General features: G+C 70.0%; 27 protein-coding genes and 2 pseudogenes (1 of these 29 cut by a window edge). 12 read left to right on the forward strand and 17 right to left on the reverse strand.

Annotated elements, in window-relative coordinates; translation table 11 throughout:
- A protein-coding gene (locus CG747_RS37515; RefSeq protein WP_146022223.1) for a PE-PGRS family protein crosses the window boundary here: on the forward strand, positions 1-321 show its final stretch. It extends 516 nt beyond the left edge of the window; the window shows 321 of its 837 coding nt (coding positions 517-837); its start codon lies beyond the left edge, outside the window; the stop codon is at positions 319-321.
- Between the two features lie 398 nt (positions 322-719).
- The gene (locus CG747_RS37520) at positions 720-1,340 is read left to right on the forward strand and encodes a sigma-70 family RNA polymerase sigma factor (RefSeq protein WP_100606370.1); all 621 of its coding nucleotides are present in this window, start codon (positions 720-722) and stop codon (positions 1,338-1,340) included.
- 368 nt (positions 1,341-1,708) lie between these two features.
- Here CG747_RS37520 and CG747_RS37525 read toward each other — a convergent pair whose 3' ends face one another.
- From CG747_RS37525 to CG747_RS37540, 3 genes are all read right to left on the reverse strand, one after another.
- Positions 1,709-2,056: a hypothetical protein gene (locus CG747_RS37525; RefSeq protein ID WP_219621599.1), complete on the reverse strand. Its 348-nt coding sequence runs from the start codon at positions 2,054-2,056 to the stop codon at positions 1,709-1,711.
- A gap of 416 nt (positions 2,057-2,472) precedes the next feature.
- A complete protein-coding gene (locus CG747_RS37530; protein WP_100606372.1) occupies positions 2,473-3,033 on the reverse strand; it encodes a hypothetical protein in 561 nt (186 codons plus the stop codon).
- Positions 3,034-3,603: 570 nt separating this feature from the next.
- Positions 3,604-4,044, reverse strand: coding sequence for a MarR family winged helix-turn-helix transcriptional regulator (locus CG747_RS37540; protein WP_100606373.1), 441 nt, complete (start codon positions 4,042-4,044; stop codon positions 3,604-3,606).
- 67 nt (positions 4,045-4,111) lie between these two features.
- Between CG747_RS37540 and CG747_RS37545 the strand changes: the two genes are divergently transcribed.
- Positions 4,112-4,486 (forward strand): cupin domain-containing protein, encoded by a 375-nt coding sequence (locus tag CG747_RS37545; protein WP_100606374.1) that lies wholly within the window; start codon positions 4,112-4,114, stop codon positions 4,484-4,486.
- Between the two features lie 245 nt (positions 4,487-4,731).
- Here CG747_RS37545 and CG747_RS50130 read toward each other — a convergent pair whose 3' ends face one another.
- Together CG747_RS50130 and CG747_RS37555 are read right to left on the reverse strand one after the other, a co-directional pair.
- Positions 4,732-4,866: a hypothetical protein gene (locus CG747_RS50130; RefSeq protein WP_257980995.1), complete on the reverse strand. Its 135-nt coding sequence runs from the start codon at positions 4,864-4,866 to the stop codon at positions 4,732-4,734.
- Between the two features lie 124 nt (positions 4,867-4,990).
- Positions 4,991-5,515: a hypothetical protein gene (locus CG747_RS37555; protein WP_100606375.1), complete on the reverse strand. Its 525-nt coding sequence runs from the start codon at positions 5,513-5,515 to the stop codon at positions 4,991-4,993.
- A gap of 161 nt (positions 5,516-5,676) precedes the next feature.
- Here CG747_RS37555 and CG747_RS37560 point away from each other — a divergent pair, with 161 nt between their 5' ends.
- Both CG747_RS37560 and CG747_RS37565 read left to right on the forward strand, forming a co-directional pair.
- Positions 5,677-6,915 carry a sensor histidine kinase gene (locus CG747_RS37560; RefSeq protein WP_257980996.1) on the forward strand — a complete coding sequence of 413 codons (1,239 nt, stop codon included), beginning with the start codon at positions 5,677-5,679 and terminating at the stop codon, positions 6,913-6,915.
- A gap of 140 nt (positions 6,916-7,055) precedes the next feature.
- Positions 7,056-7,712: a response regulator transcription factor gene (locus CG747_RS37565; RefSeq protein WP_100606377.1), complete on the forward strand. Its 657-nt coding sequence runs from the start codon at positions 7,056-7,058 to the stop codon at positions 7,710-7,712.
- Positions 7,713-7,727: 15 nt separating this feature from the next.
- On the opposite strand, the gene CG747_RS48450 is transcribed toward CG747_RS37565, so the two are convergent.
- The gene (locus CG747_RS48450) at positions 7,728-7,898 is read right to left on the reverse strand and encodes a hypothetical protein (protein ID WP_180985873.1); all 171 of its coding nucleotides are present in this window, start codon (positions 7,896-7,898) and stop codon (positions 7,728-7,730) included.
- A 74-nt stretch (positions 7,899-7,972) separates the two neighbouring features.
- Between CG747_RS48450 and CG747_RS37570 the strand changes: the two are divergent.
- Positions 7,973-8,134 (forward strand): annotated as a pseudogene (locus tag CG747_RS37570) (IS630 family transposase); the annotation flags it as partial.
- Here CG747_RS37570 and car read toward each other — a convergent pair.
- From car to CG747_RS37585, 3 genes are all read right to left on the reverse strand, one after another.
- On the reverse strand, positions 8,131-11,592 hold the full coding sequence (gene car / locus CG747_RS37575) for a carboxylic acid reductase (RefSeq protein WP_100606378.1): 3,462 nt from the start codon (positions 11,590-11,592) through the stop codon (positions 8,131-8,133). The pseudogene CG747_RS37570 and the gene car overlap by 4 nt on opposite strands.
- Positions 11,593-11,689: 97 nt before the next feature.
- Complete coding sequence (locus CG747_RS37580; protein WP_100606379.1) at positions 11,690-12,886, reverse strand: cytochrome P450; 1,197 nt, start codon at positions 12,884-12,886, stop codon at positions 11,690-11,692.
- 41 nt (positions 12,887-12,927) lie between these two features.
- On the reverse strand, positions 12,928-13,713 hold the full coding sequence (locus tag CG747_RS37585; protein ID WP_100606380.1) for an oxidoreductase: 786 nt from the start codon (positions 13,711-13,713) through the stop codon (positions 12,928-12,930).
- A gap of 331 nt (positions 13,714-14,044) precedes the next feature.
- Here CG747_RS37585 and CG747_RS37590 point away from each other — a divergent pair, with 331 nt between their 5' ends.
- Positions 14,045-15,133, forward strand: coding sequence for an NADH:flavin oxidoreductase (locus tag CG747_RS37590; protein WP_100606381.1), 1,089 nt, complete (start codon positions 14,045-14,047; stop codon positions 15,131-15,133).
- 50 nt (positions 15,134-15,183) lie between these two features.
- On the opposite strand, the gene CG747_RS37595 is transcribed toward CG747_RS37590, so the two are convergent.
- The 6 genes and pseudogenes from CG747_RS37595 to CG747_RS37620 form a co-directional block, all read right to left on the reverse strand.
- On the reverse strand, positions 15,184-34,425 hold the full coding sequence (locus tag CG747_RS37595; RefSeq protein ID WP_100606382.1) for an SDR family NAD(P)-dependent oxidoreductase: 19,242 nt from the start codon (positions 34,423-34,425) through the stop codon (positions 15,184-15,186).
- Complete coding sequence (asnB, locus tag CG747_RS37600) at positions 34,422-36,416, reverse strand: asparagine synthase (glutamine-hydrolyzing) (protein WP_100606383.1); 1,995 nt, start codon at positions 36,414-36,416, stop codon at positions 34,422-34,424. Before asnB ends, CG747_RS37595 begins: the two co-directional genes overlap by 4 nt.
- Before the next feature lie 38 nt (positions 36,417-36,454).
- The gene (locus tag CG747_RS37605; protein WP_100606384.1) at positions 36,455-36,706 is read right to left on the reverse strand and encodes an acyl carrier protein; all 252 of its coding nucleotides are present in this window, start codon (positions 36,704-36,706) and stop codon (positions 36,455-36,457) included.
- Positions 36,707-36,709: 3 nt separating this feature from the next.
- On the reverse strand, positions 36,710-37,555 hold the full coding sequence (fabD, locus tag CG747_RS37610) for an ACP S-malonyltransferase (protein ID WP_100606385.1): 846 nt from the start codon (positions 37,553-37,555) through the stop codon (positions 36,710-36,712).
- Positions 37,556-37,627: 72 nt separating this feature from the next.
- Entirely contained in the window at positions 37,628-38,557 is a 930-nt protein-coding gene (locus CG747_RS37615; protein WP_100606396.1) for a LysR family transcriptional regulator, read from the reverse strand.
- A 987-nt stretch (positions 38,558-39,544) separates the two neighbouring features.
- Positions 39,545-39,742 (reverse strand): annotated as a pseudogene (locus CG747_RS37620) (3-hydroxyacyl-CoA dehydrogenase family protein); the annotation flags it as partial.
- Positions 39,743-41,403: 1,661 nt separating this feature from the next.
- Between CG747_RS37620 and CG747_RS37630 the strand changes: the two are divergent.
- The 5 genes from CG747_RS37630 to CG747_RS37650 all read left to right on the forward strand — a co-directional run bounded on the left by CG747_RS37630 (position 41,404) and on the right by CG747_RS37650 (position 45,592).
- Positions 41,404-42,099 carry a type 1 glutamine amidotransferase domain-containing protein gene (locus CG747_RS37630; RefSeq protein WP_100606386.1) on the forward strand — a complete coding sequence of 232 codons (696 nt, stop codon included), beginning with the start codon at positions 41,404-41,406 and terminating at the stop codon, positions 42,097-42,099.
- A gap of 98 nt (positions 42,100-42,197) precedes the next feature.
- Positions 42,198-43,250 carry an NAD(P)-dependent alcohol dehydrogenase gene (locus tag CG747_RS37635; protein WP_100606387.1) on the forward strand — a complete coding sequence of 351 codons (1,053 nt, stop codon included), beginning with the start codon at positions 42,198-42,200 and terminating at the stop codon, positions 43,248-43,250.
- A gap of 146 nt (positions 43,251-43,396) precedes the next feature.
- Entirely contained in the window at positions 43,397-43,666 is a 270-nt protein-coding gene (locus tag CG747_RS37640; protein ID WP_100606388.1) for a hypothetical protein, read from the forward strand.
- Positions 43,667-44,106: 440 nt separating this feature from the next.
- Positions 44,107-45,186: a tryptophan dimethylallyltransferase family protein gene (locus tag CG747_RS37645; protein WP_180985874.1), complete on the forward strand. Its 1,080-nt coding sequence runs from the start codon at positions 44,107-44,109 to the stop codon at positions 45,184-45,186.
- On the forward strand, positions 45,179-45,592 hold the full coding sequence (locus tag CG747_RS37650) for a cupin domain-containing protein (protein ID WP_100606390.1): 414 nt from the start codon (positions 45,179-45,181) through the stop codon (positions 45,590-45,592). The genes CG747_RS37645 and CG747_RS37650 overlap by 8 nt, the downstream gene beginning before the upstream one ends.
- 121 nt (positions 45,593-45,713) lie before the next feature.
- Here CG747_RS37650 and CG747_RS37655 read toward each other — a convergent pair whose 3' ends face one another.
- The gene (locus tag CG747_RS37655; protein WP_100606391.1) at positions 45,714-46,556 is read right to left on the reverse strand and encodes an alpha/beta fold hydrolase; all 843 of its coding nucleotides are present in this window, start codon (positions 46,554-46,556) and stop codon (positions 45,714-45,716) included.
- Between the two features lie 353 nt (positions 46,557-46,909).
- On the reverse strand, positions 46,910-47,412 hold a 503-nt coding region (locus CG747_RS50135), incomplete at its 5' end, for a helix-turn-helix domain-containing protein (protein WP_257980997.1).

The following is a 47,412-nucleotide window of genomic DNA, read 5'->3' on the forward strand; positions in this document are numbered from 1 at the left end:
GGTGATATGAGTACAAGTCAGATGCAGCCGATGCATGCCGGCCACGGAGCGCCCGGCATGTTCCTCGCCCACGCGCTGGCCGCGCTGGTGTGCGGGCTGTGGATGTGGCGCGGTGAGGCGGCCGCGTTCCGGCTCGCCCGCAGCGTGGCTGCGGTGCTGTTCGCGCCGTTGCTGCTCGTCCTGACGAGGCTGGGGCCGATCGGCCGGAATCCGTCCAAGTGCCCGGTGGGCGCCGCAGGGCACGTCGCGCGCCTGCGCGGGGTGCTCCTGCAGTACGCCGTCTCCCGCAGGGGCCCGCCCAGGCACTCCATCTGCTGCTGACCACCGCTCGTCCTGGAACTGCCCCGGCGCCACCCGGGAGTGCGCAACGCCGCCGTCGACGCCGTTGATGCGTTGATGCGAATGGCGTCGATGACGCAATGCTGTCGATGTCGTCCGGGACCCTCACTCCCCTTCCTCTGCGTGGTGCATTGCATCGGTGGCGGGCGGAGTACCGGCGTGTGCGCACGGCTGCCTGCGACATCCGTGAGCACCGTTGTCCCACACGCCGGCCTTGGCCCAGCGGCACTCCGGCCTGCCCGTAGACGCACGTCCGCCGGCCGTCGTCCCTCGACGTCGTCACCGGCCTTCGTACGGGGTGCTCGGGGGCTGGGAGTGCCGCTCAGCGACGGGCTGTGCCATGCCTCGGTACGGCCCGCACCCTCGAAGGACACGTGGCGATGATTCCTGCTCTTCTCGGCCCGGCCCGTGGCAAGCGGACCGCAGTGGACAATGAGCAACTGACCAGTTTGGCGCTGGCGGCGCGGGACGGTGACCCGGTCGCCGTCGAACGTTTCATCCGCGCCGCCCACCATGACGTGTGGAGGTTCGTAGCGCGCCTGAGCGGCGACCCGAGCAGCGCCGACGATCTCGCCCAGGACACGTTCCTGCGCGCCCTCACCGGCCTGCCGCGATTCGCCGGACGCTCCGGCGCCCGCACCTGGCTGCTGTCGATCGCCCGCCGCGTGGTGATCGACCGCTACCGGACCGCCGCCGCCCGTCCGCGCATCGCCGCCGTCGAGGACTGGCAGGCGGTCGCGGAAGCCCGGCAGCCCAGCGGACTGCCGGGCTTCGACGACGGACTGGCACTGACCGAGCTGATCGACGCGCTGGACGGCGAGCGGCGCGAGGTATTCGTGCTCACGCAGTTGGTCGGGATGCCGTACGCGGATGCCGCGGCGGTCGTGGGCTGTCCGATCGGTACGGTGCGCTCCCGGGTGGCCCGCGCCCGCGCCGACCTCATCGGCTGGTTGAGGGCTGCCGAGACCTGCGCGGAAGTACGCCGAGTGGTCCTGGCGTGAGCGGCTCCGGTTCCGGGTGATCACGGTGTTGCCGGTACGCGGCCCCATAAGGCGGACAGCACCCGCCCGGGCTGGCGTACCGGCAACCTGCTGGCGCACTGCCGCCGGCCTCTGACGGCCCGCACTGGAAGAAGACCGGTACGACCTCCACGCTCACCGAGATCGTAGTCGAGGGTGAGGCGGGTGGCCTGGGTGCCCAGACCGGGTCTGCGGGCTCCTCCAGGCAGGCGGTTCTCGCTGGTGGGTACCAGCCGGCCCGGCCGCTTCCCAGAGTGACGTGAGTTCGTCGAGCAACAAATCGTCGACCTGTTGGCGGCAGGTGCCGGTGAATGCAGCATGGGACAAGGCCGTGCTGAGTAGCTCGTGGTTCACACCCTGAGAGCTCGCACGGCTGCCCTCATTTCATGCTCGGGTCCCCGGGATGCGTCCGGGTGGCTGCACAGGAAGAGCCCGGCGCTGAGCAGGACGAGGTTCTTGACGACGAATTCGCCAGTCATGGTCAGCTGCCAGGGGTCGGCGTGCTGGAAGGCGATTCCCGGGAGAAAGACCAGAACGCTGAAGGTACTGAACATGTGGGCGGCGAACAGAGGCAGCAACCACTTGAGGCGGCGTCCGGACAGGAACCAGAGACCTACGACGATTTCCAGGCCGCCCACCGCAGAGACGAACCAGGTCGGGGTGGTGAACGGCACGGCATCGCGAACGAGCTTGCCCACGGGGGTGCAGTCGGCTGCCTTGAGGGCCCCGAACCATACGTAGACAGCCCCGAGGGACAAGCGCAGAGCAAGAAGCCCATGACGGTTGAGCTGGCGCAGAGCGAACGTAAGTGACGGCATACCTCTTCTCGATTTCGGCATGCAGCGATTCGCCTTCCAAGATCTTCACAGCCGGTTTCGCCATGCGAGTCCCCAAAGGAATCGCCATGGCACACATCCGGCGAATATTCCCGGCCTGAAGGTTCTGGGCCTTCGGCTACCGCCGCCAACCCAGACTTGACGATCGAAACCGCAATGATGGTTCGACCCGACAGTGGTCCCGGCGCTGCCCCAGCTATCAGCTGGCATCGAGCCGGCGTGCGGGCATCCGCGCACGTCGGCAATCCGCCCATCGACCCGCGTGAGGGGACAAGCGGTCAGCAGCAGACCGGACGTACCGGCGGGCCCCTGCGGAAGACGGCGTATCGCAGCGGCCACGTGCACAGCCGCCGAACGGGACCGTAAGCGGCCCCGGGACGTACAGGGGAGGTCGGGCCGACGTAGGTGAATGACCGCCGAGCACGCCGCAGCGGCGCGAAGACGGAGGCGACCAACGACCGGCCCAGGCGGAATACCGCCGCCTCACCGCACCATAGCCACAACCCGCAGATCAGCGCGGCCAGGCCATGCGCAAGCCCCATGCCGAGGGACCAGGAGTGTCCGGTGGCCGCCATGCCCACGGAGCCGCCCATGCCGCCCATGCCGTCGTGCGCGGCCATCGGTGCAGACGCGGCGGATGCCGTCGGCGACTGCGACAGGCTGAACGCCGTGTGCAGCACGACCTGCGCAGCCACGGCGGAGCCGGTGACCACGAGCGCGCCGCGCTCCCGTCCGGTGAGCCACCACGCGCCCACCGTGGTCGCGGCGAACGCGTACGCCACCGCCCGTACGGGCGCGGTCTGACCGGACATCAGCGCGTGCCCCAGAGCAGATGCCACCACACACACCGCCGCGAAGACAGCAGCACGTGAGAGGCGGAGACCAGGCCCAGGGGTCACGGCCGCCAGCGTAGTACTCGAAGCACAGATAAATGGGGTTTGAATAGTATGTTTCCGAATTTCTTGACATATCCGGGTAAGCGCGCACCGTCGTCGCGCTCACAGTCGTCGGCGGGTGACCCGCAGGGCTGTCCGGAACATCCACCTCACGTCATCGTCGATCCGGGCCGGGTGTCGCCGACTTGAGCAATGTCGCTGCCCGGCGCCTTCGAGATCGCGCCCTGAACAAGAAGGGACCTGTGATCATCGAGCAGAGGTCCCGTTTGCCGCAGCGCGCTCAGCCGCCAGCGCTGGGTGGTCGAGCGCACCGTGTGCTGGCCGGCCGACTGCCGACGCCTGCACCGCCGTTACGGGTGCCAGGCCGAACGCTTCCTCGCCTTCGTCTGCATAGCCGCAGCCCTCATCGCTACCGCCGATTCACCAACTGAAACAACGTCATGGCGCCCGACGCCCGGGAGTCCTTGGCGCCGGGGCTCTCGGGCGTGCCCCGGGGCGTGGGTGCCCGTTGCCTCACCACACCGGTCGGATCGGTCCGTGAGGTGCGATCCGGGTCAAGTCGGTGACCAGTTCGGTGAAGCGGACCTCGCCCAGCGCCTCGCGCCACGGTGCGACGGCCGACCGCGCTGCCTGGTCGGCGACGCGGGTCGCGGCCCGGCCGCGCTCGGTCAGTTCCAGGAGTTTGGCGCGTGCGTCGCCGGGGTGCGGGCGTCGGTCCAGGTATCCGGCGCGGACCAGGTCCGCGACGAGTTGGGCGGCGGCCTGCTTGGTCACGCCGAGGTGTTCGGCGAGGTCGGCGGTGGTGGCGTCACCGGCGGCGATGCGGGCGAACGCGAAGCCGTGCACCGGCCTGAGGTCCTCGAACCCTTGCTGGGAGACGCGGGTGTGGATCTCCTGCACCAGGCGACCGGAGAGTGCGAGCACGAGCGCGGAGAAGGCGAGGGCGTCATCCATGCCTTGACTATAACTGGTCAAGCTGCTTGTCTATATAGACAAGTGACTTGACCACCTGGAGGTTGCCATGCCTTTCGTCCGCAGTACGGAGACCGTCGTCCACGAGATCCACGGAGCCCGCTTCACCTCGTACCTCCGCCCGGCCACGGGCAGCGGGGACCTGGCCGGCTGGCGCGCCGAGATCCCCGCCGGAACGGTGGCCCCCGCTCACGTGATCAGTCACGAGGAGGCGTTCTACGTACTCTCCGGCCGGCCGCAGTTCAGCATCGACGGCGAGACGGCCGAACTGGGCGCCGGCGATGCGGCGGTGGCCCCCGCCGGCTCCGAGCTGTCGTTGAGCAACCTCACCGACCGGTCCGCGGAGATCTGGGTCACCACCCGTGTCGGCCTCAACGCCACGCTCCCCGACGGCAGCACCCTCACCCCGCCGTGGGCCAACTAGCTCGACTCCGTCGGGATCTTGGAGTTTCCCGGTGCGCCAGCATGATCAGCGGGCATGCTCGGGGCTGTTTCGAAGACCGATGCAGTTGTCGAGGTGTCCGTTGTCGCGCCGTCCCCGTTACGGCGAGCAAGTCCCGTCTCTGACGAGGCGGGCCGTCTGCGCTGGCGCACCGCCGCCGGCGGCGGCCCGCCGCCCTCCTCCTCGGCAATCGTCTCGCCCTACGACACCACGGCGCGTTGCGTCCGTCACGGGCACATCATCAGCTGGAAGGGGTTCGCCGCGCCTGTCACCGAGACGTGCGCCTCCGACAGCGTCAAGGTGATCACGGATGTGGCCACCTCCTCGGCCGCCGCGAACGACGCCCAGGCCCTCCCCGGCATCCACACCCGTCCGGCGCGTCGCGGGTTGCTGCCTGCCGAGCACCTGGTCGAGGGCGGCTACACCTCTGTGGTCCATCTGGAACGAGCCGGCCCGCACGGACCCGGGCGGGAGCATCGCGCGGCCTCAGGCCCGCGTCAGCTTCCGCCGCTTGCTCAGCAGCACCCCCGTACGGGCCAGCACCATCGCCAGCGACATGAAGACGAAGGTGTTGGCGTACACGTCCTGCCCGCTGAGCTCGTAGTCGATGCTGAACGTGATGATCCCCTGGCTGAACCAGTGCTCCGATCCGTACGCGAACAGCACCCGCGAGCTGGAGATGACGATCCACAGCACCCCGTAGCCGATCCCGCCAGTGGTGTAAATGCCGCCGTCGGCGGCGCGTTCGGCGGGCAGCAGCGCGCCCGCTATCAGTCCGCAGATCACGCCGATGCCGATCCCGGCGAGCTGCATCGAGATGTCGTTCCCGCCGGTCGGCAGCGAATGCACGAACAGCGCGATGACAATGGCGACGGCGATCAGGGACCGCAGCATCCGCATATTGGTGAGCCGCCGGTGACCGAGGTCGGTGGCGAGGATGATGCCGAGAATCGTGACGCTGGCGATCAGCGCGGTCAGGAACGGGCTGAACAAAGACGACGTGGCGCTCATGAAAGGCGAGATCTCCCTTGGCACTTGGCGCATATTTCCGCTGCGCCGATGTCCTCGACGCTATGACCGGGCGGCGGCACCCGGCGTCGCCCGACCGTGGGAACCGGCTGTCCACCGACCAGTGGACAGCCGGCCATGGCGGGGGTGGTAGGACTGGACAGGTGCGCACTGACACCCAGGGGAACGGCGAGGGCCACGCCCCCGAAGCACGGAGCCGCTGGTTCGGCCTGTGGGACGGATACTTCGCCGTCAGCTACACGGTCACCACCGTCCTGCTCTTCAACACCGGCGGCGACCCGCTCCGGCGCGCCCTCGCCATCGCCGCACTGACCCTGCTCATCCCGTGGTACGCGGCGCTCGGCCGCGGCCTCATGCTGCACAGCGGTGCCGACCGCACCGCCGGCCCGCGTCACATCACCTTCGTGGCAGGGCTCTTCCTTCTCTTCGCCACCGCCACGGCCTGCGCCATCGGCGGCTCCTTCGCTCTGTTCGCCGTCGTCCCGATGGTGATGATGGCGCTGCCCACCGCGCCCGCGGTCGCGACGGCCTCACTGGCCAACCTCACGCCACCGGCCGTCGTCCTGCTGACCGGCGGAGACTGGCGCGCGGCGCTGCCGCTCTCGCTCCTCGGCATCGCGCTGTCCGTACTGCTGGGCCTGTGGATCACCGAAGTGGTCCGGCAGAGCCGGGAACGCGGCAAGCTGATCGTGGAGTTGCACCGCAGCCGCGAGCAGCTCGCCGCGATGTCCCGCCAGGCCGGCATCGCCGCCGAACGCGAGCGGCTGGCCCGGGAGATCCACGACACCCTCGCACAGGGCCTGACCAGCATCATCACCCTCGTCCAGGCCGCCGAAGCGGAACTGGCGAACCAACCGGAGCTGGCGGCCCGGCACCTGGCGCTGACCGGGCGGGTGGCCAGGGAGAGCCTGGCCGAGGCACGGGACTTCGTCGCCGACCGCACCCCTCCCGCACTCCGCGAGAGCTCCCTGGCGCGTGCGATCCGCCGGCAGGCCGACGCGCTGTCCGAGCAAGCCAGGATGACCGTGCGCTGCACCGTCCAGGGCGCCGAACGCCTGGTACCGATGCCCGTCGCCGTCGTGCTGCTGCGGTCCGCCCAGGAATCCCTGGCGAACGTCCGCAAGCACGCCGAAGGGGCCCGCACCGTGACCGTCGCCCTGGCCTACGAGCCGTACACGGTCCGCCTCACCGTCACAGACGATGGCGCCGGCTTCGCCGCCGACCGTGACCACGCGGGATACGGGCTGCGCGGCATGCGGACCCGTGCCGAGGAGATCGACGGACACGCCACCGCCGACAGCCGACCGGGTCGGGGCACCACGATCACGATCACGGTGCCCGCGGACCCGGGAGCCGAGGACGAGCCCGCGGACGAACGGTGACCCGGCAGACCGGCAGACCGGCAGACCGGCAGACCGGCAGAGCAAAAGACCGGCGGAAACCACCGTCCGGCAAAAGCAGTTGCCCGACCGAGCAACTGGCCCACGAGGCAACAGGTGAACAAGGGATGGCGCGGGGAGCGATGAACCACCACACGGTGCCCGATGACGCGGCGGCGGACCACCCGATCCGGGTCCTCCTCGCGGACGACCACCCGGTCGTCCGCGAGGGCCTGTCCGCCATGCTGGAATCCGCCCCGGACATCACCGTCGCCGGACAGGCCGCATCCGGCGAGGAAGCGGTGATCCTGGCGGGGCGGCTGCGACCCGACATCGTGCTGCTCGACCTGCGGATGGGCGGGATGGACGGCGTCGAGGCGACCGGGCACATCCTGCGCCAGGCACCCGGCAGCAAGGTCGTCATCGTCACCACCTACGAAAGCGACACGGACATCCTGCGCGCCGTGGAGGAGGGCGCGGCCGGCTATCTCCTCAAGGGGAGCACCCGGGCAGAACTCATCGACGCCGTACGGGCGGCAGCCCGCGGAGAGACCGTGCTGACCCCGTCGCTCGCTCCCAAGCTGTTCCGCTCGCGGACGGTGGAGACCCCACCGCTCTCCGACCGGGAAACCGAAGTGTTGCGACTGGTCAGCCAGGGCCTCACCAACGCGGCGATCGCCACCAGGCTGTTCATCGGCGAGGCCACCGTGAAGACGCACCTGCTGCGCGCCTATCGGAAACTGGACGTGACGGACCGGACCGCGGCCGTCGTGACGGCCCTGGAACGTGGCCTGATCTGATCAGCCCCCTGCGGATCAGGTCCGTTGCGCCAGCGCCAGGGCACGTTCCGCGCCCGCGGCGAGCTCGGCGACGATGTCGGTCGCCGAGGCGGTCTCGGCGATGAGGTCCAGCGCCTCGCCGGCCCATACGGGGACGACGTCGAGACCGTCCCTCGGCGTTCGCTCGGTTCGGTAGCACGCCGACAACCTCGCACCGCTGCTAGGCCGGTCCCTCACGTGCCGTTGGCGCTGGCGTTGCCTTGAGCACCAGCGGCGCCGCCAAGAAGTTGCGGCGCGGAGTCCACGGCTCCGTCCAGGCCCTCGAACGCGACATCCGTGCCTGGCTGGCCGACTGGAACGACAACCCACGACCGTTCACCTGGACCAAGACCGCCGACGAAGTCGCCGCATACTGCACACGAATCCCCGACTCAGGACACTAGAGCAGGCCGAGGGACCGCAGGTCGGTGGCGTATTTGCGGATGAGGTCGGCGGACAGGCGGGGGACGTCCAGGCCGGGACCGTGCCCGGTGGCTCGTACGGCGGTGCGGAAGTGCTCGGCAGGGAGGCCCGGACCGGGGACGGGATCCTCGGGCTGTGCCACGGCGTGCAGCAGGGGGAGCAGCGAGTGCGGGCGCTGTTTCTCCGGCAGGGCGCGGAGGGCGGTGGTGAAGCGGGCGAGCCAGGCGTCGTAGTCGTCGATCCGCCGGATCGGGTGGCCGGCCTCGATGAGCCAGTCGACGAAGGTGTCCAGTGAGACACCGTCGTCGTGCGGGTTCAGTACGTTGAAGGTCCGGTAGTCCTCGGTCGCCTGGGCGCTCAGGCAGGTGAGGGCTGCGGCGGTGAAGTCGACCGGCAGGCCGTCGTAGTGGGCGCGGGTGCCGGCGGCACGGTAGAACGAGCGGGGCGCGATGCCGGTTGCGAGGAGACTGAGCAGCAGGCGGGTGAGGATGTCGGGGACGTTGACCTGGCCCGGGTACCTGCTGTGGGCGAGGAGGATGTTCGACCGGAAGGTGGTGACCGGCAGCCCGCACCGGTCGTGTGCCTCCCGGAGCAGGACCTCGCCGGCCCACTTGCTGGTCGCATAGCCGGCTGCGTAGCTCTCGTCGAGGTGCCGCACCGGGATCGTGTCGCGGATGTCGGCGTTCTCGTCGAGCGCCGTGGCCGGTGCGCCGAGGCCCACGGCGACGGTGGAGAGATAGGTGAGGGGCTTCAGCCGCGTGGTAAGCGCCAACCTGATCAGCTCGGCGGTGCCGCCGACGTTCGGACCGAACAACTGGTGGTAGGGAAGTACGTGGTTGACCAACGCAGCCGGATGGACGATCAGGTCCACGGTGTTGGCCAGCCGGTGCCAGGCATCCTCGTCCAGCCCGAGGTGCGGCTCGCCGATGTCGCCCGCGAGCACTTCCAGCGTCCCGTCGGCCGCGTCCCGGAAGCGCCGGAGCAGGGCGCCGTCGCCGCCGTTGAAGGCCGCCTCCAGCCGCTGTGCCGCGAGGGCCGTGCTGCCGGCCCGGACGACGCAGATCAGCTTGCCGCCGGAGAGTGCCAGGCGCTCCAGCCATTCCAGGCACAGGAAGCGGCCGAGGTAGCCGTTGGCCCCGGTGAGGAGGACGGTCCGTACGGCACCGTCGGGGCGGGGGAGGGCTGGGGCGGCGGTGAGCGTCGCGGTGTCGAGGAACTTCTCCAGCGAGAGATCGGCGGCGCGGACGGTGGTGGCCTGCTCGCCGTGTACGGAGGCGAAGGTGGGGCGCCGCGCCCCGGGCCGGCGTGCCGCCTCGATGTATCCGGCCACTCCCGCGAGGTCGTTGGCGGGGCTGATGACCACCCCGACCGGTACCTCGACGTGGCAGATCTCCTCCAGGAGCCGGGAGAAGGACAGAGCCGAGAGGGAGTCGCCGCCCAGGTCGGTGAAGCGGGCCGCGCCGGTCGGGGCGGACGGTCCGGAGTGCGCGCCGCCCAGCAGTGCCTGGGCGGCCCGGATGACCGTTTCCAGCACCGGGCGGTCCGGTCCGGCCTGCCGCAGGGCGCGCAACTGCCGTGCCCGGCCCTCGTCGAGATCCGCGTACAGCTGCTCCAGGGCTTCGCCGTAGCGCTCCCTGAGTCTGGGGCGCAGCACCTTGTGACTGTCGGAGAGCAGGCCGTTCTCGGGGCTGAAGGGCTCGGTCTCGATCAGGAAGTCGCGCGGAATCTCATAGGAGTTGAGTCCCGCTTCCCTGGCGGTCCGCTGGAGGGCCGTGCCGAGCAGCGCCTTGAGTGCTTCGGTGTCCCCGTCGCAATCGGCCAGTGCGTCCGGGGCGGGCACCACCACCGCGAGCAGGAAGGCGCGTTCACTGTTGCCGTGGACGTAGGTCTGCCGGATCAGAGGGCTGCCGGCGAAGACGGCCTCCAGGCGGGAGACGGCCACGAACTCGCCCTGGGACAGCTTCAGGGTGTCCTTGGTGCGGTCGACGTGGACCAGCCGGTCGGGGCAGATCTCGGCCATGATGTCGCCGGTACGGTAGTAGCCGTCCTCGTCGAAGATCTCGGCGGTGAGTTCGGGGCGCCTGTAGTACCCGGGGATGAGGGTCTCGGACTTCAGCAGGAGTTCCCCACGCGGGTACGGCAGGTCGGTGCGGTAGTAGCCCAGTTCCGGGACGTCCGCCAGCTTGTAGTCGATCACCGGTGGCCGCTGCACCACCGTGTCCAGCAGCACCCCGCCGGCTTCGGTGGAGCCGTAACCGGTGTACAGGTGGATGCCGAGGCAGGACTCGACGAAGGCTGCCAGCTCGGGCGACACCGGCGCGGTGCCGACGAACGCCTTGGCCACCCGGCCGCCCAGGAAGTTCTCCCGCAGATCGGTCCGGACCGCGGCCTCGACATCGCCCGGTTCGCCGGCGCGCCGGTCCAGTTCGCTCTGGTACTGCTGGAAGAGCATTTCGCAGACGCGCGGAACCATGGTCAGCTCCGTGGGCCGCACCAGCGCGATGTCCTCGAACAGGGTGGAGAGGTCGCTCCTGGCGGTGAAGTAGCCGATGCCGCCGCGGACGAGCGAGCCCATCAGCGCGTAGCGGCCGGCGAGATGGCTCTGCGGCATGTAGAGGATGCTGACGGCGGTCACGTCGTTCGCCGCCCCGTAGCTGAAGCCGTACCACGCGGTGCCGGCCAGCCGCTGGGTGTACATGGCCCCCTTGGGCGCGCCGGTGCTGCCGGAGGTGTAGATGAGCAGCGCGAGCGGATCGTCGCCCGGCTCGGCGGTGAAGAGGGGAGGCGGCGGCAGGGCCCGGCCGCGGTCGATCGCCTCGGCCAGCGTTTCGACAGCCACGGGGCTTCCGGCGTCGGCCAGGCGCTGCCGGGCGGTGGCGAGGGCCGCGCGCTCGTCGGCGGCCTCTGGGCGGTGGTCGAACACGATCAGGCGCCGGACGGAGGGAGCCCCGAGGACGGCTTCCACGGCGGTGTCCAGCCGATCGACGCTCGCGGCGAGGGCCAGTGGCCCGGCCTCCTCGATGATCGGGGCGAGTTGGGACAGCGGCGCGCTGTACTGTAGGGGCACCGCCACCACGCCGATGTGCAGACAGGCCAGGTCGAGCGTGGCGTAGTCGGTGCTGGCGAAGCCCAGGGTGCACAGGCGCTCGCCCGCGCCCAACGGGTGCTCCGGATCGTGGTACCAGCGGCCGGCGACCGCCCGGACCCGAGCCCACAGCTCGCGGTAGCTGAGGGTGTCGAACCGGGGGAGGAGGCGTCCGGTCACCGGGTCCCTGGCGCGTTGGCCGAGGGCCGGGAGGTCCCCGTGGCCCTCCATGACTGCGGCCATGACCTCGGCGAGTTGCCGGTCCGGGTCGACGGCCGCCAGGGCCTGGGCGAGCCCCGTGCCCGGATCGTGCACCGGCGCGGTGTCCACGCTCGCCTCCAGTCGTTCGGCCATGGTCAGCCCTTCCGTGACGTCCCGGTGGTGTTGGTACGTTGATGTACGAGCGAGGGGGCGTCGCCGGGCCCCTGGCTGTCGAACTCCCGGATGGTTCTCACCAGTTGACTGGCAGTGCGGCCACGCCGCGGATGAGGCGTTCGGTTCGCCAGCCCAACCGGTCGGCCGGAACGGCGAGCCGCAGACCGGGCAGCCGCTCGATCAGGGTCTCCAGGACGACCCGCAACTCCACTCTGGCCAGCTGTGCGCCCAGGCAGTGGTGCACACCGTGCCCGAAGGTGACGTGCGGGACGGTGCCGCGGTGGAAGTCGATCTCGTCGGGGCGGTCGAACACCTCGGGGTCGCGGTTGGCCAGTCCCAGCTCGGCCACCACCGCGTCGCCGGCGCGCATGGTCTGCCCGCCCAGCTCCACGTCCTCGGTGGCGATCCGGGTGAAGCCGGCGGTCGCGCTGATCGGGACGTAGCGGGAGAGTTCCTCGACCGCGTCCGGGATCAGTGTGGGATCGGCGGCGAGTTCCCGCCAGAGGTCGGGGTGGGTCAGCAGGATGTAGACGAAGTTGCCGATCTGGTTGGCGGTGGCCTCCTGGCCGGCGGAGAGCAGGCTGACCCCGAGGCTGACCAACTCCTCCTCGTCCAGCCGGTCCTCCTCGTCCTGTACGGCGACCAGTTCGCCGAGCAGGTCGTCGGTGGGATCGGTGCGGCGCCGCGCGATCAGTCCGGAGAGGTAGTCCCCCAGGTCCACCCGGGCCTGCGTGGCCCGGTCCGGGTCGGAGAGCATCAGCAGACCGTCCACCCAGACGTTGAACCGGTCGCGGTCGGCCGTCGGCACGCCGAGCAGTTCGCAGATCACCGTGATCGGCAGCGGCCAGGTGAGGGCCGTGGTCAGATCGGCCGGCGAGCCGGTGTCGACCATGGCGTCGATCAGGCCGTGCACGATCTCCTGGATGCGCGGGCGCAGCTTCTCCACCCGGCGCACGGTGAACGCGTTCGCCACCCGGCGCCGCAGCCGGCTGTGTTCCGGCGGGTCCATGCTGAGCATGGAGGTGCGCGGCAGGCCGACCGCGACCGTGCGGGGCACGTCGTCGCCCACGGCGGCGGCACGGCTGAAGCGCGGATCGGCCAGCACGGTCCTGACGTCGGAGTGCCGGGTGACGAGCCAGGCATCGCCCCCGAACGGCAGGGTGACGCGCAGCACCGGGTGCTCGCTGCAGATCTCGACCAGCTTCGGGTCCAGTTCGAGCCGGTCGGTCCGACCGAAGGGGTACGCCCGCACCCCGTCCCCTGTCGCGGTCATCGTGTCCGTCCTTCCCATGGTGGGGTGCGATTGCCTACTGGTCACAGGGCCGCGGTCCGCCCGCCGTCGACGACGAGGGTGCTGCCGGTGATCCACTGCGCGCGGGGGGAGACCAGGAAACTCACCGCGTCGGCGACGTCCTGCGACCGGCCGAGGCGCCCGAGCGGAATCTCGTCGGCCCACGACCCCGTACTCTCCGCCGCCTCGCCGAGGTAGTCGACGATCTGCTCGCGCGCCGCGTCCGCGCCCGGGGTGGCGACGTTTCCCAGCGACAGCGCGACGACCCGGATGCCGTCCGGCGCCAGCTCGGCGGTGAGCCCCTTGCTGTACGTCTCCAGCGCGGACTTGGCGGCGGCGTAATGGACGATCATCGGGTACGACGAAATGGTGGCGATGGAGGAGACATGGACGATGGTCCCGCCGCCGCTTTCCCGCATGGCCGGCACGAGCGCAGCATTGAGCCGGACGGCGGCGAGGAAATTGATATCGACGGTGTACTGCCAGTCCTTCTCCAATTCCAGCGCGCTCTGGAAGGCGCGGCATCCGCCGGCGTTGTTGACGATGATGTCCACCCCGCCCAGTGTCTCCAGCGCGGCCTCCGCGAACTCCCGCACGCCGTCCGCCGTGCTGAGATCGGCCTTGACGAACGTGGCAGCGGACGGCGTGTGTTCGGTCGTGCTGCGGGCGGAGGTGACGACGGTCGCGCCGGCGTCGAGCAGATTCCGCACGATCGCGGCGCCGATACCGCGGCTGCCGCCGCTGACCACGGCGCGCTTGCCCGCCAGCTCCTGCGGAACCGCCGCGGTACGGTGGTCTTGGCTCGCCATGGATTCCTGCCCTTTCCGTCCTCTGCACCCGGTGCACGGCACGCGTCAGCGAGCGGAGTTCTCCGGTGGAAGTGGGAAGTGGAGTTTCGCGGGGACTGATTGATCACGGTGCCGCAGAATCACTACGGTCACTCTCTACGATCCCGTTGACCGGGTCAATCAGAATCTTTCGATGCACTGGATCGCCTTGTGCAATGCAATGCGAGTCGGTCAATACGCTGCGACCGGTGCGAGGTGTCGCCGCATCGCCGTATCGGCATTGCCGACTGGACGGTGCGATCAGTGCCGTCGATAATCGGGCGCTCCGGCTACCCGGTAGGAATGAGGAACAATGGCCAGTCTGGACGAACCGTTTTCCGTGGGCGACCTCAGGGTCCCCAATCGGATCGTGATGGCGCCGATGACCAGAATGCAGTCGCCCGGCGGCGTACCGGGCGCGGACGTGGCGGAGTACTACGCCCGACGGGCCGCCCACCGGGTCGGGTTGATCATCACCGAGGGCACCTACATCAACCGCCCCGCCGCAGGCGCGTACGACAACGTGCCCCAGTTCCACGGCGAGCGGCCGCTCGCCGGTTGGGCCCACGTGGTGCGGCGGGTGCACGAGGCCGGCGGCCGGATCGTTCCGCAGCTGTGGCACACCGGCGTCCTACGGCCCGGCACCGAGCCGCCCGCCGAGGGCCCCTCCGGGCTCGGGCTGGACGGCACCCCCGCCGGGAAAGCCATGACTCAGCAGGACATCGACGACGCCGTCGCCGCCTTCGCCGAGGGCGCCGCCACCGCCGAGCAACTCGGCTTCGACGGCGTCGAGTTACACGGCGCGCACGGCTATCTGATCGACGACTTCCTGTGGCACGGCACCAACCGGCGCACCGACCGCTACGGCGGTGACCCGGCCTCCCGCGCCCGCTTCGCCGCCGAGATCGTCCAGGCCGTCCGCGCGGCCGTCGGTCCCGGCTTCCCGGTCTTCTTCCGGCTCTCCCAGTGGAAGCTCAACGCCTACGACGCGCGCATCGCGGAGAGCCCGGACGAACTGGCGCAGCTGCTGACCCCGTTGGCCGACGCCGGTGTCGACGTCTTCCATGCCTCCACCCGCCGCTATTGGCAGCCCGAGTTCGACGGCAGCACCCTCAACCTCGCCGGGTGGGTGCGCAAGCTCAGCGGCAAGGCCGCCGTGACGGTCGGCTCGGTCGGCCTGGACAGGCAGTACGGCGAGGGCGAGTTCACCCAGGGCTTCACAAGGCAGGCCGATGTGACCGGCATCGACGAACTGGTGGCCCGCCTGGCGCGCGACGAGTTCGACCTGGTCGCGGTGGGCAGGACGCTGCTGGCCAACCCGGACTGGGCGGCACTGGCGCTCAACGGCGAACTGGCGCGCACCGTTCCCTACGACCCCGACGTGCTCAAGACCCTGGCCTGACGACGGAAGGCTTCGGCGGGTGGGCCCGCGGGCCCACCCGCCGCGCCGCCCTACGAGGCTTCCGTCTCCCGAGGTGCGACGCCGTGCCGTGCGACCTCGTGCCGGATGACCTCCTGCCACTCGTCGGCCATGCGCCGGGCCGTGGCCTCGTCGAAGACGTGGGTGTCGTACTTCAGGAACAGCTTGTAGCCGTCGCCCTCGCGATAGCACTCCGCCGCCAGCACGTACTCCCCGGCGTAGGGCAGATCGTCGAACCGGCGCAGATCCAACCCGCCGTCCACGGACGGTGCGTCGCTGGTGAGCAGTTCGGCGCCCGCGAAGTTCTGGAACAGGAAGTTCGTCAGGATCAGCGGCTCCTTGTCCGCGCCCACCGCCCGGCTGATCTCCCGCAGTGGATAGGCGCCGTGCTCGATGCCGGCGACCATCGTGCGCTGCACGGAGGCCAGGAGCTCGGAGAAGCCACCGGTGTCCGTGCACCGCAGGGGCAGGCAGTTGGCGAACTGTCCGACCACGTTCTGGAACCGCTCCTCGTAGCGGGCCACCGTGGTCATGCCCAGGACCAGGTCGTCCTGCCCGGTCTGCCGGCGCAGGAACCGTACGAACGTCGAGAAGAGGACCGTGGCGACACTGACCCGGTGCTCCCGCGCGGTGTCGGCGAGGGTGGTGGCCAGCGTCGGCGACAGCCTCGTGCGGATCACTGCCGCACGGGGCAGCCGCTTGGGGTCGTGGGGACGGTCGTAGGGCAGCGCGAGCGGCGTACGCGGCCCGATCCCGGTCAACTCGCCGAGCCAGTAGTCCCGGTGGCGCGCAGCCCGCGGGCCGTCGAGCAGCGCCTCCTCCCAGGCGACGAAGTCGCCGTAGCCGGTGCGGCCGCCCGGCTCCCCCTCGCCCCGGTAGGCCGCTTTGAGGGTACGGACCAGGACCGCGGTCGAGGTGCCGTCGATCAGGATGTGGTGCGCGGTGAGCAGCAGCAGCCGTCGCCGTCCGGGGAGGGAGACCAGGTGGGCCCGGACCAGCGGGCCGGTAGCCAGGTCGAACGGGACCTCGACCAGCTCCCGCAGTGCGGCCAGTTGGGCCTCACGCGAGGCGGCCGTCAGGGTGACCCGGTCGAACGACGGGGCCCTGGTCGGGTCGATGTCCATGTACGGCACGCCGTTCCGCTCGCCGAAGACCGCGCTCAGCACGGGGTGGATCTCGGTCTGTGCCCGGACCGCCCGTTCCAGGGCCGGCTCGTCCACCTCGCCGTGCAGCTCGAAGAGCAGCGGAAGGTTGTAGGCAGCCGACTCCGGCCAGCGTTGCTGGTCTTGATACATCGTCAACTGTCCGCTGGAGAGGTTCCCTCGTCGCCCGGCCGGGCCCGCGAAGTGGGCGGCCAGGCCGTCGACGGACTCGACGTCGAAGAGCAGGGTGGCCGGGACGTCGTCGCCGAAGTCCGCGCGCAGCGCGTTGGTGAGCTGGAGGACGAGGATGGAGTCCAGACCGTAGTCGGCGAGCGGGACCGAGGGGTCGATCCGGTCGACCGGGATGCCCAGGATGGAGGCGGCTCTGTCCAGCAGGAGCGCGGTCACCTCGGCGCGCGACGGGGGCGCGGGGGAGGGCATGGGCGTGGGGGAGGAAGCGGCCTCGGCGGTCCGGTCGATGGGCTCGGGCGCAGGCCCGGTCGAGGGGCTCCCCGGGCTCGCGGGCTCGACCTGCTGCCGGGCCACCCCGTCACTCTCCGCCGCGATGATCTGCTGCCCCAGTGGCAGCGCCTGCTCCAGTGGGAAGCCCACCGTGCGGAAGCCCTCGCCTGCCAGCACCTCCCGCCAGCTCTCCGGCGAGAGCGCGGGGGAGCCCGGGATGCGCAGCGACCGGTCGTCGAAGAGCCACCAGCCTTCGAGCAGCCCGAACGTCACATGGCTGAAGAGGTCGAACGCCGACAGCTCGTTCAACAGCAGCCAGCCGCCGGCCCGTAGGGCTGCCTTGGCGTTGCGCAGGGTGGTGCGGGTGTCCCTGGTCGCGTGCAGCACATTGGCGGCGATCACCAGGTCGAAGGAGCCCTCGGCGATGTCCTGCCCGGCCAGCGGCCGTTCGACGTCGAAGCGCCGCCAGTCCAGGTACGGTACGTCGGGGCCGTACGAGGTACGCGCGTGGTTGAGGAACGCCTTGGACAGGTCCGTGTAGAGGTAGGTCTCGATGCTGTCCTGGTACGGCTTCAGCGCGGCGAACATGCCCACGCTGGTGCCGCCGGTACCGGCGCCGATCTCCAGGATCCGCAGCCGTGCGCCCGGCTCCCGGCGCAGTCGCTCCGTGACGACGGCGACGGCGGCCCGGGTCATGGCACGGTTGAACACATCGGCGACGTGGTTGTCCCGGTAGCAGCCCTCCACCAGCTCCATGGAGCCGCGCGGGAACATCACGTCGGTGGGCCGGGTCCGGCCGGTCAGGATGTCCGGCAGCGCGGCGAGCGTGGCGGAGGCCAGCCGCAGCTCGGCCCGGCGGTCGGGGTCGGCCGACCACTGTGCGCACCGCCGGTCCCACTGCCCGAGCACCTCCTCCACCGGCCCGGTCGCCGGTACGAGGACGCGCTGGGCGTGCTCCCACCACGCGGCGTACGCCGGCCGGACCGAGTCCGGGTCGAGGGCCGCCAGCTGCGCCGAGAGGACCTTCGCCAGCCAGGGGTCGCGTTCCGTCCGGCGCCACCGCACGACCTCGTCCATGCGGTCGTCCGTGCCGCCGGGGCCGGTTGTCAGCCCACCTGGGATCCGGCCCGGCTTCGGCGCCGGTTCGTGGGCGGTGACCTCGGTGTCGTGGGCGAAGTTGGCCAGGGTGTTGCGCTCGTCGGTCCTGACGAACGCCAGCTGCCGCTGGTCCCCGCCGAGCAGTGCGTCCAGGGCGGCGAGCCCTTCCGGCGGCTCGATCGACACCAGGCCGGACCGGCGCATCCGCTCCTGGTAGAACGCCGAGGTGACGCTCCCCAGGCTTCCCCACCAGCCCCAGTTCATGACCTTGACCGGGGTCTCCCAGTGTGTGCCGAGCGCATGCGCATAGGCGTCGCTGAAGGTGCACCCGGCGGCGTAGTTGCCCTGGCCGGCCGCCGTGGTGAAGGACTGCATCGACGACAGCAGCACCACGAAGTCCAGTTCGACACCGCCGAAGACCTCGGCCATCGCGGTGGTGACGTCCACCTTGGCGCGCAGCGCCGTGCGGAGGGTGGCCTCGTCCATCCTGGCGAGCGTGCTGTCTCGTAGGACGAGGGCGGCCTGTACCACGCCGTGGATGCGCGGATGGTGCCGCCCGACCTCCTCGACAGCACGGCGCAGCGCGGCGGGGTCCGCGGCGTCGGCGCTGAGGTAGCGGACCGTGCCGCGGCCGGTGATCGAGCGGAGCTTCTCCTCGACGGACGCGTCGTGGGCGCGACGGCCGATCCATGTCACATGGGCGCCGTACTCCCGCACCACATGCCGGGTCCAGGCCGTGCCCAGACCGCCCGCACCGCCGATCACCACATAGACCCCGCCCTCGCGGTACACGGGACGGGCCGGTGCCGCGCACGGGGCCCAGCGCCGGGCGAGCCACTGACCGGCCCGGCGCACCCAGGCGTCGTCGGGCGACCGGGCGGGCAGGGCGGCGAGGTCGGCCGGCCACTCGGGGCCGTCGAGGTCGACGCGGCGCACGGTCCACTGCGGGTACTCCCGTCCCAACGACCCGAACAGGCCGTGCAGTCCGGCGTGGGCCGGCTGGACGGGCTCCTGGGCGTGAGTGGCGAGCGCCCGGGTGGTGACCAGGGTGATGCCCAGCGGCCTGGCGTCGTACCCGGCGGCGATCAGTGCCTTGATCATGCGGAACGCCGGGACGACGCCGTTGTCCTGGGCCGCCGCGTAGCCGGCGGCGTCCGTGGGATCGAGGGCGGGCTCGGGCACGGACCAGACCAGGTGGTCGATCGGCCCGAGGTCGCGGAGCGCGGCGGTGACCTCGTCGAGGTCCGCCGAGGGCGGCAGGGGCCAGGAGAGCGCGGATTCCGGCACGGGTTCCTGCACGCGCTCCGGAGCCGTTTCCGGCATGGCGGGACGGCCCACGACCAGCACCCGATCCGCCGGTGACGGCACGGGCGCCTCGGAGGCGTCGATTGGATCCCACACGGGAGCGAACAGCGCTGCGGGGTCGGGCTGTTGGACCACGGGGGCGGTCCGGGCGGCGCCTGCGGTGCGGCGGGCCGAGTAACCGGTCAGCCGTACGCAGACCTCGCCGTCACCGTCGACCAGATCGATGTCCAGCTTGTCGAGCGGCCCGGACGCACCGCCCCGCACCACCGCCCACATCGTCGGCGGGCACGGCGCGAACAGGTCGAGCCGGTCCAGGGCGAACGGCACGGCGGTGTCCGTCAGTTCGCCGAGATGGGCCGCGACCGACGCCTGGATCGCCGAGTCCAGCAGCGCGGGCGTCAGCACTCCCGCTTCCGCCGCACCGGGCAGCGTCAGCTCGGCCAGCACCGTCCCGGCGCCGACGTGTGCCCGCCGGATCGCCCGCAGGGTCGGGCCGTGGTCGATGTCCTTCGCGAGCAGGGCCGCGCGGATCCGGTCGGCGGACACCGTCTCGGGACAGGCCGCACGCAGCGCCGCGAGATCCACCCGGGCCGGGCGCGGGGCGTCGGACGGCGCGATGCGGCCCTCGCAGCACACGGTGGTGCCGGTGGTGATCGCGAACCGGTGACCGCCGTCGCCTTCGCCTACGGGGCGCAGCTCGACGCACACCTCGACCGGGTCGTCCGCGACCTCCAGCGGCCGGACCCAGGTGACATGGCGCATCCGCAGCGGGAGGCCGGTGCCCGAGGCCCGGCGGGCGAGCTCCAGATGGGCCACCGCGGGCAGGATGCGGCGGCCCTGCACCACATGGTCACGCAGCAGCCCGTCCGTGCGGGTCAGGGTCACCCGGTGGTCGTCGGGCGCGGGCCAGTGCCGGTCGCGGGCGAAGGGGTAGGTCGGCAGCGGGATGCGCCGGCCCCGGGCGGGCGCCCGGTCGTCGTCGGGGCGGCGGGCCGGAAGCGTGCCGTCGAGGACCCCGAGCAGCTCGTCGCGGTCCCGGACCAGACAGGCGAACCGGTGCGTCAACCGTGCGCGCCCGACGTCCAGCGTGTACGCCAGGTTGCCGAGGTCGAGGGACGGCTCGGCGCGGAGGTGCGCGGCCAACCGGTGCCGCTGTTCTGCGAGTTGCTCCTCGGTCCGGGCCGACAGCCGTACCACGTGTTCCGTCTGCGGGGCCGCGGTGCGGGTCACGGGCGGCGCCGCTTCGAGCACCAGGTGGGCGTTGGTCCCGCTGGCGCCGAAGGAACTCACCACACCGCACCGTGGCACGCCGGCGGGCGTCTCCCAGCGGTGGGTGCGGGTGCTCACATAGAACGGGCTGCCGGCCAGGGCGATCGCCTCGTTGGCGGACTCGAAGTGCAGCGAGGCGGGGATCTGCCCGTGCCTGAACGCCAGCAGCACCTTCAACACGCCGGCGACTCCGGCCGCGAACTGGGTGTGGCCGATGTTGGTCTTCAGCGAACCCAGGGCGCAGTACTCCGTCTTGGCGGTGCGAGCCCGGAAGGCCCGGTCGAGTGCCCGGAACTCGATGGGGTCGCCGAGCCTGGTGCCGGTGCCGTGCGCCTCGATGAGCCCGATGCGCTCCACGTCGACGCCGAACCGCTCGTAGACCTCTCCGAGCAGACTCTCCTGGGACACCGAACTCGGTGCGGTGATGCCGTTGGTGGCGCCGTCCTGGTTGACCCCACTGGCCTTGATCACACCATGGATGTGGTCACCGTCGGCCAGTGCGTCCGCCAGGCGTTTGAGTACCACGACGCCGACGCCCTCACCGGGTACGAAGCCGTCGGCGCGGTGGTCGAAGGTGTGGCAGCGGCCGGTCGGCGAGAGCATCCCGGCTCGCCCGGCGAGTCCGTACAGTCGCGGTGTGGACTGCAGGAACACCCCGCCGGCCAGCGCCATGGAGGTCTCACCGGACCAGAGGTCCTTGCAGGCCAGGTCGATCGCCACCAACGAGCTGGAGCACGAGGTGTCGACCGCGATCGCCGGGCCCTTGAGGTCCAGGAAGTACGAGACCCGGCTGGGGATGACCGACGTCATGTTGCCCCACAGGGTCTGCGCCGGTGCGTCCCGGTCCAGCAGCTGCTGGTAGTCGCCTGCCCAGGCCCCGACGTAGACGCCGCAGCGCTCCCGGCCTGTCCGGCCCGAGTAACCGGCGTCCTCCAACGCCTTCCAGGACTCTTCGAGCAGCAGCCGCTGCTGGGGGTCCATCACCGCGGCCTCGATGCCGGAGATGCCGAAGAACATCGCGTCGAACTCGTCGATCCGGGAGAGGAAGCCGCCCCGGGTGCAGGCGCTCACCCCGTCGAGGTCGAACCGGGTCGCCTCGGTGACCAGGTCGTCGCCGTCGGCCAGGTGCGTCCACAGCTCGTCGAGCGAGTCGGCACCCGGGAACCGGCCGCTCATGCCGACCACCGCGATCGGTTCGCGCGCCCCGTTCGCCGCCCGGTCGTCGGGGCGGGTGTCCGGTACCGGGACGGGTACGGGCACGGGTGCCGCGATCGATACGGGTGCCACGGCCGATGCGGGGCCGGTCCACGGAGTCGCCGCCGGACCCGCAGCCATTGTCGGCTCGGGACCGCCCTCGGTGGGGACGATGGCGTCCCCGTACTCCGTGAGCAGATGCGCGGTCAGCCGGTCGGCCGTGCTGTGGTCGAAGACCACGCTCGTCGGCAGGTCCAGCGACAGCGCCTCGTTGAGCTGGTGCACCACCCGGATCGCCAGGATGGAGTCCAGACCGTAGTCGGCGAACGCCAGCCCGCCCACGATCTCGTCGATCTCCAGCGCCAGCGCGCGGGCGATCTTCTCCCGCACCACGGCGGGAACCAGCACGTCGAGGTTCGAGGGCTCGGCGACCGAGGGGGGCGCTGCCGGAGTCGGCGCCGGAACGGCCACCGGCTCGGGTACGGGCGCGGGCACCGCCCCGGCCGCCGGTGCGCTCTCCGGGCGGGCCAGGTCCCCGATCCAGAACCGCTCCGTGGCGAACGGGTAGGTCGGCAGCGACACCACCCGGCGCCGCGCCCCCTGGTGCAGGCGCTCCCAGTCCACCTGGGCGCCCGACGCCCACAGAGCCGCGACCTTGGACAGCTTCCCGGCGGCGAGCCACCGCTCCACCAGCAGCTCCTGGAGGTCGCTGTCACCGGTCAGCTCCGCGAGCAGCCCACCGGTGGCCTCGACGGCCCCCCGGTGCCCCCGCCCGGCCGCCAGACTGCTCCGCAGCTCCGCGATCGAGGAGACCGCGACCGCGTACCGCTCGGCCATCGCCTCCCGGCCGACCTGGAGCGTGAACGCCAGATCGGCGAGGTCGGTGTCCGGGTGACGGTCGAGGAACCCCGCCAACCGGTCGACGGAGGCTGTGAGTTGCTCGGGAGTCCTCGCAGAGAGGACGACCACCTGGGCGGCGCTGTCCGCCGTACCGTCGGTGGGCTGCACGGGATACTCCTCGACGATCACATGCGCGTTGGAACCGCCGGCACCGAAGGACGACACCGCGGCGATCCGTGGGCCTTCGGAGTGCCAGGGGCTCAGCTCGCGCTGGAGCCGGAACGGGGTCGACGCGAAGTCGATGTTCGGGTTGGGCTCGTCCGCGTGCAGACTCGGCACCAGCTGCCGGTGCCCGAGCTGGAGCACGACCTTGGTCAGGCCGGCCACCCCGGCCGCGGCCTCCAGGTGGCCGATGCCCGACTTCACCGAGCCGATGGCGCAGTACTGCCGGTCCGCGGTGTCCTGCTCGAACGCCTTGGTCAGGCCGGTGATCTCGATCGGGTCGCCCAGCTCGGTGCCGGTGCCGTGCGCCTCGACACAGCCGATCTGCCGGGCGGAGACACCGGCCCGGTCCAGCGCCTCCCGGACCAGGGCCGCCTGGGCGACCGGGCTGGGCACCGTGTAACCGGTGGTGCGGCCCCCGTGGTTGACGCTGGATCCCCGGATCACCGCGAGGATGCGGTCCCCGTCGGCCTCCGCCCGCCATAGCGGCTTGAGCAGCACGCAGCCGACGCCCTCACCGGGTACAAAACCGTGGCCGCCGGCGCCGAAGCTGGGGCACCGCCGGTCGGGCGAGAGCATGCCGGAGCGGCACAGTTCGACGTAGTCCAGCGGGTGGGTGTAGAGGTTCACGCCGCCGGCGATGGCCACCTCGCAGGCGCCGCTCCGCAGCTGTGCGCACGCCTCGTGGACGGCGGTCAGCGACGCCGAGCACATCGTGTCCAACGTCAGGCTCGGGCCGCGCAGATCGAGCAGGTACGAGGCGCGGGCGCTGAGCGACGCGAACGACAGGCCGGGCACCACGAGTTCACCGGAGGGCAACCGGCCCACCCCGTGCCGGGCGTGGCCGACCTTGGTGACCCCGGCGAACACCCCGACCCGATGGCCGTGACGGTCGGCGAGGCGGGCCCGGGGGTAGCCCGCGTCCTCCAGCACCTCCCACGCGGCCTGCACGAAGAGCCGCTCCTGCGGGTCCATGGCGTAGGCGTCGCGCGGGGCGATGCCGAAGAACCGGGGGTCGAACGCCGCGAAGTCGTCCAGGAAGCCGCCCCACTTGCTGTAGCTGCGGCCATTGGCCACCGCCGTGTTGCGGTCCGGTTCGAAGAAGCCCTCCAGCGGCCAGCGGTCGATCTCCCGGATGCCGTCCCGGCCCGCCGTGAGGTTGTCCCAGAACTGCTCCGGGTCGGCGGCGCCCGGGTAGCGCCCGCTGAGCCCGATGATCGCGATCGGCTCGTCGGGGCCGGTGGCGGGCGGCTCGGGGCGGGCGGGCCGGCGTTCGGAGCCGCCGGTGGGCCGCTCCGTGCGGACGGCACCCGGTGCGGTGCCCGCGAGCCGGTCGGCGACCGACCGCAGGGTCGGGTGCTCGTAGAAGAGCGTCGCGGAGACACCCGGGTAGGTCCGGGCCAGCTCGCGGTTGAGCTGGAGAACCATCACCGAGTCCAGGCCGATGTCGGGGAGCGGGCGGTCGGGGTCCACCGCGTCCGGTGCGAGCTTGGTGACCTCGCAGAACAGCCTGAGCAGACCGTCGAGGACGGCCGGGGCGCCGCCGGGCGGCACGGGAGACGCCGGGGACGACGCGGAGGCCGGGGCCAGTGTCGCGGTCGGAGTCGGGGCCGAGGCGGGCGTGCCGGCCGGCAACCGGTCCAGGTCGCCGTGGTGCACCCACACCTGGTCCGCGCCGTCCGCGCCCGCCTGCCAGGCATCGCGCAGGGCCCGGAACCCGTCCTCCGTGGGCATCGGCGCGAGCCCCCGATCCGCCCACAGGTACGCCCGTGTGCGGTCGCCGACCCGCATGCCGCCGTCCGCCCACAGCGGCCAGGCGACCGAGAGGGTGCGCCCGCTGCGGCGTCCGTCCGCCACCCGGGCGTTGCGCACGGCGGCGAAGTCGTCCAGGAAGGCGTTGGCGGTCGCGTAGTCGGCCTGCCCGGGGTTGCCGGTAAGCCCGGCGCCCGAGGAGAAGGCGAGTACGAACTCCAGTGGGCAGTGCTCGGTGGCCCGGTCGAGGTTCAGCAGACCGTCCACCTTGGCCGCGAGCACCTCGTCCCACTGCTCAGCGGTCTTCTCCGCGAGCAGCGCGTCCCGTACGACGCCGGCGGCATGCACGATCCCGGTGATGTCCCCGGCCTCGGCGACGAGATGCCGCATCTCTTCCCAGCGGGAGACATCGGCGCGCACATACCGCGCCGCTGCCCCGGCCTGCCGCAGATCGGCCAGCAGGCGCTCGACGCGGCCGTCGCCGGGCGACCGGCCGGCCAGTACGAGAGTCGGCCGCCGTACCTCCGCAGCGATATGACGAGCCGTCAGCCCGCCGATGCCGCCGGCGCCGCCCGTGATGAGGTACACGCCGCCGTCTCGCCACGGTGCCCCGGCCCCGGGGGACGTCTCGGTGCGGACCCAGGCCCGGGTGTGCCGGACCCCGTCGCGGTAGACGATCAGGTCCTCGGCTGCTCGCGCGTTCTCGGCCACCACGGTGGCCAGGTCGCTTCCGGCGCGGTCCTCGGCGCCGTCGACGACGATGACCTGGCCGGCGATCCGCGGGTCCTCCTTGGCGGCGGTCCGCAGCAGACCGGCCAGGGCGGGGGTGTCGGTGACGACCTGTACGAGTGTCCTGCCGCGCTCGGCGTCGAGGTCGCGGAGGGTCTTGGCCAACTGCCACGACAGATTGCGGAGCCGGGTCTCCGGCCGCCGCCCGGCCGTCTCCAGCCGGACGGCGCCCGGAACGGCCCCTTCGATCCCGCACAGGATGACCACCTGCCGGCCGTAACGAGCACCAGGTATCGCAGGTGTGGCCGGCGCCGGTGCCCAACGCGGCGTCAGCAGAGCCGTACCGCGGGCAGACCCGGCGTCGCCCTTGTCCGTACTCCTCTCCTCGGTCTGCTCCTCCGCAGCCGCCTTCGCCGAGCCGGGGAGCCAGAACCGCTCTCGGGCGAAGGGATACCCGGGCAGATGCGCGCGCCGGGGCGTCGGCCCGGTGTCGCCCGACTCCGCGCGCCAGTCGACGGAGGCGCCCCCGACCCACCGTTGGATCAGGTCACCGCTACTACTCCCACTTCTGCCGCCGTCGTCCGGGCTCCGATCGCCGGTGGCGATGAACTGCTGTAACCGATCGGCGAGTTCGCTGTGCGACGACACGACCCAGCCGACCCGTTCCGCCATCTCCTCCCGGCCGGCCTGCAGGCTCCGGGCGAGGGACCGGAGCGGCACCCCGTCCGACTTCTCCAGGTGGGCCAAAAGGTCCCGGGCGCGGTCGGTCAGCTGCGCCGCGGTGCGGGCCGACAGCGGTACCACCACGCGCCCGTCGACCACCTCGTGGTCCACGCCCCGTTCCTCCTCGTCGCCCGGCACGTACTCCTCCACGACGACATGGGCGTTGACGCCGCCGAACCCGAAGCTGCTCACCCCGGCGCGCCGGGGTGCCGGACTGCCGTCCCGGTGGCGGGGCTGTGGCCAGGGCTCGTTCTCCCGTACGAGGTGGAACGGGCCACCGTCCAGTTCGATGTACGGATTGACCTGCCGCAGGTGTCGGGTCGCCGGCAGTACGCCGTGCCGGAGCGCGAGCAGCACCTTCAGCAGCCCGGCGATGCCCGCGGCCGACTCCAGGTGGCCGATGTTGGTCTTGACCGAACCGAGGCCGCACGCGGCGTCGTTGGTCCGACCCAGTCGGCGGAAGGCGGTGCGCAGCGCGCGCACCTCCACCGGGTCGCCGAGGGCCGTGCCGGTGCCGTGCGTCTCGATGTAGCCGATGGTGTCCGGATCGAGGTCGCCGACGGCGGCCGTCACCAGTTCGGCCTGGGCGTCGGCGTTGGGCGCGGTCAGCGAATTCGCCCGGCCGCCGTGGTTGTACGCACTGCCCCTGAGCACGCCGAGGATCGCGTCCCCGTCGCGTTCGGCCGCCGCCAGCGACTTCAGCACCACCACCCCGACCCCTTCGCCCCGCACATAGCCGTTGGCGTCGGCGTCGAAGGTCTTGCACAGACCGTCCGGGCTGAGCATGCCGGCACGGTGCGCGCTGACGAAGGTGTCCGTGCCCAGCAGCACGTTCACCCCGCCTGCCACCGCCATGTCGCAGGCGCCGGAGCGAATCGCGTCCATCGCGCGGTGCACCGCCACCAGCGAGCTGGAGCAGGCGGTGTCGACCGGTTCGCTCGGGCCGCGCACATCGAGCAGGTAGGAGATGCGATTGGCGAGGATCGAGTGCGTGGTCCCGGTCGAGGTGAACGCGTCCGGCGCCACGCCGAGCGCGGTGAGCAGGGAGGCGTAGTCGTTGCCCGTGACGCCGATGAACACCCCGGTGTTGGCGGGCAGGTCGGTCGGCCGGTAGGCGCTGTGCTCCAGGGCCTGCCACACCGTCTCCAACGCCAGGCGGTGCTGGGGGTCCATCAGTTCGGCCTCGCGCGGCAGCACTCGGAAGAACGCGGCGTCGAAGGCATCGATGTCGTCCAGGGCGCCCATCCGCTGCGGGAAGTCCCGTGCCCGGAGGGCCTCGCGCTGCTCGGCGTCGTACCGGTGCCAGGGGAACGCGGTGACGGAGTCCTTGCCCGCAACCAGGTTCGCCCAGTACTCGTCCAGGTCGCGGGCGTCGGGGAAGCGGCCCGCCGCGCCGACGACGGCGATGGGTGTCCGCGGATCGGCGGCGACTACGTGCGTCGGCTGCGGCTCCCCGGCGGCGTCGGTGTCGGTGACGGAGACGCCGTGTTCGTCGGCCAGGTGGGTCCCCAGGCCCGACAGCGAGTTGACGTCGAAGAAGACCGCCGGACTGACCCTGACGCCGAATCGCTCGCGGATCTGCTCGGCGAAGGTCACCAGCGAGATCGAGTCGAAGCCAAACGCGTCCAGGCCGGTGCTCGGATCGAGTTCCTCCGGCGCGAACTTGAGGATGCCGGCGGCGATCGACCGCAGGGCGTCCACCAGGGCTTCCTCCGGTGCGGATCCCACCGGGGCGGCTGGCCGCGCGGCCGCCGGGACCGGAGTGGCCGGTGTCCGGTCGGTCTGCGGCAGCGGCCGTTCGGCCGGCTCCGCGCCGGTCACCCCGCGCCGCACCCCGACGAGTTCGCCGACGACCTCACCGGCCGCTCCCGCCAGCAGGATTCGGTCGTCCCCGAAGACCAGGTGGGCGACCGGCGCCCCGTCCCGCACATGGATCTCCGCGATGTGGTTGAGCGTGACCCGGGGCCAGTCCCGCGCCCCGGCGCGCTTGGCCTCCCACTGCACGCCCTGGGCGAGCGCGGCGAGCACGAACGGCTCGACGGTGACATTGCGCCGGACGTGGTCCTGCTGGAACTCGGGCCGGCCCAGGCTCAGCACCGTCCGGCCGTCCGGGCCGCGGAACACCCCGTCGACCGCGCACGACGTCGGCTTGTAGTCCAGTCCGCCCGCGGCGAGTTCGGCCAGGAACTCCTCCCGCGTGAGGACCTGCCGCAGCCCGGCCGGCTCGATCCGGCCCGTCGGTGCGGTGGCCGCCCGCACGGTGAACTCCACGGCCACCGATCCGTCGTCGGTCCGGACGGTGCCCTGGCCGTCGGCGAACTCGGTGACCAGCCGGGTGGTCGTCGACCAGTCGATCGGCCGCAGCACACGGAGGTCGTGGACCGACGCCGGCGCGGCGAACCCGCTGACCTTCGCGGTGGCCAACGCGAGGTCCATGGCGAAGGTCGGGACGACGGCCGGTGCCCTGTCCAGGCGGTAGCCGTAGTCGAGCAGATCCGCGAGGTGGAGGTCCGTGCCGTAGCGCAGGCCGCGGACGTCGGACTCGTTGCGCCCCAGGAACGGGTGCAGCCGCTCCCGCAGCGCCAGCGGGGCCAGCACGGACGGCGCCCCGTCGGTCGGCTCGACCCAGCAGCGAACCTTGTCGAACGGGTAGGCCGGCAGTGACACCCGGCGTCCTGCGGGCAGCAGGTCCCAGTCCACGCTCCGGCCGGCGACCCAGGTCGTGGCGAGCTCGTGCGCGGGCAACTCCCGCCGGCCCGCGAGATATCCGTCGACGGCCGCAAGCGCGGACCGCTTGTCCGCGGCCACGAACGCCCAGCGGTGCGGCAGCTCGTTCCTGCCCACCCGCAGCGTGAACGCGATGTCGGGGAGGTCGGCCTCCCGCGCCCCGGCGAGATGGTCGCGGAAGGTGGCCAGCCAGCGCCCGAGCGCGGCCTCGTTCATCGCCGAGAACACGAACAGCTGCTCGCCGAACGGCTCGCGGCGCACCGGGCGTTCGGGGTATTCCTCCAGGATGAGGTGGGAGTTCATCCCGCCGGCGCCGATCGAGGTGATGCCGGCCCGCCGGGGCGGGGCGATCTGCCGGCCGTCAGCGGGGACGGCCGCCGGCTTCCAGTCGGTGAGCGACTGCTGCACCCGGAACGGTGTGTCGGCGAAATCGATGTCCGGGTTGAGTTCCGCGCTGTGCAGGGACGGCACGAGTCTGCCGTGCCGGAACTGGAGCAGCACCTTCGCCAGCCCGATCATGCCGGCCGCCGCGAGCAGATGCCCCATGTTGGCCTTGACGGAGCCGAGCGCGCAGAACTGCCGGTCCGCGGTGTACTTCCGGTACGCCGAGGTCATCGCCCGGACCTCGATCGGGTCGCCCAGCGCGGTGCCCGAGCCGTGGCCCTCGACGTAGCCGATCGTCCTGGGATCGACCCCGGCGTCGTCGAGCGCCTTCTCGATCGCCCGGGCCTGCATGACCGGGTTCGGCACGGTGAAGCCGTTGCGGACACCGGCGTTGGACAGTGCGGTGCCGCGGATCACGGCGTGGATGTGGTCGCCGTCGCGCTCGGCGTCGACGAGCGGCTTGAGCACCACCGCGCCGACGCCCTCGCCGAGGATGGTGCCGTCCACCCCGTGGCCGTAGCTGCGGATCACGTCGGAGGTGCCGGTGGTGAAGTGCTCCTGGGACGAGGTGATGAGGTTGTACGGGTGCAGCATCAGGTTGATGCCGCCGGCGACCACCATCCGGCACTCGCCGGCCCGCAGCATCTGCACGGCCTGGTGCACACACGTCGACGACGCCGAGCACATGGTGTCCACGAAGATCGACGGCCCGGTCAGGCCGTAGAAGTAGGACAGCATGTTGGGGATCGTGCCGGTGTAGCTGCCGGTCTGCGGGGCGCCGCGGGTGAGGCTGTTCTGGAAGCCGTACAGGTTGTAGTGGTTGCTCATCGTTCCCACGAGCACACCGACATCGCCCTGGTAGCGGCGCTGGATGGTCTCCCGGGAGTAGCCGGCATCCTCCAGTGCCTGCACGCCGACCTGGAGGAAGAGCCGCACCTCCGGGGACATCTGCTCGGCCTCGCGCTTGGAGATGCGGAAGTAGCGGGGGTCGAACGCGTCGATGTCGCGCAGGAACGTGCCGGTCCGGATCACGGTCTTGCCCGGCACCGCCCGGTCGCGGTCGTGGACGTCGGCGTGGTTCCAGCGGTCGGCGGGGATCTCCTCGAAGGCGTGCCGGCCGCTCTCCAGCAGTTCCCACAGCTCATCGAGGTTGTCGGCGCCCGGATAGCGCCCGGACACGCCGATGATGGCGATGTCGTGGCGGTCGTCGTCGCGGTGGGGCTCACGGACGAGGGCGGCTCGGGTCTCCACCGGAGCCTCGGCCCGCGCGGCCGGGACGTCCGAGACGACGGCCGGAGCCTCCGGCGCGTCCGCCGGTATCCCCGTCTCCGTCCTCGTCCCCGTCCCCTCGGCCTTCGCCAGCACCGCCGCCAGCTGCTCCGGCCGTGATTCCACGAAGTGCGCCGCCACGTCGGCGATGTTGAGGTACTCGAAGAAGATCGTCTTGGACAGTGGTCCGAACTGCTTCTCCAACCGGGTGGTCACGCCCAGGATGCCCAGCGAGTCGATGCCGTACTCGACGAGGTTGGTGGTCGGGTCCAGGTCCTCCGGAGCGTGCCGGAGGACCTCGGCGATGACGCCCGTCAGCAGCTTCTCGGCCCGCTGTTGCAGGTCGCCGGCCTTGACGGCGTCACCTGGCGACGCCGTGCGGGTCGGTGCCCGGGGGACGGCTGCCCGGGTGACCGGTGCGGTTCGTTGGGGCACGGCCAGGGAGGCTTCGGCCCCGTAGGCGACGACGAGGTGTACGGGGGCGTCGGCGCGCAGGGACCGGCCGAAGGCGCGCAGCCCGTCCTCGGTGGGCAGGGGCTCCCAGCCGCGCTCGCTGCGCATCGACTCCCGGGTGACCTCGTCCGTGGTCATGCCGCCGTCGGCCCACAGCGGCCAGCTCACCGCCACCGTGCGGCCGCTGCGCTCGCCCGCGTCGACCAGGGTCTGCCGGTGCCCGGCGAACGCGTCCAGGAAGGCGTTGGCCGCCGCGTAGTCGGACTGCCCCGGCTGGCCGTAGACCCCGGCGACCGAGGAGAACAGCACGAAGAAGTCCAGGTCGAGGTGGCGGGTGGCGGCGTCGAGGTGGAGTGCGCCCCGGACCTTCGGGGCGGTCACCCGGCGGACGTCGGAGAGGTCCTTGCGCAGCAGGTACTGGTCGCGCAGCACGCCGGCCGCGTGGACGACGCCGTGCAGCGCGCCGTGCTCCCGCACGATCGTCCCGACCGCGGTGCGCACGGCCTCGGCGTCGGTGACATCGACCGGCAGGCAGTGCGCGTCGATGCCCTCGGCGCGCAGGGACGTCACGGAGCCGTCCGCGGACCGGCCGCTGAGCACGACCGTCGCCTGCGCGCGGCCGAGGTAGCGGGCGAGGTGCCGGCCGATGCCACCCAGGCCACCGGTCACCCAGTACACACCGCCGGCCCGCAGTTCGGGCACCCGCGGACCGGCGTCCAGCGGCGTCTCGACCGGTTCGCGCACCTGCCGGGTACCGTCGGCGGTATAGCGGATCTCGGTGTCGGCGGAGCCGTCGGCGCACTCCTCGCGCACGATCCGTGCGACGTCCGCCGGGGAGGCGGCCGGCAGTCTGGGGACGCGGACCACCCGGCCCGAGACGAGCGGGTTCTCCTGCGCGACGGTGCGGAACAGGGCGGCCAGCGGTGTGTGGAAGTGCGCCGGCACCCGGTCGTCGACGAGCACCACGAACCGGTGCTGTTCCTTGGGGCGGGTGGCGAGCAGCCGTTGGACCTCTGCGAACGCCTGGTCCGTCACCGCGTCGACGCCGTCGGCCGGGCGGGCCGGCGCGACCTCCGGCAGGGCCGGGGTGTGGGCCGTGCGGGCGCAGCCGTCGGGGTTCGGCGGCCGGTCGATCCACTGCGAGGTCGCGGTGACCAGGCGCGAACCCGCGTCGGTGGTGCGCTGGGCGAGGCCCCGCAGGCTGGCGCTGAGGACACCGTCGCCGTCGCACAGGTCGATGTCGAACGTGGCGAGCGCCCCGGATCCCCCGCTGCGCCGGACCCACGCCCAGGTCTCGGCCGGGCAGGGCCGGTGGACCCGCAGCTCGTCGAGGGCGAAGGCCAGCGTCGGGCCGGCCGCCTCGCCCATCAGGATCACCGAGGTCTGGAACGCGGCGTCCAGCAGGCTCGGCGGCAGGACGTACCCGCCAGCCTCCGTCGGCCGGATGCGGGCGAGAGCCTCGTCCCGTCCCACCCGGACCTCGCGCAACGCGCGCATCGCCGGCCCGTATTCCAGGTGCTGGGCGCGCAGTTGCGCGTAGATCGCGTCGGTGTCGTGCGGGGTGCGGCAGGATGCGCGCAGGGCGTTCAGGTCCAGCGGGGGCGGTTCCGGCATCGGGGCGCGCTCGGCGGAGCCGGTGCTGTGCGGTGTGCCGTCCTGGAGAAAGGCGAAGGCGGCCGTGTCGTCCCCACGCGGCGTCAGTTCGAGACGCACCTCGGTCGGTTCGTCGACGAACAGCGGCCGCAGCCATGCGATGTCGCGGAGCCGGACCGCCGTGTCCGCCGGGGCCGCGTACGCCACGGCGGCCCGCGCCATCTCCAGGTACGCGACCGCGGGTAGCACCCGCCGGCCGTGGACCCGGTGGGCGTCGAGGAACGGCTCGGATCCGGTGAAGGTGGAGGTGTAGCGGTGCTGCGTGAGGTCGGAGGTGTTGCGGTGGACCAGCGGGTGCAGCGTCGCGGAGTCCGGCGTCCCGGGCGGCGGCGCGGCATACCAGTGCCGGTCCCGGGCGAACGGGTAGGTCGGCAGCCGCACACGGTGCGCCCCGGGGTGCTCGGGCCAGTCGGCCGTCCCGCCGCGCACCCATGACTCGGCCGCGGCCAAAAGGTCCGGTCCGGCGCCGCCGGGGTTGCGCACCTCGCCCGCGGCTACCGACTCCAGTGCCGCGACGAGCTGTTGCCGGTCCGCGACGACGCATGCCGCCCGGGCCCGCATCGGTTCTCGGCCGGCCCGGAGGGTATGGGCGATGTCGGCCAGTGACTGGCGGGGCCGAAGCGCGTGCTCGGGGGCCCGCAGATGCTCCCGTAACCGGTCGGCGAGGGCCCGCAGCCGCTCGGGATTCTTCGCCGAGAGCGGGACGACGTACGGTCCCGGCACCTCGACGGCCGGCCGGGCGCCGGGGTGTTCCTCCAGCAGCACATGGGCGTTGGTCCCGCCGAACCCGAACGAGCTGACGCCCGCCCGGCGCGGCGCGCCCTCGCCCGCCGGCCACGGCCGGGTCTCGCCGACGACGTAGAACGGGCTGCCGGCCAGGTCGATCAGCGGGTTCCGGGTGTGGAAGTTGACCGTGGCCGGCAGCATCCCGGTGGCCATCGCGGCGATCGCCTTCACCACGCCCGCGACGCCCGCGGCCGACTCCAGATGGCCGATGTTGGTCTTGATCGAGCCGATGCCGGTGCTGTCCGGCCGCGGTCGGGTGCCGTGGGCGTCGTGGAGGTTCTGGAAGGCGCGCTTGAGGCCGAGGATCTCGATCGGGTCGCCGACCGGTGTGCCCGGCCCGTGGGCCTCGATGTAGCCGACGGTGTCGGGGGCGATGCCGGCGCGGGTGTAGACGTCCTCGATCAGCGTGGCCTGCGCGGCCGGGTTGGTCACGGTAAGCGAGTTGGTCCGGCCGCCGTGGTTGGTGCCGACGCCCTTGATCACCGCGTATACGGGGTCATCGTCCGCCAGTGCCCGGGCCAGCGGCTTGAGCAGCAGGACCGCGCCGCCCTCGCCGCGCACGAACCCGTCGGCGCCCCGGTCGAAGGCGTGCGAGGTGCCGGTGGGGGAGAGCATGCCGGCCTTGCTGAATGCCACGAACAGCTTCGGCGACCAGCACAGGTTCACCCCGCCGGCCAGCGCCAGCTCGCAGTCGCCGTTGCGCAGTGCGGTGACGGCCTCGTAGAGCGAGACCAGGGAGCTGGCACAGGCGGTGTCGTTGGCGAGACTGGGGCCGCGGAAGTCGAAGAAGTAGGAGATCCGGTTGGCGACAACGGAGAACGCGGTGCCGGTGGGGAAGTAGCCGTCGGTCGGTACGTTGTCGCGTTCGATCAGCTCGGCGTAGTCGGCGTGGGAGACACCCATGAACACGCCGGTGCGGCTGCCCGCGAGCTCGCTCGCCCGGTAGCCGGCGTCTTCGACGGCCTGCCAGGCGAGCTCCAGCGCGAACCGCTGCTGCGGGTCCATGGTCTCCGCCTCGCGCGGAGAGATGTTGAAGAAGGCCGCGTCGAAGCGGTCGGCGTCCTCGACGAACCCGGCCCAGACGCTGTTGGTCCTCTCCCCGTCCTCGCGTGGATCGCCGAAGTAGCGTTCCTTGGACCAGCGTTCGGCGGGCACCTCGGTGATCAGCGAGCGTCCCGCCGCGAGGTGGCCGAACAGTTCGGTCAGGGTGTCGGCACCGGGGAACCGCAGGGCGAGACCGGTGATCGCGATGTCGTCGGCGGTCATCGGGTCTCCTTGGCTCGCCGGACGGCCCTGCGGTTGTCGACGGTCACACGCAGGTTCAGGCCGGCGGGCGACGGCGGGCCCTTGCGGCTCTGGTCGCCGCGCACGAACTGCTGGTGCAGCACGGCGGTCGTCAGCAGGTACAGGAATGCCTGGTCCTCCTTGGTACTGATCTCCTCGGCCGGCGTCGACATGACCTTGTCGACCAGGCGGCGGGCGAACCGCCGGTCCACGTAGCCGAGTTGGGACAGTTCGTGGTCGGAGCGGACGAGTTCCAGGTAGTCCGGGCGGTGGTCCTTGAAGACAGTGCTGCCCGGGGCTAGGTAGGGCTGCTTGGGTCGCCGGGTGGTCCACTCCGGGAGCTCGGCGCGGAACGCCTTCTTCAGGAGGGCCTTCTCGACCCGGCCGTCGTCGTAGCGCAGATTCACCGACGCGGCGGCGCGCACCACGGCCGGATCGAGGAACGGGCAGCGGTTCTCGACGCTGTGCGCCAGTGCGACTCGCTCCCCCTGTGTGGACAGCAGGAATCCGGCCAGCAGGGTCTTGTACTCCAGCCACTGTGCCTTGTGCACCGCAGGCATGTTCGCGTAGCCGGGGGTCCTGGCGACGAGGTCGAGCAGGTCGCCGAACGGTTCCCGGCCGTCAGTGAGCAGGCGCGCGGCGAACAGCCCGTTCTGGTACCGCATTTCGTGGGAGAACAGGCCGGGCAGGCGCTCCTTCGAGAACTGCTGGTAGAGACCGAGCAGATGGGCCTGGTGGGCGGGCCCGAAGTGGGCCAGCTCCGGGTGCAGGGTGGCTAGTCCGGCGCGGCGCTCGCCATCGTCGAGCGCATCCCATCGTTCCCGCAGCAGGGTCTCGCGGAAGAGCGAGTAGCCCAGGAACGCCTCGTCGGCGCCCTCGCCGCTGAGGACGGTCTTGATACCGGCGTCCCGGACGTGCCGGGAGAGCAGGAACATCGGCACGAACGAGGTGCGGAAGGTGGGGACCTCGGCGTGGTACACGGCGGCCAGGAAGTTGTCGGAGATGTCCGTGCCGGTGATCGGCACGGTGGAGTGCCGGGTGCCGAGGTGGTCGGCGACCAGGCGCTGACTGGCGGACTCGTCGAAGGACTTGTCCGAGAACGCCACGGAGAACGTGCGGACCTGGTGCGGGGAGAGCTGGGTGGCCAGTCGTGTCACCACCGAGGAGTCCAGACCGCCGCTAAGGTAGACGCCCACCTCGACGTCGCTGCGCAGGCGCATCGCCACACTGGTGCGCAGGGTGTCCCGGACGAGGTCGAGCGCCTCGGCCTCGGTGCCGTCGAAGCCGGGTACGTCGAAGGAGAGGTCCTCGTACGAGCGCAGCGATCGGCGGCCCGCGCTGAGCGTCAGCACGGACCCCGGCGGGAGCTGGCGGATGCCCTGGTAGGGCGTGCGGTCGGGCAGCGGCGTCCAGGTGGCGTAGATGTTGGCCAGTTCCCTCGGATCAAGGGCGAAGCGGAAACCGGGAAAGGCGCCGAACGCCTTCATCTCGGACGCGAAGAGGAAGGCTCCGTCGTGGTCGGTGTGGAACAGCGGGCGTTTGCCGTAGCGGTCACGGGCCAGTACGACGTCGCCGCTGACCGCGTCCCTGATGACGACCGCGAAGGCGCCGTTGAAGCGGGTGAAGCAGTCAGTGCCCCACTGGATCCATGCCTGGAGCACCACTTCGGTGTCGGAGTGGTCGGTGCGGAACGGGCGGCCGAGGGCCTCCAGTTCCGCGCGCAACTCGATGTGGTTGTACAGCTCGCCGTTGAAGCAGATCCAGTAGCGCCGTGACGGGTCGGACATGGGTTGTGCACCGTCGGCGAGGTCCACGATCGCCAGCCGCACCGCGCCCATGGCGAGGCCGTCGTCGAGGTAGTAGCCGGCCTCGTCCGGCCCGCGGTGACGGATGGTCGACAGCATCGAGGTCATGACCTCCGCGGCGGCACCTGAGCGCAGCGAGGTCGAGAGGAAGCCAGCCAGCCCGCACATGTTCCGTCCTTCTGTTTCCTGGTTCCCGTTTGCTGTTCTTACTTCGCGGAGACCTTCTTCTGGATGAACTCGTCGATCGCGGTTAGCGAGACGAATACATTGGTGAGCATCTCCTCAGGGGAGATGGAGACCGAGAACTCGGTCTCCAGGAAATTCATCAGCTTGACGTAGCCGAACGAATCGATGACCCCGGCCTTGAAGAGATCGGTGCCCGGAGTGATCGTGTCGTCGAACTCGAAGAGGAAGCGCTCTTCGAGGTATTCGCGGATCGATTCCGTCGTGGTCGCCATGTGTCACACTCCAGCCTTGATCTTGTAAACCATCTGGGTGAGGGCCAGGCCTCCGATTTCGGTGAACTCCATTTCCTCGTCGCCGTCGAGGAGCGTGCGGACGCTGTCGGTCCAGCGCACCGGGGCCACCAGTTGTTCCGTCAGCATCCGGGCCACCTGGCCCGGCTCGTAGGGCCGGCCCGTGACATTGGAGACGACCGGTGTGTGGGGTTCGGCGAATTCGAACCGTGTCAGGAATTCGGCAAACTCCGCCCGGGCCGGCTCCATGTAACGGGAGTGGAACGGCGCGCTCACCCTGAGCGGGACACAGCGGATGTCCCGGCTTTTCAGGGCGTCCTGGGCCGCGGCCAGTACGGTCGGGGTGGCCGCGATGACCAACTGTGAACCGCTGTTGAAACCGGCGATGTCGACGCCGTCCACACCGTCCTCGGCGAGAATCTCCCGCAGCTGTTCCTCGGGTGTGTTCATCACCGCGGCCATGCCGCCGTCGGAGGCCGCCGCCATCAGTTCCCCGCGTTTGGCGACCAGTTGCAGCCCGGTCTCGAAATCGAAGGTGCCGGCCGCGAGCAGTGCGTTGTACTCGCCCAGGCTGTGTCCCAGGTAGAAATCCGCGGGCTGGTCCTCGCGGTGGGCCCGCTCGAAGGCGCGCAACGCGTTCACGACGTACAGCGCCGGCTGGGTGTACTCGGTGTGTGCCAGCACGGCATCGGGATCCTCCGTGCACAACGCGACAAGGTCGTATCCCAGCACCTCCGAAGCGAACTGCACCAACCCCGGATAGTGCCCGAACACCTCGGCCCCCATGCCCTTTTCCTGACTTCCCTGTCCCGCAAACATGACCGCCAGCACAACACTCCTCGAACCTGCCGAAAACCACAGCGGAAAACCGTCGGATGTACCTCGAAAAAGCAGCGGCCCGCGTCACGCAAGGGAACTCGCGGCGAGGTCGCCCAAGGCCGCCGACCGCAGCACGTCCACGAACGCCTCGGCCCGGCTGCTCATGGCGAGGCCCGGCAGCATGGCCACCCCGAGGGACGACGGGGCCGGCGGGTCGGCGAGATCCACCGCGCGGACCCGGCCGCCGTCCAACGTCACCGTGCTCGACGTGCGTTGATGCAGCAACGCGAACCCGGCGCCGGCGGCCACGAGCCCGCGCAGGGTCTCCAGGCCCGCGGTCGTGATCACGTCGGGCATGGGGACGCCGGCATTGGCGCACACCTTCTCGAAATGCCGTACAAGGGGCGGCGAATCCAGGGTCACCAGGGGGCCGGCGACCAGTTCCCGCAATGCGATCGAGCCGCTCGCGCCCCGCGGATCGTCCTCGGCCAACAGCGCATGCACGGATAGGTCGACGAGCGGACGGAAACTGGCGTCACCTGCCAGAAAGTCATAGGTCACGGCCACCTCGCAGCGGCCGTCCTGTAGGAATTCCACGAGCTGGTCGGCGGCTGCCTCCCGTATGTTCAACTGCAGTGCCGCATGGCGCTCCTTGGCCATCCGGCAGGCCGAAGGCAGCAGATACGGAGCGATCGCGGAGAAGAAACCGACATCCAGCCGGCCGGCGGTTTCGCTGGCCAGTGCATTGCCCCGGGCCTTGAGATTACTGGCCTGGCCCAACAAAACTCGCGCCTCTCGCAGGAGATGCCGGCCGCTCGGGGTGAGGGTGACCCCGCGGGCATGATGACGTAACAGGAGTTGCACACCGAGCTGGCGTTCCAGCCGCATCACGGCCGACGAAACCGTGGACTGCGAGGCGCACAGCCGGTCGGCCGCCTCGGATATGTTGCCCAGTTCGGCGGAGACGACGAAATAGCGCAGTTGCGTGAGACTGAATCCCAAGTGATCGGTCATAGTGCACATCCGGATACCTTGTCCTGGCGTCGGACCATGCGGATTTCGCGTTCGGCGGTCTCGGTGTCAAAGGGATCCCGGAACTCGGCGGCGAGCCATGGGCGGGCGGCTGGCCGATGCGGGAGATCCGGGGTGCGCAACAGGATTGTGTCCGGTGGCCGTTGTGGAAAATCCGGTCGACCGGTGATGGCTTCGAATGCGCTGTCTTCAGTGCTGTTCGGGGGGCGAGCGGAGGTTTTCGCGAACATCGGGACCGATTTACGAGTGCGGTCGAGTGCCCGACAAGGGGCCGGCCTAGCCGCATCGATCGCTGCCGTAAGCGGTGGCCGAGCCCGAAACGGCAGGGGCACGCGGAAATTCGTCTGCTGAGGAATACGAGTCCCTGGTGCCCCCCCGTCTCTCCGTGTCGGCGCTGCAAGGCGAATCCGGCACCGACCCCTTCGTTGTGGTCGGCGCCCAGGATCTGCCCTTCGCCCTCATGGGACTTCTTCACCTTAGAGCGCGTGTTTTCCGGTCGCGCCCCACCATTTGGACAACCGCCGGGTGGCCAAAGCCGGTCACCGCGGTGGACAACCCGGCATGCGTTCGGCAGGGCCTTACGGGAGCATTCGGCGGGCCCCTTCCCGTGCTCCGTCACTCCTGGAACGGCAGGCTCGTCAACGGTGTTGCCGCCGCCGATCGGCCCGGGCGACGTCAGGATCACCGGTCATATGAAGGTACCGACCACGCGGTCGTCCGGCCACGTACGATTCCATTCCGGCCAATCCCGCCGCGCGGCGCCGTCGGGCCGGGTGTCCGGTAACCGCCAGGCGCCGGCGCACTCTTCCAGACACCGCGCCGGCTCCGGCCCGCGTGCCCGGCCCGCCGGGAACGCCGAGGGTGGGGAGCGCCGCCGCGGCGCTCCCCACCCTTCCCCTGGCGATGTCCGACGGCCCCTCGACCGCCGGAGGCCCACCGGGTCCCTCAACCCGATGGAGCCAGGTGGCTTCAGTCCCGGCCGTACGCGCGAAACCCGCGGCCGGACTTACGTCCCAGCAATCCCGCCTCCACCATCCGCCGCAGCAACGGCGGCGGCGCGTAGACCGGCTCCTGGAACTCGGCATAGATCCGGCAGGACGACTGGTGGCATTCGGTGGGTTCTCCGAGCGCACCATCGGCGAAGGCATGCACTACATCCGCATGCCTCCGAGAAGGTGACCATGCGATCTCTGCTGGTGGAGCGGCAAAAATGCAGCTCAGAGGTCATACTTGCAGTGATTCAGTGGTGCGCATGTTCGGTCGAGTGGAACCGGGTCTGGCAGGTTGATGCCGACCGGATACTGAGGTTTCTGATGATGCGTCAGCTGGGGTGAACGCTCGGTTCACCTGTCGGCCGTGGTGTGCCCCTTGGTCGCCTTCTTGCCTCTGTGGCAGGGTTGCCCGCCGCGCCCACTCGTGGGGCTGATTCGAGTTCTGCCTGCTGTGTGAGCGCGGCGCCATCGCAGTTGAACTTGGCTTCCCGTTGAACGAGACATCCAGTGGTAAGGCGGTGCTTCTGTGCTGGGCATCTTGGCCGTGCGGGGCGTGGGGCGCGATACGCCCTGCAGGCGACTGCTTTAACTTCCCCTGACAGATTGTTGGGCCATAGCCCAGCATGCACGAAATGTGCGCGCCAAAACGTTGCGGGTCGTGGTAGAGGGAATCAGGGATTTGACCATGACGTGCGCCCAACCAGAGCATGCCCAAACCCTCCTGGTGCGAGGCACGTCTGAATGGTTGGGGGTTGCTGATGAGATCGCATGTCAAATAAAGACGGCCGGTTACCGTGACGTTGGCGGCGTCAGTCGTGGTAGCCGCATGCTGCAGCGGGCCATTGGCCGGCATTGCGCAAGCCGCCGGTGAGGACCTAGGGTCCCTCGTAGAGGATTATGCGTATCCGGATCGAGACAAGCTGCTGGCCGAAATGGGCTGAAGCTGCTCTCCGGAGACGGCAACATCACGCTGGCCGACTGCACCGCCGGTAATGACCTGGTGCGAATACAGAGCCGAGACGACGGATCGGGGCTTGCCAACGGCGCGCGTGTCGCCGAAGCGGCGAAGGGATGAGCTCGGCCGAGCGTGGGCCGCACGCCTCGATCGGGAGGGCCCGGTCCTCGGAGCCGTGCAGGACCAGCACCGGAATGTCGATCTTGGGTAGATCGGCGTGGAAGTCGGTGCCCCACGTGGCCACGCAGGCGACGGTTCCGGCGGGCGACGCACGGACCGCCCCGTTCCAGGCGTCCTGCACGGCCTCGGCGCTGATCTGGCTCTCGTGGCATGGTGCGGCGGAGTTCTCCATATTCCCGCCGCGCGGCGGGTTCCCGGTTGAGCGCTTCAGGGCCGGGAAGCGCAAGGAGGGGAGTACATATCCGCTCAATATTTACGCCGTACCACGCCACCGACCTTGCCTTAGTCTCCGACCTGTCGAGCAGCTTAGTTATCGAACGGCAATAAATATTGTTCGGGAGCGCCAACCCTGTTGGATTTGAGCGCCACGCAGGTGCGGCTCCGCCCTTACGGCCACACCCGGAGCCCCGAGCGGTGAAGGCAGGACGACAGCTCCCTCAGGTCGGCATCCATCGGATCCCGGCCAAGGCCCCAACTGGGGGTTCTTTTCGCTATATCATTGAACGTCGAGACGACTCGTCGCCAGGAATCTGGAGTGTTCGCGTCGTGCAGGTTCTAAATAGCGACACGCAAATTCCATTTCACGTTTTCAAGGCGCCGATCAGGTTGCAACCCTCGAGATGTTCCCCCACGCTTGTCACACGCGTTTCAGCCGACTTCCCAAGCCCTTTCCAGGGCAACACCTCCAAGAGGAGTGTCCCATGGCCAAGATCCTTTTCGTAATGACGGGCGCAAGCTACTGGACTCTGAAGGACGGGCACCGTCACCCCACCGGGTACTGGGCCGAGGAGTTCGTTGCTCCGTACACTGTGTTCACCAACGCCGGATACGAGGTCACCGTGGCAACACCGGGTGGCGTCGTTCCCGTTGTGGACACGATGAGCCTGGAGCCCCGCATGGCGGGCGGCGAGGAGAACGCCCTCCAGGAGGAGGCCGTCATCGAGAAGGCCGAGGAGCTGAGGCATCCCCTCTCCCTCAAGGAAGTGCGCCTCGAGGACTACGCCGCGGTCTACTACCCCGGCGGACATGGCCCGATGGAGGATCTCTCGGTCGACGCCGACTCCGGAGCACTGCTGCGAAAGGCACTCGCGTCCGGCAACCCCCTCGCCATCGTCTGCCACGCCCCGGCCGCTCTCCTCGCAACCCGCGACGCGAACGGCAACACCCCGTTCGCGAACTACCGCCTGACGGGCTTCTGCAACGAGGAGGAGGCCGGCGTCGGCTTCGCCGACAAAGCCAAGTGGCTTCTGGAGGACGAACTGAAGAAGCTGCCCACGGACTACTCGCGGGGTCCCGCCTGGGAGCCGTACACGGTCGTCGACCGCACCCTCTACACAGGGCAGAACCCCGCTTCCTCGGGCCCACTCGCCAAGGAGATCGTCAAGGCCCTGTCCTAGCCGCAGAGAGCCCAATCTCCTTCGTATGGCCGGTTCCGTGGCCCCGGACACCTACAAGCCGAAAGCGAGGCGCTGTGACACGAATGCAAGCTGCCCGGATGTACGGATACAAGGAGCCCCTTCGGATCGACGAGGTTCCTGTGCCCGAGCCCGCGCCGGACGAGATTCTACTGAAGGTCACCGCGGCAGGGATGTGCCGGAGCGACTACCAGCTCCTCGAGGGCTACTTCAAGGGCCCCTTCCCTTTGGACCTCCCCTACATCCCCGGGCATGAGATCGCGGGCCGCGTGGCAGGACTGGGAAGTGCCGTGCCCACGACGCTGGACTACTCGGAGGGCGACATGGTCGTGGTGAACCCCAGCTGGGGAGACGGCACATGCCGGCAGTGCCGCGAAGGCAACGAGCAACTGTGCAGCGGCAACGGAAGATGGGTCGGCTTCGGCCCTCAGGGAGGCTTCGCCGAGTACATGGTCGTGGATTACCGCCACGTGATCCCGGTCTCGGACGAAGCTGCGAAGGCACCCGAGCTCCTCGCCCCCATGACCGACGCGGGCATGACCCCGTACCGAGGGATGAGAAAGCTCCGGGACTCGGGCAAGCTCGGCGCCGGCCGCACGGTCGCCGTGACGGGTATCGGCGGGCTGGGAAGCTACGCGGTCCAGTACGCGAAGCTCCTCGGAGGCGGTGCGACGGTGGTGGCGCTCGCGCGCAAGGACAGCAAACTGGTCGTGGCGAAGGAGAACGGCGCGGACCACGGGATCAACGTCAAGGACAAGTCCACCGGGGCTATCCAGGACGAGTTGGAGAGGCTGACCGGCCGGAGAACTCTCGACGCCATCCTGGACTGCGTCGGCAGCGAGGCGTCCATCTCGATGGGGTTCGACCTGCTGGGGCCCGAAGGCGCACTGGCAGCGGTCGGCCTCATGAGCGAACGAGTCAAGCACCGTCAATTCCCGTTCGTGGGCATGGAGCTGTCCTACCTCGGCTCCTTCTGGGGGAACCACCTCGACCTTGTCGAGGTGCTCTCCCTCGCCGAAGCGGGCCTCGTCAAACACAACGTGACCAAGGTCAAGCTCGAAGACATCAACGAGAACCTCGAGGCCCTGGGCCGCGGCGACGTCATCGGACGCCAGGTCATCGTCTTCGAGTAGAGCCGGGGGGCTACCAAACCTCCCGACGCGGCCCGCCGGCTTCCCCCGGAATCCGGGGAGCCGGCGTGATGACGTCCATGACCGACCTACCGAGATGCCGATGCCGCGTTCCCCCCGATCACCGGCAGTGGAGGTGAGGGAACGTCTTGATCAAACCCTATGGTCCCTACGATTACATGCCGTCGATCAGGACCTTCTCGGTGACCTCGCAGTCCGTCGCCCAAGGCGGACCGTTGGCCCGCGAACAGGTGAGTGGCATCCTGGGAGCAGGTGGATCGGACATTTCGCCGCAGCTGAGCTGGTCGGGCTTTCCCGAGGAAACCCGCAGTTTCGCGGTCGCGATGTTCGACCCCGGGCCGGCGACGCCTCCGGGTAATGGCCCGGAGGCTACTTTCTCGTGGTGCACCGAACGGTGAGCGACCGGGTGCAAGGACGATGCCCCGGACGACAGCCAGAGGCCGTGGCGCTGAAGTCCAGCGCCACGGCGCTGCTGTTCTAGCCACGGAACCTTCTGCAGGGGAGGATGAGCAGCCGGATGAACTTGCGACATCGAAAGGCTGGCCTGCGACTTGCCAAGACAGGATTCGCTTGTTCGTGCAGCTGGCAACTCCAGTTTCAGCGACCTCAATCCGCTCCAACACGTCCGGCGCAACTGCGAGATGGCGATCATGCATGAAGCCGCCAGTCCTCAATTGCGTCCAGACATTCACAAGCATGCCCTGCTGGGTGTCCCCGAGGAAGTAACTCAGCCCGTATGACGACGTCTCAATTCTCGCCTCCCCCACCTCAGGCCCACCGGACGTCTCGTGATCTTCCGTCAACGGAACCAACGACCCGTCAGGTGTGTCTCCCGCGCTTGGGCGGGCTCGTCAGCCGACTGGGCGCCGGCATGCCCCACTCGGTGGTGGAGGCCGTGTTCGACGCGATGACCGAACCCTGGGGCCGGTTGCCAGTGTCGCAACTGGAGTATTCCGACGTGTCTCCGGACGGTTCGCCCTTGGAATTCGCAGTGGATCTGTCGAGCAGGGAGGCCGTAATCCAGATCGCCGTCGAACCGATGGCGACTCAGCTGGGACAGAGCTTCGCCGACCGGTCGTCAGCCGCATATGAAGCGGTGGAGCGTCTGGAAGCGGCCTTCGGTGTCCCCACCGATCAGTGGGAGGCGATAGCAGACGTGCTCCTGCCGCGAGATGGCGGCCAAGGACACGCGCTCATGCTCGGGGCGGAACTGCGGGCTTCGGCACCGCCTTCCTTCAAGGTGTGGCTGTATCCGGGAGTCCTCGGAACCGACAGAGCACCCGAAGTGGTCTTCGAGGCGTTGAGCAGGCTCGGTTTGCAGAGTTCCTGCTCCGCCCTCGCCCGACACGCCGCGCGAGGATTCGACACAGACATGCCGATCTTGTTCTCCCTCGACCTGACCACGGAACGGGAGCCCCGCACGAAGGTGTACTTCAGACACTACGACTGCGGTCCGGACATGCTGGCCCGGCATTTGTCGATCTACCCGGGCTTCCACTCGGACAGGGTCAGCGCTCTCGGCCACGCCCTGGAAGGTACGGGGAGCATGGCCGGCGAACAGCCCCCGGTCACATGCCTGGCATTCCGGCGATCCCGGGGGCCCGACCCAATCGGTGTCACGGCATACGTGCCCTTGTGGACATGCCCGGCACACGACGGCGAGATCCGCTCCCGAGTCGCTGCCTCCCTGATGGCTGAAGGCGTACGTACGGGCCGCTACGAGGCAGCCCTCCACGAAGTGACCGCCAGGCACCTCGACACGGGCCGCGGCATCCACAACTACATCTCCTGGCAACCGGGCAGCGGGCGACCGAGGATGAAGGTCTACTTCTCGCCCGAACTTCGCGGTCTCAACCCCCCGCTGCGCTACGACCGTTCGCATCCTGACACCGATCAGAAAGTGGAATCCCATGGATAGCGAGAACGAGCAGAGAGACGACTTGGTGGTCGTGCACACCGGGGAGACGTACGAGGGCAAGCAGGGCCACACGTTCTTCGCGGGCATCTCAAAGGAGACGGCCGGGTCCACACACCTGTGCGTGCACGTGGTTACGATCCCCCCGGGAGCCAAGGACGTTCCTCACCTGCACGAGGACCACGAATCAGCCATTTATGTCGTCTCCGGGAATGCACTGGGGAGGTACGGCAAAGACCTGCAGAAGACCGTGGCCGTGGGACCGGGCGACTTCGTGTACATTCCTGCGGGCGTGCCCCATCAGCCGATGAATGCGAGCGACACGGAGCCGGTTGTCGCAGTCATCGCCAGGACGGACCCGAATGAGCAGGAGAGCGTCATCCTGCTCGACGCGAACGAGCAGGACTGAGCGTGGGACCGTCGGCCGTCCGTGGTGATTGACAGCAAGAGAGACATCGAGTGTGTCCGGCGAGGGGCCTCCGCTGTGTACCGGAGGCCCCTCGCCGTGCGCGCGGGTGCGGCCTGTTGGTCTACTGCTGACCGGAGTCGTGAGCGGCGGTCACAATGAGATCAGTGACGGCCTGGGGGTGGGAGACCAGGGACACGTGCGAGGAGTTGATCTCCACCGTCTTGCGTGCGTGGGCACGTTTGGCCTCGTACCGTTCGAGGCTGGGGTCTATGCCCCGGTCCTGCTTGCCTACGAGCACGTAGACGGGCTTGTCACGCCAGGCCGCTTCGGTGAGCTTGGCCGTGAAAGCCGACTGTGCGATCGGGCGCTGTGTCGCGGCCATGATGGACGCCTGCTGCTGTGAGAGGTCCTGGGCGAAGGTCTCGTGGAGCTTCTCGGGCCGGATGTACACGTCGGTGCCCGTGGTGCCGTCGCCGTTACGGAACGGAACTTCCATGAACGCCTTGGCGAGCGGGGCCGTCGGGAACTTCGCGGAGAGGCTGGCGAAGGACTCGCCCTTGTCCGGCATGATCGCGTCGATGAACACCAACGCCTTGACGTTGTCGACGCCGGCGGCCGCCTGCGAGATCACCTCGCCACCGTACGAGTGTCCGACGAGGACGATCGGCCCCTTGATGGTCTTCAGGAGGCTGTTCAGGTACGTGGAGTCCTGGGGTATGCCGCGGAGCGTGTTGGGCGGGGCCATGACGTGGTAGCCGTCCCGCTGCAGACGCTGCACCACTGCGTTCCAACTGGACCCGTCGGCGAATGCTCCGTGCACGAGCACCACGGTCGGCTTCTGGCCCTCCGGGGCCTTCCCGAGACCGTCCGCTGCATGAGTCGGCGCCACGGCCAGGGCGGAGAACACCGCCACCCCGAGCGCGAGTCTGCCCTTGCCTGATTTCAGGATTCCAGAGGCTGTCATGTGCTTCCACTTCCTCGGAGTTGAAGGTGAACTCGGCCTTTTCAGTGGATGAGAAGGGTGAGGATCGTGCGGAAGACGCCGGCCGTAGCCGCCGCAATTGCCGTACGCAGACGGCGACGCAAACCTGGACGGGACCTCCGACGCGGAAAGCGGAGAGCCGACGTGACGCGCTAGACAAGCGTAGCCCGCAGTCGGCGGAGGTCAAGCCGAACGGTTAACGATGGATCGATGAATTGAACTGTCCTGGTGCAATGAGGATTTGGACTGGAGTATTCGTGCCACCGCCATTGGATCAGAGCGCCACTGAAGGGTCTGGGGAAGCGGCTGGTTCTGCAATCTCCGCAATGCGGATCTCACGCACCCGGCGCCACCGCACCATTTCCGTCCGTGCTATCGCGCAGCTCAGCCGCGCCGCTGTGATTCTTCAGGTAGGCAGTCGGCGTGATTCCGTAGAACGATTTGAAGTGCCTGATGAAGTGGCTCGCGTCAGTGAAATGCCAGCGCGCGGCGAGCTCGGAGACGCTGGCCAGGTTTCCCATCCTGACCAGGTCGTCGTGCGCCTTCTCCAGGCGTCGCCGACGAGCGAAGGCCATGACGGAATCATCTGCAGCCGCGAACGACCTGTGCAGGGTACGGACCGAGACTCCCACGATGCGGGCGATCATAGCTGGAGAGAGGTCGGGCTTGTTCAAGTTGTTCTCGATCGCGTTTTTCGCGACTTCCACCATGGTTCGAGGGTGGTCGCTGATCGACTCCGCGGCGCGCTCGGACAGCATTCCAGAAAACAGGCTGGCGCAGGCGTTGAGGGCGAGATCCTGCGTAAAGGCCGACCGGTCCAGGTCGTGGGCGCTCTTCT

The sequence above is a fragment of the Streptomyces sp. CB02959 genome (assembly GCF_002803155.1).
Taxonomy (GTDB): Bacteria; Actinomycetota; Actinomycetes; order Streptomycetales; family Streptomycetaceae; genus Streptomyces.

What these genes read in the sequence shown, in the direction of transcription:
- CG747_RS37520 (WP_100606370.1), top strand. Translation starts at nt 720, where the DNA reads ATGATTCCTGCTCTTCTCGGCCCGGCCCGTGGCAAGCGGACCGCAGTG.
- CG747_RS37540 (WP_100606373.1), bottom strand. Translation starts at nt 4,044, where the DNA reads ATGGATGACGCCCTCGCCTTCTCCGCGCTCGTGCTCGCACTCTCCGGT.
- CG747_RS37545 (WP_100606374.1), top strand. Translation starts at nt 4,112, where the DNA reads ATGCCTTTCGTCCGCAGTACGGAGACCGTCGTCCACGAGATCCACGGA.
- CG747_RS50130 (WP_257980995.1), bottom strand. Translation starts at nt 4,866, where the DNA reads ATGCCGGGGAGGGCCTGGGCGTCGTTCGCGGCGGCCGAGGAGGTGGCC.
- CG747_RS37555 (WP_100606375.1), bottom strand. Translation starts at nt 5,515, where the DNA reads ATGAGCGCCACGTCGTCTTTGTTCAGCCCGTTCCTGACCGCGCTGATC.
- CG747_RS37565 (WP_100606377.1), top strand. Translation starts at nt 7,056, where the DNA reads ATGAACCACCACACGGTGCCCGATGACGCGGCGGCGGACCACCCGATC.
- car (WP_100606378.1), bottom strand. Translation starts at nt 11,592, where the DNA reads ATGGCCGAACGACTGGAGGCGAGCGTGGACACCGCGCCGGTGCACGAT.
- CG747_RS37580 (WP_100606379.1), bottom strand. Translation starts at nt 12,886, where the DNA reads ATGACCGCGACAGGGGACGGGGTGCGGGCGTACCCCTTCGGTCGGACC.
- CG747_RS37585 (WP_100606380.1), bottom strand. Translation starts at nt 13,713, where the DNA reads ATGGCGAGCCAAGACCACCGTACCGCGGCGGTTCCGCAGGAGCTGGCG.
- CG747_RS37590 (WP_100606381.1), top strand. Translation starts at nt 14,045, where the DNA reads ATGGCCAGTCTGGACGAACCGTTTTCCGTGGGCGACCTCAGGGTCCCC.
- CG747_RS37595 (WP_100606382.1), bottom strand. Translation starts at nt 34,425, where the DNA reads ATGACCGCCGACGACATCGCGATCACCGGTCTCGCCCTGCGGTTCCCC.
- asnB (WP_100606383.1), bottom strand. Translation starts at nt 36,416, where the DNA reads ATGTGCGGGCTGGCTGGCTTCCTCTCGACCTCGCTGCGCTCAGGTGCC.
- CG747_RS37605 (WP_100606384.1), bottom strand. Translation starts at nt 36,706, where the DNA reads ATGGCGACCACGACGGAATCGATCCGCGAATACCTCGAAGAGCGCTTC.
- CG747_RS37615 (WP_100606396.1), bottom strand. Translation starts at nt 38,557, where the DNA reads ATGACCGATCACTTGGGATTCAGTCTCACGCAACTGCGCTATTTCGTC.
- CG747_RS37630 (WP_100606386.1), top strand. Translation starts at nt 41,404, where the DNA reads ATGGCCAAGATCCTTTTCGTAATGACGGGCGCAAGCTACTGGACTCTG.
- CG747_RS37635 (WP_100606387.1), top strand. Translation starts at nt 42,198, where the DNA reads ATGTACGGATACAAGGAGCCCCTTCGGATCGACGAGGTTCCTGTGCCC.
- CG747_RS37650 (WP_100606390.1), top strand. Translation starts at nt 45,179, where the DNA reads ATGGATAGCGAGAACGAGCAGAGAGACGACTTGGTGGTCGTGCACACC.
- CG747_RS37655 (WP_100606391.1), bottom strand. Translation starts at nt 46,556, where the DNA reads ATGACAGCCTCTGGAATCCTGAAATCAGGCAAGGGCAGACTCGCGCTC.